This window comes from Clostridium sp. MCC328, from assembly GCF_018785465.1.
Taxonomy (GTDB): Bacteria; Bacillota; Clostridia; order Lachnospirales; family Lachnospiraceae; genus Pilosibacter; species Pilosibacter fragilis.
This window is the reverse complement of record NZ_WQPW01000141.1, coordinates 5,284-62,389: the sequence shown is the minus strand read 5'-3', so window position 1 is coordinate 62,389 and position 57,106 is coordinate 5,284. Positions and strand designations below refer to the sequence as shown.

Below are 57,106 nucleotides of genomic sequence, written 5' to 3'. Positions count from 1 at the left end.
GTTCCTTTTTTTATGTTTTTGCATAGATTCTCCTTCCTTTCTTTTTTATAGGCTAATTATGGAAGGAAAACATACGAATTCGGTTTTATATTAGTGTTTTTGTTTGTATACAAAAAAAGAACCTTCCCAATTAGGAAGGCTCTTTAAAAAGGTTCTATTCGTAATGGATGTATTCGCCGAAATTGTAGTTGTACGATTGTCTGGTTCCCAGTTTCGATGTTTCACGCCAGTCATCGGTCAGATTAATACCACCATTTTCGGCCATGTGAGGTACACCGTCTACCTGTACAATCCAACATGCATGTACAGTGTCGCCGACAATGGCACATTTTAAACCAAGCAGTGTTGCAAGTAAGTGTCCGGTATTGGCATAATCAATGCAGACTCCTTTTTTATTGAGTAATACCTGATGGTATGCATTATATGTATGCAGGCTTGGATTATTCTTTACTTCATTATCATACTGAGAACCCCTTAAAAGTTCCTGGATCTTTGCAAGTCTTTCCGGTTCCGTAGCGTGCTCGAAATCAAAACTGTTCAGCCAGTTTTTCAACACTTCACAAACATCGTTAAGAGCTTTTCTTTCTTCTTCTGAATACCAGCTGTCGTCATGCATGGTATTGGTCTGCCCAGTTAATTTGCTGATAATGTATGCATTATTAGGGGACACGATAAAACTATTATGCCCACGTAAATCATGATGACTCTTCTCATCTGTATACCAGTTGTCTGCATTAAGATTTTCAATATTTAACGCATACAGATCCACCACCCTTTTCAATGGGTAATTCGCATCATACGTCACATCACGTACCGTGCCGCCAGCATAGGTGGCGCCGATTTCTTCCGCTGTTGCGGTCTTGATTTTTCCATTATCATCCAGAACACGTCCAAGATAATCAATGGTTACACCGGCCGGCGTGGTCCAGGAATCAAACGTCGGATAGACCTGTGCATTCATATACATTTTGTCTGTATATCCGGCAGATTTATAATCACCTCTTGGACCATAATAATATAAAATATATTCACTACCGCCGCTTGTATTTTCCCACCAAAGATTGTCCCCTGCCTGTACTTTCTGTGTTGGATATACCAGTCCTGTTCCAACTGGATTTACTTTTGTGGTATTTTCAAGTTTATCGACATCCCTCATATAGCTTACAAGACTGTGCTGCTTCGCGTTGGATTTTGCCGGGGTACCGCTATTTCCGGAATTTCCAGAATTTTTTACAGCCCCCTGTGTTTTTACCACACCGTTTTCTACCCACTGTCCGTCTGCATTTACGGTATAGCCGTCCGGGGTTGTGGTGTTGGTTAAGAGGTAACCGTCTGCACCGAAATAATAACTCTCGGAAATGCCGTCCCCATTACCATCCAGCCATTTCCATTCATTCTTCGGGTAGCTGCCGTTTTCATCCCACCAGTATCCGGTCGCATCCTGTTTCCATTGTCCTGCAAATGCAGTTGTCGCGGAACCGGCTGCCATAGCTGTTGCCATTGCAAGAGCCGTTGCTCTTTTTAAAAATCGTTTTCTCATTTTGCATCCTCCCATGTAAGAATTATTACTTTCTTATTTATGCATTCATTATAGCGTGTGGCAATCATTCTGGCAAGCTATTTGATTTCTGCGGATATCCAAATATGCGTTATTTTCATGTGCGTGTGATAACGATGGAGAAGGAATACGGATCAAAAGATATCTACATGTTCTCCACAATATCGACTACACCACTTTCTTCTTGCATATCATCCGTCTCAAGCTCTTCTGTTTTTTCAGATGTTTCCTTGACATTTTCTTCCTCAGCATCCGCATCTGTGTCTACGTCTACTGACTTATCTACAGCCTCATCATTGTTCGCTTCATCTATCAGAGCTGCCGCGGTCTGCTCCACCTCGTCATCCTGTTCCTGCATGGTTGTCTCGATCTCAAAGACCATATTGTTCTTTGTCAGCTTTGCAACGTAGCAGCCCGCAGTTCCGTTTCCGACCGGAATGTATACTTTACCGTCCATGGTCTCGAACTGGCGGATGTAGATGGTCGCATTCGGTTTGCCGGTGCCGTTCAGCTCCGCAATCAGCTGACCGTTATACATGTATCTGGTGGTGTAACAGTATTCCTCTGCCGCATCATCCAGGCGGTACAATTCTACGGTAAAGACAACACCGCTCTGGTACAGAATGAACTGTGTGCCATTACCGCTTCCCTTAGCGGAATCCACGGACATTTCCTTGTACTTATATCCTTCCGGGATCCCATATTCTACCCAGGTATTCGGTTTTGCATAGCCGGTCTTTTCCTCTCCGACCTGCGTTCCGTTGCATACGAACCGAATGGTGTAGTTCGGCTCGGTTACCGGAGTATCATCCTTTTTGGAATCATCGGTTCCGGATTTTTTCAGGGTTACGGTAAAGACCGTTCCGTCCTCGCTTGCGCTGAGAATGGTGCCGCCGCTTAAAACAGAACCACTTCCGCTTGTTACTTCCACTTTATCCATTTCATAACCGTCCGGGATATTCCAGTCCTCAATCACCTGGTTCTTTGTGGTTGTTCCGGTTACGGAACTGATCTCTGATCCATCATATACGAACCGGATGGTATATCCGACTGCATTTTTTCCGTAAGGAATGGTGCCATTCGTATATGCCAGTTTCTTTGTGGTGTAGTAATTTTCTTCCGGCAGCGTAAATTTCATGCCGGATGCCCAGCTGATGTCTTTGCTGCTGTATTTTGCATTGATCTGCTTATTGACCTTGGAAGCAATGTTGGATGCGTTCTTTGCGTCTGCTTCATTCGCAAAGACCACGCAGATACCGTAATTAGCCTGCTTATGGTCGATCCGGTCAGACAGGTATGCCACGATCTTCGCAACGGTTTCATCCACGGTTGTGTAATCCACAGCCAGCTTCCCATCTGCTTTATAGGAGGCAATCGTGGTTTCTACTGCCGCATCCGCCTCTGCGATTTTCTGGTCATTGTGTCCAGGGATAAGGCCGTATTTGTAATAGTCATATACCGCATTTCTGTCATATGTGGTTGCTGTTGCGCTGAGACTTACACTGTATTTATCCCGGCTGCCTTCTACGTTTTTCACCTGGTCATCCGTCATATTGACAGCGCCGCACTCAATGAAGGTCGCTCCTACCGGGATGGAACCGGTTGCGGAGCCTCCAGGAACTGAGTTTCCTGCATGTTCTTTATCTGCAAATGTCACATCCACCCAGTACCAATGACCATCCAGCTTGATTGCGTTGAAGGAATGTCCCGGTCTCTCCACAAACTTTACGGTCAACCCGCAAAGCTTTGCAGTCTGCAGGAAAGCGTCCGCATAGCCATCACACATGGCTTTGCCGCTGATGATACAGCTGTAAGCGGTTGCCATGGTCCAGTCTTCCGACTGTTCGTATACGCAGTTCTCAGAAAGCCACTGGATGATCTTCATTTCTTTCTCGAAGTCAGTCATGTCATCCGCGATGTTCTCATCCTTGAATGTAAGAATGGCCGCTTTGGTTTCCGCCCATTCGGAAGCAGTCATCTTGCCAAGATTTCCATAATTTTCATCATGGACATAGCTGGTGTTCGTGTTTGATCCAGATGAAGAACCACCGGAACCGCTGCCGCCTGAATTACCGCCGGAGGAGCTGCTTCCGGAAGATGAACTTCCTCCAGAGGATGAACCACCGCCACTGCCATGTGAGGAACCGCCGCCTCCGCCGCCACTGGAACCCTTGCTTGCGGTGCTTGTACCAGTGCCACCACCCGGGCCTCCTGCAGAGCCGTGTTTGGCTGGTCTTTTGACTGCAGTGCCGCCCACCATCCATGCGCCATCCGCGTTTACGGTGAAGCCGTCAGGTGTGGTTCCGTTTAAAACACACCAACCGTCTGCATCAAAGTAATAGCATTCGGCAATACCATCATTGTTTCCGTCCAGCCATTTCCATTCGCTTTTTGGATAGGAACCATCAGAGTTCTTCCACCACCACCGGCCGGCATTTGCGCCTTCACCGCAAATCCACGTTCCATTCGGTACCGCGATCCGGTCATCGCGGGTTTTCACAACACCGTTCTCCGTCCACGCACCGTCTGCATTTACGGTATATCCGTCGGGGGTCGTGGTTGCCGCAGCCATATAACCGTCCGAGCCGAAGTAATAGCATTCAGAAATGCCGTCCCCGTTTCCGTCCAGCCACTGCCAGCCGTTTGTATGGTATGCATTTACACCGGTCTGAAATCTCCATCCTTTTGTATCCTGCTGCCACTGCCCTGCGAATGCGGTGGTGGCGGAACCGGCTGTCATTGCCGCTGCCAGCGACATGATCATCGCCCGCTTGTACAGTTGTCTTTTTCTCATAAAAACCTCCCATTTGTTTTGCTTCTATTTTTCTGTTCATGTGTATATTATAACCTTTCCCATCATTTCAGGATTGTTTGGTGAATCTGCGGATATGAAAATTTGCATTATTTCCCAAAACAGCAAATCAGCGCGGCTCTTCCTGTGACTGGTATCATGGGAATCCTCGCGCTGATTAAATAAAAAGAAAGGATAAAGAGTAGTAAAGAACGCGCCATATTTTTTATATAGGGGTGGTGGTATGAAGTAGATGGAATGTTCATTGCTACGTTATAATTATGGAAGAAAAAATGTGAAAAACCGCAAACATAGAGCGTATTAATGTTTTTGAGTGAAAAAGAATATTTACAGAGAAATTTTATGGTTACTGCAAATTATTCCTGTTCCTGTGCCTGTATTTTTTCCTGTTCTGTCCGTTCAGGTTCCACTTCCCGTCCATATGCAATTTCAGCCTTGGTTGCGACTGCACAGAGTTCCTCGTGCTCATCCGCTGCTTCAAACGCATTAAGCGGTTCCTCGTCCACGAACAGGGTCGTTTCGCCGGTTGAAAGATCGAGATGCACTTCTTCCCGTGGGTTTTGTGCAGAGTATAAAATCATTTCTGTTTTTCTGTCGGAATCCTCCAAAAGATACCCGGAAAACCATTGATCCAGGTGCTGATTTTTCCATAGAGTTTCCGCCAGGATTTCCTTATCTGCCGGCTGCCGCTCCGGCTCTGTTTTCGTTGACAGTTTCTCCTGTTCCTCGCTCAGACTATGTTCCGGTACAAAAACATCTTTGGTGTATAACACTTCTCGGCTCAAAAGCGCTTCAATCTGTTTGTGGATCATCTGCTCCATCAGTTTTACACGTTCCGGCTCAAATTTTTCATCTCCACGGAAAGAAAACCGAAACGATTTCATGCCAATGAGGATCGCCCTGATTTCAGATGTCATTGCCTGCTGTCCAATTCTGGTAAAATCTTCGCCGATTCTTGGTCCGTAATCTCTCATTTTAGTTCCGATATGTTCCCAATCGCTTCTTTCGATGTATGGAAGCATGGATAAATTGAGATCAAATACCGGAGCCATGCGAATCGGCTTTTGCGTATCGTTTTCTACCAGGACGCCATGATTGCCTGCATGTCGGTCTACATTGAATGTCAGGGAATCCAGTACGATCATTTTCCGGAATAACGTTTCTGAACCGAGCTCCGCATAGAAACGCATCAGGGATTCCGGGGAGCTGTGGTTAATCGGAAATCTGGAAATTGGAACATAACCATACGTTTCATTCGTAAACAACGGACATTTAGAGGCCAGTTCCCCGTGCAGACGCACAAGCTGGTATGGAATGGCATCTTGTCCTAAAATTCGTTGTGCAACCTCCGATGCCATAACCTCACAATACGGTTCCAACCCGGCGTTCCTTGCTCCATCACTGCCACGTTTATACAGAAAGATCTGTCCGTCATCTTCCCGCATCCAGCATTTTCGAAAGCTCCCGTCTGTGGAAAGTTCTGGGCTGGTTTCACTCATCTTGATTCCATACAGCCCCATTCCTTCAAACGCCATTTTTGAAATTGTTTCGTCAAATGGGTTTCGATAAAACGAAATCTGCTCCCATGAAACATTTTCGTGTTCCGATTTGATCCAAAATGTATCGTTGATGGAAGCAGCGTGAGTTATTTTGATAAATCCTTCGGTTTTATCGCAGCCGCAGTCCGCCATAATCTGCTTTAAATGGGTGTTATGTTTCGATGCTTTTCTGTTCTCAATCCATTTTTCGATATAATCAAACCCGATTGGCAAAGGAGATTGTCCGGTGTACTCGAACCGGAATTCATCCCCGAATGTTCCGTGGCGCAGTTCAAAGGTTCCTACTTCCGTATTCTTATTCATTAAGTAATATTTCACGATCGCACCTCCTTTCGATATGATACAGTATATCATACAGAATTGCAAAATTATAGTCTGATTATGTAAATCACTCTTGTGAAGTCGTCTCTCATGACTGAAGTCACGAGCTTCCGGTATCCGGCTGGATCCCGTTCCTGAAAGCCCTGTCATGAAAGTGTTCCGATAGCCGGATTTCCTGTCCGGTTGGAGCCTTTAGGACTCCCGGGCTGCCCTTCCTCCATACAGGCTGAACTCAGCTGTCTTCCGGCACTATGCCGCAAGTGCCGCATTCAGCTTAATTAACGAGGATAAGGTACATTTGCTTCTATGGGCCAGTTCCGGTACGTTTGCCGTCACCGCCTGCCCCGCCGTTACCGGAAGGGTCTTTAAGAGTTCCCGGATATAATACCGGGAACCGATGTTATAGCTCGCGTTCAGGTCGCAGTTGTACTGCTTCCCGGTCGGAAACCGGCAGAGACTGTAGCTTGGAAGCTTTGCCTCTTTCCCTCTCATGACTCTGCCGCTTCCATCAAACGCAAGTCTGGATGTATTCCAGGCACAGACTCTGGCTACCCGGATCATGTTCCGGTGTGCTTTGTCCGTTACCATGGAATGTACGTACTTTGCCCGCCAGAGGTGAAGACGTTGCTTCTTGCTGCCGCGTTTCCTTCCGCCAAGGTCCAGGTATTCCATGACAATGCAGTCCACGTCATACTTTATGGCTGTATCCACGATGAACCGGGCGGTTTTGACCGCAATGTCATCGTTAATGCCTTTTGCCTGTTTCCAGAGTCCCGGTGTTTTACGGGCACAGAGTTTCTGTGCGTGTCTGATGTGGCTTACCGCATGCTCTAGAGAGTCGTATTCTCCCGGAAGGGAAAGAAATTCCCTTCCGAGGACCGCGCCCTCCGGAGTCATGATGCTGCACGTACACGCACTGTTCAGTCCCAGATCTACGGCCAGGATGCGGGTATTTTTGATAGAAACTTCCGGGAGTTTGACTGCTGTCTGGAACACGAAATCCAGAAACCATTTCTTCCCGCGTTTCTGTAAGGTCGGCACGCATTCCTTGTAATTTGTACAGTGATGCTTGATATAATCCACATCACTTTTTCGAAGATCCATCAGAACCCAGTCCCAGGTATTACGGATAAAAACTTTCAGCGCCGCCTGATACATCCCGGTACGGACAAACATGCCGGACCGGTACATGGCCGGATACACAAAGCCTGTCTGCGGCAGCGATGGTTTATCTCCGCGTTTCTCCGGATCTGTCGCCTCCCAGTTTGCCAGATTACTGCGATAGGACGAAACCTTACCAAGCGCTTCCGCAATGGCCGCCCGGCGCAGATAACTTGGGAACTTGTAGAATCTCACCGAGAAGTCGTATGGAACAACAAGGTTCTGTTTCGTTTTAACCGTAAGTGATTCCACAAAACCGGAACGGTTCTTCTGTCCCTGAATGACAGAAATATACTTCCATTCTTTCAGGCATACAGCCACGAAGAAGGAGACTGCCTGACGGTACAGACGGACAGTTTCGTCGAAAACGCGGTTAAATCCCTTGGTTCGGACACAGTATGTCATACTGAGCTTCATACGGCAGCCTCCTTTCTGTGGTAATTATGGAGCAAATGCCGCGGAAATTGACAATCGCCTAACTCACGACTGAAGTCACGAGTATGCGACGACTGATCTCCGCTTCCTCAACGGAACATAATCTTTCCATACCGTTTTCAACGATCTTATACATTTCGGTCTCCGTTTTTTTTATTTTTGGCTTCATCGGCCGCTTCTTTCAGCTGTGTCAGAGCATCTTCACATTTCTTTTCCAGTTCGTTGATTTCTTTCTGGATTGAAGCAATTCGTTCATCATTTTCACCCTTTTCTCTTCGAATCCAAACAATCCAACTCCGTTGACTTTCAATTTCCTGGATGTCATACATGAGATCATAGACTCCAATATCCCGAAGATGCTGAAGTTTGGCCCTGTAATCTTTCCGATCCTGACAGTTGCATCCAGCATCCTCCTCAAACAGGCAGTCCCTGCATGGATCTTTTGGAAATCCCTTCCGGATCAATGCCAGTTTTTCTTCTGCTGATTCTATTTTTTTCTCCATAATGCTTCTCCCTTTCCTTACTGCATTTCTTTCAGAACCTGGACGGCGAAATCCGCGTCTTCTACGGCGTCTTCATACAGATAACAAAGAACATCGTGTACGCGGGAATACAGCTCACCCAAAGTAGCATCTTCCGCATTTGCAACATACTCGAAAATACCTCCGTCTCCTTCCGCGAAGCAGTTTTCGTCGTAGTCCCATTCCGACGTCTTATAATCAATGTATCCGTCGTATGGCGTCCCGCTCTCATCCTCATCTCTATCCAGCTGGCTTCCGTCTCCAACCTGCATATATATCACTGCATTTTCGGTTGGAACAAACACTCGCAGTTCCATGGTGTTTGTCTGAATTCCTGCCTTTTCCAAGATTTTCTGTAACTTGTGTTTTGTCATAATTTTTTTTCCCTTGTTCTAAATTTGATTATCGGGCGGAAAAACCATGGTGTGATACCCCATGGCATTGCTGATTCTGGAAAAACCAATCGCCCGATAAAATGTCTGCAGCTTTTCATTCAACACTTGCAAAAATACCGGCCGTTTCCCTTCGGACACATAGCGGCCTCCGATCGCTTCCTTGACCATTTTGGAGCCATAGCCCCGATGCCGGTATGCTGGTAGGATAAACACATCGCTTAACTGGTATGAATCCGGAGTCCACAGTTCGTGATCGGTGATTACCGGGCATTCGTTATCCGCGTAGCCAATCGTGCAATATCCGATCAGTTTGCCGCCCAGATACAAGCCCCAGCTTTCGTCATTCCATCCGCTGAAGTCTTCTACCCATTCCAATACATGGAATCCTGATAATTTGTCCAGCTCTGAAATTGTTGCCACATCACTTTTTCCTAATGGTTTTGTTGTCACTGTTTCCATCGTGTCTCCTGGTTCTAAGGATGCCGCCCACACGCAGGCAGGCGGCTTTGTACTCGTGCATCTTACAGTTCCATTTGGAACTTTTCCGGTGCGGTAATTTCTGCTGAGAATCCACCGTGCAGGAATCCGTATTCATCAGACAGCCAGTCTGCAATGACATCTGCCAGTGTTTCTGTGTCAATACCATCTTTAGTTTTGTAATCTGCAATGCGGAAATAATCCGATACGATAATTTCTTCCGGCAGCCTAAGATCCTCGGTATCGTCTTCGCCATCAGCATCATCATCCGATGTATCCCACTTGATATTGGTGATATGAACGGTCAGATACTCCGGAGCCTGTGCTTTCTGGCATGAGTCACACGCATCATGAAAGAGTTTTACAATGAACTGGCCGACTTCAGAAATGGCGAGATGATCTGTATTGATTTCCGCATCCACCTGAAAATCACGGAAGAGTTCTTCGTCCTTCCAGAGACGGTCATCAATCTCTTTTTCTGATGTTCCACGAGCCTCCATCCGTTCTTTTAATACGTCACGGGACGCAGTTAATTTGATTGCGTAAAGCGGACGGTCCTGGTACTGCTGTTTCAGCGTTTCATATCCGCCTGGATCAACAACATACATATTTGCTTCATCCAGCTGCTCCTTTGTTGCTCCATAACGGTATCCGCGGTATTCCATGTATCCCTTGATCTCATCTTTCGGGATTTCATCAAATTCCGCTTCCGTCACAAAACGATGCCCAATTTCATCCGCGGATCTTTTTGGTCTGGTTGTATAGGATTCCACCTGGAGCCAGCCATATTTTTTATGCAGATATTCCGCCACGCTGGTCTTTCCGGCTCCGGATCGCCCAATCAGAATGATCAGCGGATCAGGACTGAATCGCATATCGCACAAAGTACGTTTTAATCCCTCCGTTTCTTCGAAATCATAACCGTAGTATGTCAGAAGGTTTTCCTGCAATGTAAAATATGGATAAGCGCCACGTTTCGCCAGATAATCTCCGCTTAAAAATTCCTCCTTGACGGCGGCTAACAGATCCGGATCCGGGTGTTCTTCCATCAGTTCGTTCACGACCCATTCTAGTTCCTCCATCATAGATTCCGGGTATTTTTCTTTTCCGAATGCCATTCTTAAAAAGAAATATGCCATGGACGACATTGCTTTTTGTCTTGCTGTTTCATTTTTCTTCATTTTTTTTCTCTCCTTTGCTTCTCAAGCGTCTTTTAAAGGTTCGGATAAATTATGGAAATGGAAAGAACGGATAAAGAGGCATGTTTTCTATCGTAAGCTGCAAAAAATAGGACAGTGCATAAGCACTGTCCCATTCTGAAGGATATTACTTTGGTTATTCCGGCATTTCCTGGTCGCCTTCCACTTTCCAGCTGATTTCCCAATACGGTTCTCTGTCTGGAGTTGATGTCGTGACGGTATATCCATGTTTTTCCAGATATTTTCGGGCTGCTGATGACATTTGTTCACCATCACAGGATACATAGAATTCTCCGCGTGACGCAGCATCCTCAATTTGCCTTGCATAACCTTTGATCTGCTTTTCCAATTTTTCTGCTCTGATCTTTTTCGTGATATTACGCGCCTCTACCGCGCTCATTAAGTTTCCTAACATAGTTTTTCTCCTTATTGCTTATTTGACGCATTGCCTATAACGTCTCTGACACCAAAACATTTGGCGTTGACATAGGTGTTTCCATGCCATCCGCTGCCTTTATTGGAATAGACACCGCCAAATGAATCAAGGTACTGTTCGCCTGCTTTGGATTTTGTAATGAATACCGGTTTTTTTTCTTTGATCAGTGTCTTTCCCCAGGTTGAGCCCACGATGGTTGTCTCATATTCTCCTGACACCAGATAGCCACAGCCAAGTTCCTCTGCTTTTTCCATTGCAAACCGGATAATGGCAGATTCAATTTCCATTCGTTTCTTTCCCTGAATGCCTGAATAACACCGTTCCAGGAAAATAATCGGGGTCTCGACAAACGGGGTTGACTGCACAGATGTCTGCATCTGCTTTACTGTGACATCCGTAAAGGTCAGGCGGTCTTCATCACGTTCTTTCATGCGATTGGCCGTTTTTGTCAGTCGAATCACGGCACGTGCAATGATGGCGCCATTTTTCTTTACATAAATAATTTTTTTATTACCATCGAAATATGCCAGCAGACACTGACGGTACAAACCATCCACATAGTTCATACATGTTCTGGTCGGCACTGCTCCAAGGTTCATAATGCCTTGGAAAGAAGTATCTTCGTATACTTTATATCCGCTGATTGTTACGGCGTTGTTATGAACCCAGTGGTCGTACATACGATCCCGGATTGTCATACAGCATTCTTTGTCCAGATCCGTATACCGCAGCTCATCCAAACAATCACACATGGCGGCTTTGACCACCACTTTGAAAGCCTCCCGTACCGAAGAATGCATATAGGCACGTACATATTTGCCGTTTCCGGAAAGGAAGAATTTCCAGACAGTATCTTTGTTGATTCTGTAAAATTCATCCGGAAGATCCAGCTGTTTTTTCACTTCCAGTACTGTCTCATCCTGATTTAAAAACTGTTTCATGCCCTCTTTTAACCCTGCAATACAAAGTGCCGGATTTTCAAGTGCAAACAGGATTTCGGTTTCCGTTTTAGCAGTCTGCAGGACCGATTCCAGGCTAATTGGCACTGTCATGATTTTGGCGGCTGTTTCCGACATCACAGGAACGGATACGATCCGTTTTACCATCGTTGGGATGTCACCCTGCTTCAGATGACGGACAACATTACTTACGTCTGCATCATCCAGTGCTTGTTTGGAGTATTTTGCAAACTGACTGATCCTTCTGCACGCTTCTTCTGAACGCAGACGGCTTAACAGGATAAAGAAGATTGTCAGTTTCTGGAAGAGACCTCTTGGCGTCGCGCAGATACGTTGCAGCGTCTGGATCTCCTGAAATGTATATGGCGTGTTCTTTCCAAATTTTTTTGCCAGATCCTGAATGGTATTGCCATATTCATCAAACACAGAAAACAGATCTTTTTCTGCAAGCGCATTGATCTCTTTTGCACTCCATGCATTCAAGTAAACCAACCGGCTCACCTTATTGTGTTCCATGCATAAATAGGATACTGTGTTTTCTGTCAAATCCCTGCCGGCTAAGTAGCGAAGCACCGCTTTCTGGCGTTTTAACACTGCATCAGCCAGAAAATCCCGCACACAGAATACATCACCATCCAATGTTACGGACGTGGACGTTTCCTTTGGAAAATCAGCGCCGATTTTCTCCGCTTCATTGCACTTACAAATCCGACCAAGAATCTGCAATGGGGAACCTGAAAGAATATCATCCAGTTCCGTATCTGTAGCTGTCATGACGACGTGGTCCAACTTCTTTAGGAAACGCGGTTCGCCTCCGCTGTATGCGGTTAAGTTGATCAACCGCTTCATCCGCTGTCTGTGATTTGCATATCGGTCTTTCTCACAAGATTCTTTCTGTATGAAATACTGATTCCATTTCTGAAGGTAACTTGCAACCGATTCTGGATTTTCCAGTCCTTCTGACATCTGCATAATCTGATGCACGGTAAATAACCCATTCATATTCGGATCACAGCAGAGCAGATTCAGATACACGTCATTGTTTTTATTCTGCATGATTAAAGTGATCATTCTGGCTCGCTGGGAATCTGAATGCGTTTTGCGAATTACTGGAGTATGCAACATAATTTCACAGTACCATCTTTTTTCTTCCTCTGTTTTTAAATCACAGAATACATGGTTATCCAGACAATGTTCCAGTTCTGTGCGCCAGTAAGAAGAATAGAATAATGGCATAATCTCGTCCGGGGCTACAAATCTGAGAAGCCGGAATATGGTTTTTACCGCTTCCTGATTTTTCGCCAGCTCACTTTTTGCCAATTCCTGCCAGAACAGATCCATTTTACGCTCAAAGAATGGCTTGACCGCTGGTGCGGTATAAGCATTTTTTGATGCTAAACACGGAAGCGCACCGATAAAAGCAGATGCATCCGGGAACATGGAGAAAACCTTCAGACTGCGTGGTATCGTACAGAAAATTTCCAGTGTTGTCAAGACATTTTTGTCTTCTGATACCACTGGATTAAAGTCGCATGTGCCCAGAAGACAAAGTACATTCCGGACTCGCGTCAGTCCGATCACTTTTTCCTGTCTGATTGTCCAGTTCATAAGCCAGGATGGAATGTTGCGTTTATAGTATATTGTTCTATTTTTACTTTTTGTGCGGTTTTCTTCCATTTTGTCCCACGTCATTGCAAATTTCATTTGTTCTACTAATCTCATGGTTGTTTCTCCTTTTGTTTGATATACAGGATCCTTTCGGTATCCTGTATTTTTCGTTAGGAAGCCAGCTTCTCTTAAAGTTTGCTGTCTTCTGTTTCTGATTCGCCGTTACCTTGGTTTTCGGTTTCCTGAAGCACATGTTTCGCCATCACTTTGAGAAAATACGGGTCTTTCATATTTCTGGCAATCCGACTCATTCGCTCGGAGTATTTATAAAGGCTATGGCCTGCCGCCTGCATGGAAGTACGGAACGTGTCGTCCAGAAGGCTTTCGTTGCTTTCTCCGAAGTGCACCTTCGTCATCTTTAAAAAGCTGATCGTTGTTTCCCAGATCCTTTTTTTATTGTCCGGAATGAACCGGCAATCTTCCAGGAATTGATCGGGATTATGTACCAGATCGCGTACATGTTTTTTCATCAGTTCCTGTACGGATAACAATTCTTTTACCTGTTCCTGCGCCAATGTTTCATTTGCCGCCATCACCTGGTAAGTTTCAAATTCTTCTTTGGTCATTACCATGCTGCGCAGTGTCTCTTCATATTTGGAAAATTCAGGGTTGTTTAATAACAGTTTGGCTAATACTTTCTCTGTTTCGGAATCCATAAATTTTTCAAATGGAATCTGGTTCCGTAACATGTATGTATACATGGACGACAGCGTGTTTAAATTGTAACGAAACCTCATTTCCGCGAACATTGTGAATAAGCGGACGCGCTCTTCCTGTGTAAAACGATCAGGATTTGCATCTGGATATACAGCGGTAAAAAAATCGGCCGTATCATCCCAGGGATTCAGCTCAATCTGTGACTGATCGATACAGTCCGCCAGTATCAAGCTTTTTCCCAGGCGCTTCAACAGCATCCGTATAGTCCATGTATCCAGATCCCGTAGGCCCTGTGGAATTTCCCAGTATTTATCCAGATCTGCCTGGTTACCTAATGTAACAAGCCCGGCCTGAATAAATTTTGTGGCATATGCGCGGGTGTATTTGATGCAGCCTTCCAGTTTTGATTTCTCATCCACGGTGGTTCCCTGCTTTTTCAACAGCCAGACAATAACATCCATAATTTTTGAAAGCAGTTCTTTCATCTGTTCCGGATGTTCTTTTGCCAGGTACATGGCTGTTGAAGCGGTTCGGTAAACGATTGTGATGACATCCTCATCCGGCAGCACCGCCAGGCGATCCCAGGTTGCCGGATCGCTGCAGTCAAATGTCAGAAGCTTATTGAATCCACAGAAACTAGACTGATATGCCTTAAGCACAATCTTCTGATACAGTACCATCCAGTTTGCGTTTGTCAGCCCATAGGTCCTGCAGAGATTATAGTTGCTCTGGAAGAATGCCCGCATGCTACTGTATCCATCGATTCTTTTGACAAATTCCCGATTGCAGGCATGTACCAGTGCGTTCTGTTCAGCAAGTGTATACGGCATGTTTTCATCATTGCCGAATTTGAGAAGATTTTCTACAAATTCAGTACTGATTTTATCCATGACCGCATCCGATACCTTTCCCTTTGCCAGAATCACGTTAAGATAACGGATTTCGCGCTCTGAAAAATAAATCGCCAATTTTTCTGCATTTTTTGAATCCGGCGTTACATTGTGATTCCGAAGTGCTTTCATTGCAGCCAGTTTTTTGTTTTTTGATATGCATTGGAAATCAGTGACCAAAGCGACAATACCCTTCGCTGTTTTTGTATCTTTTTCAGAATCCAGCGGGTGCAGGTTTTCCAGAAAGGATTCCATTTCCAATCGGAACATGTCCCAGAAAGAGTGATATGTTTCCGTCAGCTCCACAAGATCGGTTATTGATAAACGATGATCTCGTGCGGACTGAAAAAGACGGTTATGAATCGTTACCTTCTTTTTTTCATCTGGCTTCTTGTAAAAACCCGCATCATTTCCGTATACTGCAAAAGCATACTCCAATGCTTCCATGTACAGATCATTTTCCACGTGTTCATGCATACAGCTCATCCAGCGCTGGAATTGGTCTTCGTTCATGTTGGCATTCAACCGACGCACAATGTTTGGCGATTCCATAGCCAGCGTATGACAAATCCACCGCATATCCTGTTTGTCCAGTCCTTGTATACGGAGTTGGTCCAGAATTTCACCCAGGTACTTTGTACCACAAGTGCCATATTGTGCTGCTATGGCAATGTTCTGCATGTCTTTTTCATTCATCATGATTTTTCCTCCATTACTCTATGTCTTTGATAGTTTCGGATAAATTATGGGCATGAATGTCTGACGACAAAAAAAATAAGGCCACAAAAGTGTGACCTTATTAAAGATATGAATTGCAGTTACATAGTGATTCGGATGTTTAATTCACGCATATGATCATTGAATACATCTTTGCGGATATCAAAAACTGGATGTTTCAGAAGATCGTAACGCAAGATTTCCGGACATCTTGTCCGAATCGTTGCGAGTTCCCGAAACAGCATTGCCCTGTCATACTGCGCCTTCAGGGCATTTAATGGGCTGCGCGTGATGCCAAGTTCATCCTTCCAAAAGGATACCAGTTCTTTTTCCCATTTGGTATCTCCCTGACATGCTTCGATTGCTTTATACAGCCCAGTCACCCCGCCGTACTCCATTACAAGCGGGGCGGCGGCAGAGCTCACTCCTTTGACTCCTGGGATGTTATCCGACGAATCTCCCTCAATCGCTTTCAGATCTGGGACAAGTTTTGGCGTAACGTGCATTCTTCTGCATACGTCATCCTCTGTGTAAATCTGGTAATGCCGGGTATATGCCGGGAACATTTCATTTTCTTCCGGTCTTCCGTTACGGAAGGCGTCTGCTTTCCCGGGGTTCTCCGTGTTTTTCGGATCCTCAGGCATCCACACCTGGATATTCCGGCTGTCATCGACAAGCTGAAGGTAATCCTTGTCTTTACTGACAAGTACAACCTGCATGTCTTTAGCGTATTTTTCTGCCATCGTTCCGGCCAGATCATCCGCCTCGTAGTTATCACTGAAAAAAACCGGGATGCCGGAATCGGCAAGAATCTTTTCCATAGTCAGGAACTGTTCCTTTAATGGCAAATCTGTTTCCTTTCTCTGCGCCTTATAATCTGCGTAAAGTCTCCGGCGGAAGGTGCTCCTGGTCTTATCAAACATGACCGCCAGATAATCCGGTTTCCAGCCATCCATCAACATTAAAAGCTGTCGGGTCATACCATAAACAGCATTTGTATACGTGCCATTTTTGGCATGAAGGATTTTATCAAAATACCGCGCCCGCTCTTCTGGAACTTTGCAGAAACGAATCTCATTCGGTAACAGCGCATAATATGCGGTTGTCAACATGGAAGAGCCGTCAATAATCAATAATTTCTTTCTCATCTGTGCACCTCCCTAACTGTCTGGTAATATTTCTTCTTGGCATTCCACTCAACCGTAACCGGATTGCCACAGGCGATACACGTTACGTCCAACATAGGTTCTTCTATATTGGTACGGTATCTGGATTTCTGGCCGCATTCGCAGTCTGCCTGAAGAGGTACCAGATTTTCCAAATCCATGACCCTGTTGCAGTCCCGGCACTGATACCGGCTTGTGACAGCCCGGCTGTTGAATGCGTGGATGCGTCCACAGGTCGTGCACTTAATTAGAAGAAACCCTTTATATCCCTGCCGGACCTCTGCTTCCGTTTTGCCTTCGGCCGTCGTGGCCTGCATTGTTGGAATATTTCGCTTTAATGTTTCACAATGATCTTCCTTTTGCAGATGTTCCGCTTTTACTAGCATCGGCGTATCATCTGCCTTCACCGATTCTTTTGTTATGGGTGATGTTGTAAAATCCTCAAACATACTATCCGCAGTTTCCGGTGCAGGCAGTCCTGCCGGCTTTGTAGCATATGCAAACAATGTATCTGCCGCTTCCCGGAATGCATCCATAAATTTTTCCTCCGGCACTTCCACGTTCAGGGAAAGTCCTGGAGTGCTAAGTCTGATTTTAATTTTTGTATCTCTCACAAAAATATCCTCCTATTCTGTTCGGTCTAACACCACAGACCGGAAGAATTTGTCCAGCGTTCTCAGATCCTGCTCCTCCTGTTCCGGGTGCCCGCTTAACCATAGTCGGACCCGTTCGTCAATACTGGAAGCCAGCTCACAAGTCAGCGTATACGGTGCATCCCCGTGGCCGCTTTTGCACAGCTCCAGCAGTTTCCTGCACTCTTCTGCGTCCTGCGTGCCTGGCAGCACGGTCTGATCAATTAACGTTACAATATCGACCGGCGGTGCCGCGTGATACTGCATCGCATAAATGGCCTGCATGGCAGTCCGCATGATACTTAGGCAGTTCTTGGCCGGTTTCCGTCCGGACATTACTTCCTGCCGGAAAGACTGGAGCATCCCCGTGTTTGCGTAAAGGATTGATTTTTCCGCAAAGTACGGACGCGCAGCGTTTTTTAACTGCTCCATAAACCTAAGACGGTCCAGAATCACCGGGCACTGCATCCATTCCCAGAATGTGGCATTGGACTTTGCCGCATGCGACAGTGTGCGCTTTAATTCCCATCCGCAGATGTCGAGATCACCCTCTATCACCTGAATGGAATCCTGTGGTGACGAGAGGCTTAAGTACCGTTCCATCGGATATACGTAGATCAGCCGGATATCGTGATCACTACCTTCGGATGCATAGCCATATGCGTGGCTTCCGTATTCCACGGCCGCCAGGATCCGCATCTGGTATTCGGTTTCCAGTTCGCTCAACCTAGCCAAGATTTCTGCTTTCTTTCTGTCTTCCATCAGCATCCTCCTGTCTTTGCGCCGTCTCTTGTGATGTTATCCAGCTCCAGCGGGGTGCCGATCGCAAAATCCTCTTTTGACCAAAATACAGATTCCTTCAGTCTTTCGTTTTTGAACATGGAAGCCATCACCCGATCCAGCTGTTTCTTCGGGATTTTTGCTTTGACATCTTCCACTGTGCGGGCGCCGTTCTCATATAACAGCTTCGAGAGTTTCCAGTGCGAAACGTGGAATCCGTCTGTAATCTCAAACAGTCCGGCATATCCGGCTTTGACCGCCCGTTTCCAGGCTTTTTCTGTTTCCATCAGGGAGAGCAGATCTGTCATCAGTGATTCCAGTTCGTAATCAAGTACATACGGGCGCCCGTTCTGCGCGACCTTTTCTTCATGCTTTTCCGGGTGCGCCGCGATGATCGCCTGACGGAGTTTCTGCTCACTGTATCCCGGTTCCATATCAAGGTTATCGTCAATGCAGCCATCTGCGTCCTGGCTCCAGAACGCGATCTTTTTGTTTCCGAGGTACAGGTCGCCCTGTGCCGCGGTTCCTTCCCTTCCATCAAAATATTTTATCTTTTTTACTGTCAATCCATTGATACTTGCCATCTTTCTTCTCCTTTTCTTTCTTCCGTTTTTGTTCCTTACAGCATGGCACAAGAATGTTCGTGACTTTAGTCATGAGAGGGCGGCACCAGTCCTGTTCCGCACTGCACGCATGATCCGGGATCATTTCCACGTTTTTGCCGCAGTCGTCGCAGACCCAGTTTCCGTTTTCATCTTCCACCAGATATGTGCAATCCAGACAGCGTTCTTTCCGCTGTTTGGTGACGTTCTTGGTCAGGATGATGTCCGGGTTTAAGATGACGATGGAATCGCAATCCCATGACCGGAGCGCATTTCCGACAGGGCCGCTGCCGGCCTGCCTGAATTCGTCTCCGTACCATGCCAATTCAACGGCATCGATCCCGAGCCGGACACATTTTTCGAAGTCTGGCAGGCACATTCCATATACTGCCGGATTCGGGTTTTCGCGCATCGGAAGAACAGTCAGGTCTTTCATCGAGCGGATTGTGTACACGTTCGCATCCGGCAGGAGCGTAAAATCAAAATGCTTCCGGAGGGATGCGGTCTGGTAGTGTGTGCGTCTGCAGAACCCTTCCCATCCGCGGCTCGCGTCCACGCGTGATGCCCACAGCCCGCCATACGGCTTGCTGCGGCTCGGATCATTTATGATCTTTCCGAAATATTCCGGATGAAACGCTTCGGATCCAAAATGTCTGTATGTGATATGCTCGGTTCCCATTTAGTTTTCCCCCTTGTCTGCAAATTCCTGCGCAGCTGCCAAGAAACTCTGTACAAACGGACCAACCAGGAATTTTTCTGTGGCGTCATCGTATTTCCCGTTGCCATAGTCATGCCAGTAGTCTTTGTGTCTCTTCAGTAACTCCGTTCCGGTTTTCCGCGACAGCAGGTCACCGGCAGAAACGTACAGGCTGACGTCGCAGTTATACTCTGCCTTTTCTGGGTTTTTGATGAAAATGAGATCCTGCTTTTTGTCATAAATCCCGTAGACGCTGACCACGAAATCCTTCAAATACGGTAACTTCTGCAGCAGCAGCTCCTCGATGACTTTTCCGGCAAATCTGGACTGATACGGACTTGTCATCAGGACGATGGTTCCATTATCCATCACGGTACGTGACCAGCCGCCCCTGCTCTCCGTAAATTCCGTGCGCGTATGCTTCACGAAACGGATACCTAAGGATGCTTCATCCCGGTGTCCACGAACTGCAATTTCTTTTGCCATATCGGATTTATCCGCATGGTGTTTGCACGCAGTCAGGATCTCTTTGTCCGAGAAGTAGTTATGCAGATAGTTGTAGCTCGCAAAGAACTCCCGCATGAATGCGGTATTGTAGGTTTTATCCTGCATACGTTCCTTAACGATTGCCTGATGCTCCCGTTCCCTCGCTTCTTCCTGCAGTCCGACTGCATCTTTAACCAGGCGCTCCATCAATTCCTGCTCGGGAATGTCTGTCCATTTTTTGATATACTCTAAATCGATTCTCATATTTTTCTCCTTGTTCGTATTTTTTTTCTGCAATAGTGTTTGCTGATATTTTGGAAATCTTAGGCATCACGTTGCGTGAGCATTACTGCAAGTTCGCCGCTCCACATGATACCACCATGTTTCCATGTTCCGTGAGTTCCGTTAATGCCGTTGTAGCACTTAAGCCCCATACCACCAGCAGCCTTCCAGGCATGCAGGTTTTTGGAATAGTCATCGAACAAGATCCATGTCTCTGGCAGTTTCTCCAAATGAAAAACATCTATGACATAATCTGCTTTGCAGACTCCACAAGGCAGGAGCAAACGGTGCTCTTTCGGAATTTCCGGAAGATACTGATCCAGCCATGCCTGCTTGTCACCATAAGCGTAGCCTTCCACCAGACAGTGGCTTAAGATATAAACATTTTCAGGATGCTCCTTCGCGTATTCGCGGAAAGGATTCACGAATTCTGTCGGTTTTAAGTTCCGGAAATATCCTTCGCTCAATAATTCCGCCTCACATCCTACTTTCCATTCTGCCAGGGTGCCATCCATGTCCAAAAACCATCTTTCGTTCATATTTTTTTCTCCTTGTATATTTATTTGTCGTATTCTTTTAACAGTGCTTCCACAGCCTTTAAATGCTCTGGATCCATATGTTTTCCTGCGCGGTTTAACATCAGGAAACATCTCAGGAGTGTTTCTTTATCAGGGCGCACCAGGTCTGCAATCGGTACAACCCGTTCCAGAAAAACATGCCTGTCTTTGGCGCTGAGATCATTAAAATACAATCCCTGATATGGATATCGGTTTTCGTAATATCCGCGGATTGCATCCAGGCGCTGTTTGCCATCCAAAATTTCATAGAGACATCCAGATGCCTGCACTTCAGTATGATCCCGTTTCACAAATACGATCTCTCCAATCTTGATATTGGAAAAGATGCTGTCAATCAGCAATTCTTTATCTGCCTGTTCCCAGACATATCCGCGCTGATAGAACGGATCCATGTCAACGCCAAAATGATAATAACGATGCAGAACACCTTCAAGGGTATACGGATTGAACGATAACTGGAGATCCTGGTTCCGTTCCAGAGTGGTACAGTTGACGGGGATTGGGCGAATGTCTGTCCATTGGGCTGCATGATATACCGTTTCCATTTCCTCTGTGTTGTGTTTTCGCACGCTGCATCGGATTACATACAGTTTTCCGCCATGTAATACCTCTTCCACAACACTTTCTTCCATGCTGCCGTACCGCACATGTTCTCCAACACCAAATTGGTAGGTTGGTGTATCCAGATGTGGAAGTGTGTTGCTCAGCCAGTCCATGTCATTTTGGATCTGTTTTGCACGCTGTTCTTTCTGGATTAATACTTTTGCTCTTGCCATACTATTCTTCTCCTTATGCATATTTTGTCTCAGAAGCAATGCGCTTCCGAAATTCCACGAGTTTCCGATCCTGTTTTGCCAGTTCATCTGCCCAGTGCTTTAAATCTTTGTCGATTTCCGCAACTGCGCATGGATTCTTATAAATCAGCTGGTGTTCCAGAGCTGACCAACTATCCATTGCCATGGTACGGATCTGAACTTCGCACTTTTCACGCCGTACTTTACCGTGATGAAATACATCAACGCCGAAAATCAGGTGAAGGCCACGGTAGCCGGAGCGCTTTGGGTTGCGGATGTAATCCTTTTCATACAACAGCGTCATGCCGGCGCTCTGTTTTAACAATCCGGCTGTCTGGTAAATGTCGTCCAGGTACATGACCACGATTCTGACACCAAACAGATCTGCCAGTTCCTGACGGGCAGCTGCGATTGTCGGGTTTAAGCCTTTTTTTACTAGCTTTTTATAAATGCTGTCCGGGCTTTTCATCCTTGCGGATATGGAATGGATCACAGTACGCTTATGGCACAGTTCCAAGTCCCTCCCCGCTGCCTCTGCGCGCTCCTGGACAACGCCGGCTACATTTTTAAACAGGGTCTCGTAGTTTTCGTTCTCCATCTCCTTGCGGATCCGGTTTACTTCTTTGTTTACTTTCATGTCTTTTCTCCTCTGTTTTCTATATTGTTTCGGAGAAATTATGGAAGTGGATGGTGGAGAACTGGTTCGCGGTATAGCATAGCTAATGAGCAAAAGAAAACTGCCTGCTATTACTGCAGACGGTTTTCTTGAAAGAATGATTTGTGGTTTAAGAGCGGTATAGTAAAGAAAAAGGCCACTGCGTATAACCGCAATGGCCTTTAGAAGAAGACTTCTATTATTTTTTTGTAATACATTTGCTGAAGAGTTTTTCCATATCTGAGTAGTCGCACAGAAAGGATTTTTGACTCGCAAGTACCATTTCACTTTCTGATATCCTATCGAAATGGATCACGTACCCATTTTTCAGAGCCAGGGATCTGATAAATTCCCTCTGGCTGCGTCCGTTACCTTCCCTAAATGGATGCAATGCATTTATTTCTGAAAAATAGTATGCCAATTTTCGAATCAACACATCCTCTTCCAATCCTGCTAAATACTTTTCCTTTTTAAGCTTTGAAAAGATTTCTTCAGCCTGTTCTGGTATAAACCTTACATTACAAAACATATTACCTTTTGCAATGTCTACGGTTCTTACTTTTCCGGCCCAGTCATAGATATCCTGAAAAATATACGCATGGATTTCTTTCAGGTGTCGGAAATCAAACTGTCCACATATCGGATTATCCATTAATTCTAATAATCTGAGCATCGTCAGTCTTCGTTCAAACGCGTATAGTTTGTCCTGTTCCCTTATATTCAGTTTGTTGATTAACACGTCTGAATTCGGATAACAGTATCTTGTATCCGACATACTACACCTCGCTTAATATTTTTGTTCTTGCTTCATCATAGCTCATGTCGCCGCGCTCAATGCTTCTCAACATACCAAGATCATCATCATTCAGCTGAAGTCCCTCCATTCTCATTGTCGCCACCACTTCTTTAATTTTCTCTTCATCTGTATAAGATGGTTTGGTCAGTTTAACAGAGAACGGGATACCTTCCTGAATGATCAACTGATTCAGCGCCATATTGATATACGTAGACATATTAAGGCCAAGCTTATCCAGGATATTGATTGCTTCATTTTTTACACCCTCAGGTGTTCTTGCCTGAACGATCCCCATTGTTTCCATAATCACAGCTCCTTTCTTATATGTCTATTATATGACACTGTATATACAGTGTCAATAACATCTTGGCATGATTATTTTGTTCTCAAATACTGCGCGTATTCCTCTAAGGTCTTCGCCGTTCTTTCCAGACTGTCGATTTCAGAGATTACATCGCCTTCCACATCCGTACATACGGTAAAGACTTTCCCGATTGTCTGATCCGGTACATAAGCCGGAATCCTCTTTTTCGGTTTCCAGAAGGCGACCATACAGCCGCCTTTTTCCGGATAAGGATATACATATCCATCGCCGACAAACGTATCACGATACTTCTGCGCATCCGCAATACGAATAGGAAAGCATGTACCAATACCGGCATTTAACCCTTCTGTTAATTCTCGGTTCTTTCGATACAACTCTATCGCAACCGGATTTCCAAAGCCGGCGATCCAATTGTACGTCAGATCACGTTCCGTGTCATTCAGAAAATTATGTCTGAGAAGCAATTCCGGATTCATGTATGTTCCATAACTGAACTCCCACGCAAACGGATCATTAAGCACTGGATTTACGATTTTAATTGGAAAATCTTGATCGCCATTTTCCCTAAGTTCCAACCAGCATGTCCTGCAACTTCCCTTGCAGGCCTGTAAAGCCAATAAAGCTTCCTGGTAATTTGTTGTTGCTGTTGTCCAATTTGTTCTGATCATAAGTGTTTCCTCCTTATTAGTCTTTTGCGCTTCGACTGCAGCCGCAGCTGTAGCTTCTTTGTTTATAAAATTTTTCCACATACGGAAAATCATAATATTCTTCCGTTTCTGGACAGGCATCATAGGTTACTACGATTTTTGCACATCCCGGATAGGATAATGTCAAATCCTGGATCAGTCCCGCCAAACGTTTGTGATCATCCATTTCGTACCATTCCCGGTACAGCTGTTTCCCCTGTAAAACGTAAGGTGGATCGATAAACAGGAGATGATCCGCATTCCAATAAAATTCTTCGATCACCTGGAGCGCATCCATATGCATCACCGTGATACGATCCTTGTATGCTGCGATCCTGCGGATTCGGTCCGCCACCTTTTTGTAATTCCATCGGCGCTTGTAGTCTCCCGCGATCCCGGCTTTTGTGATTCCGGAAAACGCCAACTGGTTTGCTATCAGAAATGCCGCCGCTAATTCAACCGTGGGGCGACCGTCTGGCCGGTCGAGTATCCTTTTTGCTTGCAAAAACTCTTCCCGCGTTCCCTGTATGTTGCGAACCGCATTCAGGAGTTTTTCTGTATATTCCAAAACAGATATCCAAAATGCGTATACACCCGGATCCAGATCGTTTAAAACGATCCGATCGGCGCGTCCTGCAAATAGCATAGCCAGGGATGCGGCGGCACCGCCGGCAAATGGCTCGACCATGGTGCCGATACGCTCCGGAAAATGCGGTTCCAACTGTCTGAGCATTTTCCCCTTTCCGCCGGGATAACGCAAGGGGGACAGTCTCCCCTGTAAATCACTTTTTACCTGCTCATCCATCTGGCGTTCCCGACAGTCACCGGCCTTTGTTTCTAAGCAAACGGATAGGTCAATGATTCTGGTTATGCCTGCATATGGCGTGAAGCTCTCGCATTCCGGGCACCAGAAGCCAGTGCCATGAACATCTTCTTCGATATCATCTTGCGAAGCGAATATCGCCCCGCACACCCTGCACTGAAGTGTCTTCAACTCCTCCACTCCTTATTCCCATTCACATAATTTGCAAAATTCTGCTGACCTCGCCAAATGGATACCTGTGATCAAGCATTGCATTCTGGCACTGCAGGAATCACCATCTGCGACCATCGCATACAGACGATTGACATTCGTTCGAATTGGATGAATCTCTTCCTTGCCCTGCATTTCGTAAAAATATCCACTCACGAGCAACCCAACAATGGCGACCTTTTCATCTGTCATGCCGGCGCTACTGTATCCGCCAGGGATCGTAAAGAGTACCTTTTCGGTATTAAGCCCGGTTTCCTCTTTTAACTCCCGTTTAGCAGCTTCTACCGGAGTTTCGCCAGGATCAATGAGCCCGGCTGGAAATTCGAGGCAATAGCCGTTGATCGCATAGCGGAATTCACGCGTAACCAGGAGATCACCGTTATCAAAGATAGGCACGATGCATACGGCATCTGTTTTGGTACCCAGCCCATGCTCCTGCACCTCTGGCCATCCATGACGGCTTACGATCTCATACGGGATCTCAGCCCCACAATCGTCATATTTTGCCTTATAGGAATGCAGATATTGCCCATTTCCATTTGTCGGTTCCAGTGTTTTTAATTTTTTCATATTTTTTCTCCTTTTCAGTTTTCACAAAAGACCTGTCTGGCTTAACAGTATGCTGAATAATTAAACCTTCCAAGATGGGCGTCCCAGTCGAAATCTTTCGGCAGATACCGTTCCATTTTGTGCCGAAACTCGTTTACGAAATCCTCGTACGAATCGTACGGTCTCTTCACGAAACTCATTGGTCCGTCCAGAGGAATCTCACAGAAGATCATGTAGCTGGTTTCTGCACGCAGATCAATCCAGTCAACAAACTCCGGATTCTCTGTCTCCGCCCCATTCTTCATGTTATGGGGTACATTAAACTTATCATTGACGCGATACGGCATAAAGCGCATACCATCATAAATATCGTCATCCGAAATTCTGACAATGCCGAAGCGTTCCTCTGATTTGGGATCCATGGTTACCTCTGTTCCGGATAAATCGGAAGGGATATATCCACAGTCCGAATAAGCCTCGGTAGTCAGATCAAATGCTTCATCCGGTTCATAAGCGGCACCCGGATCAAATTCCTCGCCGGAATACTCCAGCGCCTTTCCCATTTCTTTCGGATTGCATGCCAGATACTGTTTGAAGAAGTTGATAAATTCCTCTTCGTTTAATTTCAGCCCACTTCCGTAATATGCTGCGTTCCATTCACTCATAGTTTTCTCCTTTGCTTTCTTTCCCGTGTAAATTGGGAGTCATTATTTTTTAGTGCTGTTCAGTTTTTTTGTTCCGTACCGTTACCCTTTGTGCCTGCGACCTGGACGTGGTTCCATTCTGCTTTCCCGCAGATTTTCTTGTCTTCGCATTCCTGGCATTCCAGGTACAATACCGGATACCCTCGGATTGGACACATTTTTGCCATCTTTTCTTCCTCCTTTGCTCAAATGGCTTATACATGGTTTCAGTGAAATTATGGAATGGGATATCTCTCGGCACATCCGTTATCCAAAATCCATGTGAGATTTTCCATAATTCCACTGCAAGAAAAATGTTAAGGAGGCATAATGATGAGAATCGTGAATGTTGAAACATCATGCAGAAAGCTTGTCAAAACAGTTGGCAACTTCCATATCCTGGAATACACCCATGACGCCAGCGTATCCCCGACCAGTGCCGTAAACGAATATTTTATGGGCAAAATGAACGTACGGCGCAGGCAGGTGCTGATCGAAATTGACAAGGATCACTCAGCAGTCATCCAGGCCGGAGCCATGCAGTGGATGGGTGGCCACGTTGAGGCTACAACCGGTGTAAAGGGGATCGGTGATCTGTTTGGCAAAGCTCTCAAGGGCGCTGTCACAAAGGAATCCGCCGTAAAGCCGGAATACATCGGCGACGGATACCTGGTACTGGAGCCGACATACAAACATATTATTCTTCAGGATATTTCATCCTGGGGACCGGTCGGTATGACGATTGAGGACGGGATGTTTCTTGCCTGTGATTCCAGAGTAAAACGCGACATTGTTACCAGAAAAAATCTTTCCTCTGCTGTATTGGGCGGTGAAGGACTGTTTAACATGAGCCTTCGGGGGAACGGCGTAGTTGCTCTGGAAAGCAATGTTCCAGAAGAAGAATTAATTGAGATCGAACTGGAAAATGATGAGCTTAAGATTGATGGAAACATGGCCATGTGCTGGTCTTCCAATCTTGACTTTACCGTGGAACGGACAACAAAAACCCTGGTCGGTTCTGCAGTCAGCGGCGAAGGCCTTGTTAACGTATATCGCGGTACCGGACGTGTTTTAATGAGTCCGGTAGCATCGACCTTATCCATGCAGACAGCAGCAAACTCTATCTCCGGCACAACAAAATAAGAAATCATAGCAATGCCGGGGCGTATAAGCCCCGGTGTTCTTTTGCATTCTTTTGTCTTCTTAGCATTATACCGGCGAGAGTGTGTGCCGGGCAGTGTATTGTTTTTCGGACTGCGTTAATGCCCTCCCGTCGTCCTGGGACAGTGTATTTTGTAATTCCACAATTTTCATATCGCATATTCTGTCATGATAACGTTCCAGCAATAGCAGTTCCAACACGGATGTTTTAGATTCCTCCATTACCGTGATGTTCATTTTTGCATATTTATATGCAACTGCAAGGTCCTGCATGGTTATCGGCTCTTTGCGCAGCCTGTTTTTGTAAACTAAATAATTAATTCTCTCTTTCACATCCTGATCAATGTCCGTCAATATGCTTTCCTGCATGTGATCACCTCCTATTCATTTGTTCTGTATGAGAATTATGGTCCATGATGCATTTGATCTCTGGTTTGTGAAGTTATCTCTTATGACTGAAGTCACGAGTATATGGCGATTGATGTTATCAACGGCTTGTTTATATGGACGTATGTGTAAAAAAAAGGAACCTTCCGAAGAAGATTCCTGGAGAAACTATTTTTCGCCTATTTTGTTTGCTGCATCTGTCAATGCAGATTTTGTTAGATTGCGAACAGCTGAATTGATGTTAGTTTTCTGCTCCTGATAGATGCCCGAAACTTTCTCGTATGTTCCCGGGTGGCTTCCGCAATAGTAAGCTCCAATTACGAGGATGGTCAAAGCGGTCATCATCAACCGACGCATGCGTTTTCTGCCAATAATCATCTTGGCAATTCGATAAATTTTCCAGTAAGACATTTTAATTTCCTCCTGTATTGGTATTATGGTTTGCAGCTACCGCATGGTGTATAACCTTCTGCGATCAGTTCTGCGCGATCCGTCTCACGTTCTTTCTTATTCTGTTTTGATATTTTCCCCACGCTGTCGCAATCAGGAAAATGGAATTTTCTGGTTTTGGCGTTGATCACATACAGCGTTGTTGCGTATTGCGCATGCTCTTCGGTGTCATCGACGATATCTGCCATGCTGTTTGCAACCCAGCTGTCTCCGGTTGCATAATCAATTTCGATTCCAGGCTGAATATTATACACAAACACATGGAAGGATGTGCCTTCCCCATTGTCCTCTACAGAATACGCTTCCATTTCCACACCTCTGCAGACCAGGTCATCCCCGACAAAGATCGGTGTGACTCGATACAGTACATGGTTATCCGTTTCCTTCACGTAGTCGGCTATCATATTTTCGAATGGCAGCATACCATCCACGTTCATGTACCGTGTGCCCGTCACAAGATTTTTCTCATTTGCGTTCTCTCCGGCGAGCTGAAATCCAATCAGATGGCAACGATTATAGAGATATTTGTCGCTAATGATGTCATCATACCGGACGGTATGCCAGCCTGTCGGTTTGATCATGCCGATTTCGCCGCGCTTTTCCGTTGGCATCAACTCTTTGCAGATGTTGGCATATGCAGCACCACAGCGCCCCAGTGTGTCTAAATCAGAATAATGTTCAAACACATCTTCTGTTTTTTTCCTATCCGTAAAATACGGGATATTTCCATTGAGCTCTGTGTATGGTTCGCCTGAATAAACCGGTACCGTTTCCTGCCCGTTCCACGTCGTGAAGGTGGATATCCGTTCCTGTGACTGCGAAGATTCTGCTGTCGCAAGCGATTCCGCTACGCGCTCGATTGCTTCGTGAAACTGGCTGGTTTTATCCGTTGGCATTCCAGGACCGGTTATGGAATGGTTACTGCATCCACTTAACAAATATGTTGCGGTTAATAAGCATATAAGAAATTTTCTCATCTTTATCTCCTTTGCGCTTCGATTGCGATCTTAGTAATGCCATTTTTGAGTATCTGCTTGTCCATACAAACTACCACCGAGGATTCCACAGAACGCTGCAGTACTGTTTGGATTTTCTACGGCACCTGACAAATCATAAATCAGCCATCTTCCGTTTTCGTCCTGAATAGCGTTCCACATGTGGGCATCATTTTCTATAATGGCCACCTTAATATAATCTGCATTTTGAACATTCCATCCCACAACTCCATCGTGAAATGGAATTGTTTCTATCATGGCACGAAACATACATGAGAAGGCGGTGCATACACCGCTTCCCTCCGTGAGCATATACCAGGCATCCGCTGCATTTTTCTTTGCATTCATCTGTTCCTTTGTGGTAGGATATGCGATTTCGTGATTATAAGTATAATGTTCGCAGATATATTGAATGACAGCAGATATTGCCTCTTCTTTTGAAAGTCCATCCCGTACAATTTCAGGCATATGGAACGCCATCCAGTCCTGAACGTATTTTGTGCGTTCCTGTAACATCTGTGCATCGCTTTTTGATAAGGATACGGAATTGCGATGCAGATACAACTCTTGAATTTCATATCCTGTACATGAACGAGTTGCATTCATGATCGCATCAACAAGTTCCGGTTCCCAATACTCCATATCATTTACATGAACGTAAATTGTATCTTTCATGGATATCATGCGTGGATCATTTGCGAAAACATTTATATTTTCGGCTTGAGAGACCAATTGCATACTTAATATACATACCGTTATGGTAATCATAAATATTAGATTTTTGATTTTTTTGCATCATTTGGTGCGAAGGTATTCGTAATTTCAGTTGCAAAAAATTTCAATACCCACGCTTCCTCCTTCCCTGACTATAATCTTCAGCGTTTTCTGAATCTTACAGAACTTATCCGTTGCCTGTTATGTCATGGACGCCATAATTCACCTCCTTTAGCGAATCAGTTTTGTTCCGCAGTATTCGCAGTGAGCCGGAAATCCAAAGTAATCCGCGTCATCATTCGTGGCAATTTCTTTTCTGCAGTGCGGACAACGAATCACATCATCTGCATCATCGCCGTCTCTGATTACGGACATTCCGTCTGTAAAACGGGACTTTACGGATACTGGTTTCAGGTAAAAATGTTTTCCGCTATCCGTAAAAATTAACGAACAATCCTGCATGGCTCCATCAATCAGTACCTGCACCGTGGTATTTCTGGTTTTGTGAAGCGGCTGTTTTCCAATTTTCTGGAATAAGCGATACCAGCTGATTGATTTTGATTTTTTCTGAATTTGTTTTTCCATTGTTTCTCTTTCCTCCTGTATCTTAATAATTGTTTCGGAAGAATTATGGAAGAAGATCTGTTGGATTGGTTATGTTGTCGTACAAAAAAAGACCTGTCATGTACGAGCAGGTCTTTCGGATGAATGATTATTCGGGCAATTTGCCGGTGGATACAATTTTTTCGAGTCTTTCAAGTGCTTCTTCTTTTGTTCCACGTATATGATCAATGATCATATAACGATCAAAGTTTTCTGCAAGTTCACAACAAAGATTCCAGGAAAATGTGCCATCCTTGTATGCGCGCCGTTTCAACAGATAGAAATGAAAAAGTCCAGCTCCGATATATGTCGGTTCATATATCGCGCCATAGTCATTTTCTTGGATGGAAACTAAAACGTGACTATCCGTCTCGGTCAGACAATGATGCGATTTCATTAAGCCTTTGAATTGCTCTGCCAGATTATCATAATCACTGCCGTAAATAATGGCTGTTGCTTCATCAGGTTCATCTTCCTTTTCAGGATTGTCAATTATTACTCCCTTTTTCTCCAAAAAATCTTCGACGATATCAACCATTTGACCGATGAATTCCGGTGTATCGTTTGGCTGTACCGGTACAGTCCGGAATTTAATTCCACGCGTCTCCAATTCATCCAGCAGTGCTTTGGTGCTCATGTTTTGAATTGCATTTTTATCTTTCATCTTTTTTCTCCTTCTTTCCTTCTTTCTTTGAAGTCTATCGTTTCCAGCATTTGTATCTGGCTGCAAGCAGTTTCAGTCCTGCCAGAACTGCTGCTGCCGGAATATAATATTCGAATCCAAACATTGTCTCCTCCTTAATTTGTTTCCGAGCAGATTTCCTTGATTAGCCGGTCGAACAATTTATTTAGTGTTTCTCGTTCCTGACCTCTCGGATACGCGTAGATTATTGTCCCATCATCCATAGTATATATAAAAGAATCAGCGTTGGAGGTCAGGTAATCATTGTGACAACTACATTTTGTCATCTTATCTTTGATGTAACAATCGAAGGCTCTTGCGAACATCTCACACTGATCTGACCAATATCCATGGCCGCTTTTTCGATACAGCTTGTCAAATTTACAAGAACCCAAATAAAAATCCGTCAGAGTCCCATCTTCATGCCGGATCATATTTTTCAGCAGTTCTTTTAAAGCAGGCGGATATGCATTGGAATTGTACACATCATACGATTCTGTAGCCTGCACAGCGGAATCGCCGGCGGATACTGCCATAAAATGATCCATTGCGTGTCCCCATTCGTGGGCAAGACAGCCGGCGCCATGGATTTTAGTCAAGTTGATCACCTCAAGCAACGGTTCAAAATGCGCAGATGCCGCTGACTGACCGCCGCGACCCCTGGAGCCGAAGGCAATACTTAACTTCCCACCAAATGTTATATCAGAAGGTTTGATACCAAGTGCTGTTGCCAAATCATAAAATGCCTCATAAGCTAGGTTCAGATGCCGCTGCCGTTCTTCATTTGACAGCCAGTTCCCGAATTCACCGCCGCGAACCTGGAATGTATCCATAAACCGCTCCGGTGAAACATTTTCTTCAGACTGTAGAATCGGTTTGCCGCTTCTGGTAAACTTGTCCAATTTTGTTAATTGGAAGCTCTTTTTCTGTTTCTTTGCGGGTGCTCTCCGTTTTTCATCAGCTGCTTCATCTATATTTTGTGGTTTCGATGCAAGTTCCTCGATTTTTTGCATGGCCGACTCTTTACTTGAAAGATTGTATGCCTCGATCTGTCTGGTAGCGGTATTTACCACGAACCAGGAATCCTGCTTCCATGTCCAGGAATATTCTTCTACTTCTTTTGGATAAAAGTAAACGCTGGAATGTCCGTATTTTATGGTCAGACGCATGGTACCTTTGCGATCAAATTTTTCAAAGAATACCTGCTTTTTATCATAACAGCATGCAGATAATTGGTTTTTACGGATGGCGTATTCCTTATCCTGCTTCGGTACCCCAAAAGTGATATATTCACTTTTGCGTTTATAGTACAGTTCTCCAGCAAAGGTGATTGCCTTTAAAAACTTATTGGTGATGATTCCTTTTGCCCGATCCTGTACATGGACATAACGGCCGGTTTCCGGCGTCACAAATTTACCCAAAATATGATTTTTATAGAATTCTTCTGCCTCCTTTGGCGTCTTGACTCCCATGACCGCATCCCGAATCTGTCCTACAATTTCGACGTAACGATCTTCCTTTTGCTCTCCCGTCATGGAACTGGTATTCGGCGGCAGCGATTTACGTATTTCATTCTGCCAATAGCAGACTGCCTTATCTGACTTTTCTTTTGAAATCTTTGTGACCCAATCCGGTTTCGGCCAGACATTCTCTTTGGTCACGTACTTTTTTGCCTCTGAGTCAGTCAGTTCAAAAAGATCGTCTAAAGATAATCCTCTGGATTTCCATACATCTTTTCTTGCTCCGCCGATTTTCTGACCAAAATCTACTAATTTTGTTTCTTTTGCCATTTTGTTTCCTCCATTCAGAATATTCTATCGCGCTAATCCGCAATACAGATTGATCTCGGTTTTATATGCGGCTCTGCTGATACGCTCCAATTTGCAGGCATACCCACTGTACTTAAATACAAAATAGTCTGCCTGATACCCGGATCTATCTGCTTCTTTCCATGAATAGGATTTCACCGGGGCTAAATCCACAATAGACGCACCTTCCGGAATCACGATTCCCCCACCGTCTGCCCATGCTGCCATACGGTGTACAATCAGGAAATTTCGCGCACTCTTTGCAAGGCTGTCCAAGTCATCTGTCAGCCAGTTTTCCGCATAATCCGTTGGTTTTACGGTACAGATATTGTAGTGTTTTGATTTCGTCAGGTTGATCACTGTTTCTGCCTTTGTTTGCTCAACAAACGTGTTTTCTAAAAATGGAGATACGACGATATTCGTCTTCAATTCCTGCACACTGCCGAATGTTACAGCCACACTGCATACAGCGACCATTGAGACAAGCATAAAACTAGCCACTGTTTTCACAAGCCCTTTCCATATTTTTTCGATCAATACTTCTTTTGCTGTTTTTTCTTCCATGTTTTTCATCCTTTCTCTTATGTCTTTCATCAGTTTCAAGGAAATTATGGCTTTGGAAGGGATGAAATAGACGGCGCCTTGCGTCCAGTTAATTCCGGCGTCTGCATAGTGTTGACTGTGTTAATATTCTTTTTTTTCCGGCCCAGTTGACTTCGCGTATTCGGCCTTATACAATGAATAGCATTATGAAAGGATGCGATTGGAATATCATCGCGAGATTATATTATGAACAAGATAGAAACCTGGGCGGCGGCCAATCGGACCGCCATTGAACAATATGTGAAGGACAGAAATTATCTGGAGTTAATCCAATTTTTTGCATGCGGGACCAAGCTATCCAACGTGAAGCTGGCAGCACTTTTTCGATGTGACCGCCGTTCTCTGCGGCGTTATTTATCCGGTGAACGGCAAGTGCCAATGGAAATTGTTGGGATCATGTTGCGGAATATGGGGATTCCCTATGTTGAATTGACCCTGAAGGATAAGATGGAAGCGCCGGATTGTAATCCGGAAGGTTCTCTGATTTGGTACGGCGGAAGTGAATTATTAGCCAATACCTTATATTTTTACAGGACTTTAGAATGGAAAATAAGTCGTTTCGAAATGGCTTGCGAACTGAATATTCGTGAAGATGTTCTGTGGGAATATGAGCATGGGAAACGGAGGATCCCGTCTGCGATCGTGGAACAGATTGTACAAAAATTCCCTATTACTGTCATGGAACTTTTTCCTACGATTGTTTCTTACGATGGAGGCAAAACGTATTTACAATTAGATACTCGCTATGATTTAACACTTGATGGAAAACACTATAATATTTTTGAGGATGTCATGTATGTTGACCCTAATGGGGAAGAAGCCAGCTTCTATATGCCTGAATGGCCGGCATGGCGTTATGACGCTTATACAAAGCCATTGCTGAAATATATGCCCAATGAATTGACGATGGATGAATATTATAATACCGATGATTTGTATTTTGTGAAAGGCGATGACTGGGGCGAAATTTATGAACCTGGAGAATTTCGTGGTCAAAAACTACCGCCATCCTACGAACATATTCGAAAATATCTTACGCCTGGTGCAAGGCGCCGCAAGAACGCAACATTTAATTACCGGATTTTGTCATGCATATTATCAGAGCATTATACCGTTTCTATCACACTGTATAGAAAGCCTGCCAGGTTTGATCTATCAGATTATGTGTTTTCTGATAGCGTTTGGTATCAAATGCTGCAGGATCCCGAATATTTCAAAAAGGGAAAATTATGCAGTCACAATCATACTAATTTGGTGGCTGATTGTTACCTTTCATGGCCAGACGGGCAATATGTCAATATTTTGGAATTATATATGGACCAACGCAGGAATCAGGCTTATCCGCAAGTACGCGGTATAGGGGCTGGAAATCGATTATATTATTAAGGAATGTTCTGTTTTTAGTGAATGACCCATTACGGCCACTAATTGAAGTGATTTTTCTTATATGTCGTGATAAAATATCGTGAACCTGTTTTCTTCTGACAAAAGTGAAAATCCTGCGGTGGTTAACCGCAGGATCGTGAAAAAATTATTTCCTTGGTGTGAAAGTACCATCCTTCCATGTTCCGGCACGTTTGGTAAATTCTGGATGAAACGGGCAATCATAGAACATTTCCTGGAAATTTGTGACATTCTGAATATTCCAGTCATTAATCGCAGATGCATCGCTTAATGAACGGCACATAAAAAACATCCTGTACATATCAGTAACGTTTTCAACGTTCCAGTTCGCAAGCGGGGATATATCTTTTAAAGAAGTGCAGCGGTGCAAAGTCTGCACGCTTCACGCAATGTGCGCTTTTCGATTTCGCAATGGCGTGTCAGGTAAAAAAATACCGCGCTGAGAGTTCCCGGATATAATACCGGGAACCGATGTTGTAAGATGCGTTCAAGTCGCAGTTGTACTGCTTCCCGGTCGGAAACCGGCAGAGGCTGTAGCTTGGAAGATCTGCTTCTTTCCCTCTCATGACTCTGCCGCTTCCGTCAAATGCAAGCCTTGATGTATTCCAGGCACAGACTCTGGCAACCCGGATCGTGTTCCGGTGTGCCTTGTCCGTTACCATGGCCTGTATGTACTTCGCCCGCCAGAGGTGAAGACGCTGCTTCTTGCTGCCGCGCTTCTTTCCGGCGAGATCCAGGCGTTCCATGACGATGCAGTCCACATCATATTTGACCGCTGTATCTACGATGAACTGTGCGGTCTTTACCGCAATGTCATCATTGATACCTTTAGCCTGTTTCCAGAGGCCGGGAGTCCGCCGGGCGCAAAGTTTCTGTGCATGTTTGATGTGGCTGATCGCATGCTCCAGAGAGTCGTATTCTCCCGGAAGGGAAAGAAATCCCCTGCCAAGGACCGCGCCCTCCGGAGTCATGATGCTGCATGTACACGTACTGTTAAGCCCAAGGTCTACTGCCAGGATACGGGTGTTTCGGATATCGGTATCTGGAAGTTTTACGGCTGTCTGAAATGCGAAGTCCAGAAACCATTTCTTTCCGCGTTTCTGTAAGGTCGGAACACATTCCTTGTAGTTCTTGCAGTGATGTTCGATGTAATCCACATCACTTTTTCGAAGATCCACCAGAACCCAGCCCCAGGTGTTTCGGATAAAGACTTTTACCGCCGCCTGATACATACCGGTACGGATAAACATACCGGAACGGTACATGGCCGGATACACAAAGCCTGTCTGCGACAGCGACGGTTTCGCGCCGCGTTTCTCCGGCTCCGCTGCTTCCCAGTTTGTCAGGTTGCTGCGGTAAGAGGATGCCTTACCCAGTGCTTCTGCAATGGCGGCACGTCGTAAGTAACTGGGGAACTTGTAGAACGCGGCCGAGAAATCATAAGATACCGCGGGATTCTGCTTCGTCTGAATGGTCAGGGCTTCCACCAGGTTGACCCGTTCCTTTTGGAACTGCCCGGCAGAGACACAATCCCATTCCGTAAGACAAACATCCACGAAGAAGGAGACGGCCTGACGATACAGACGGACCGTTTCATTGAAGATGTGATTAAATCCCTTTGTTCTGACGCGGTATGTCATACTGAGTTTCATCTGGCAGCCTCCTTTCTGTGAGAATTATGGAAGAATCGCTGCACAAATTGGCAGTGCCTAACTCACGACTGAAGTCGCGAGTATGCGGCAACTGATGTTATCAATTTTTTCAGCTTCATGATCTTCTCCTCACCCCTCAGTGATTTCTCTTAGTGCTTCCATACTGTTTTCCTGGAGGTTATCCTCAGAAATCTCATGGCTGGCATCATTCAGATAATCGGACATCTTATCTACCAAAGTAGCGCATGCTGCGGTCGTATTCCACTGTCCAGATTCGGTATCCACGGATGAATACAAAACGACTTTCGGCCCATCCATGGCTGCCATATCGTAATAGAATTTATCTGGCCTGTCCTCCAGGCCTTCTACAAACAGCACGTCTTTTCTGGCTTCATCAGACCACATACTCAGCACCGGTACAAATAACAGGTAAGATGTCAGGTTATCCTCATCTTCTTCATTATCCGTGATCCAACCGACCAGATAACCTTCAACATTGTCTAAAGTGAATGTGTCTGCGGAAATGATAACGAAATCATTGTCCGTTGATTTTAACAAATCAATGGACTGCTGAAACACCTTTCGATGTCCATTCAATAGATCCGTGATACGCGCAGCGTTCATGTTAATACCGCAAAGCTTCAGCCATTTTGTTGCCTCTGCACATTCCCCGGCGCACCGGATGCTATCTGCGGAATCCGCTGGTAAGACCTGTAACTCGCGCATACGTTCGATATAATGGGTAAACCTCTTTCTCAACGTACTTCCATTCAGACTTTTTCCCTGAAATGGATTGGCAAGCCTTCTGCCTGTCCCTTCCAGATTCGTCTCTGCCAGGCATTCGATCAGCTCCTGTACATTGGCACCAACTGCGGCAGCAGTCAGCCCTTTATAATGTGCACCACTGCTCCCTTCTGTGGAAATATACGCGTCCAGGGTGTTGTTTGGGAGAATTTGTGCGTCTACCGTGATGCTACTGAGTGTAATTTTTTCTTTTGTCATTTTTATTCCCTCTTTTCATTTTTTTCGGCTTTACCATCAGCGCAAGAATGCTCGTGACTTGAGTCATGCAGATGAATTGCGCAAGCGGCAAGGCAGCTTCATGCCGCCTACTGTTTATGCTACATATACCAGGCCCTTGTTCTTTTGAACGACCTGTACAGCTTTTGCCGGGAAGTTTTTCTTGTCCTGTCTATAGGCGCGGTAATATGCGCCGCCGGTCAGCTGGCCGGTCATTACAAACCGTTTCCCTCGGTAGATAAATACAGCTCCCGGCATCATCCGGCCTTTCGTATTGTAATGTCTGGTACTTTTCTGTACGGTGACCCTTGACAACATCCGGCTGGCTGTTCCCTGTCCGTACTGTTTTGTCATGTCTGCAACCCAGTCTTCCAGGGAATCCGTCTTCTGGTCCATCCGCTTCTTGCGGTTCTTTGCGATGATCTTCCCGTCATACCGGTAAGTACGTTCCGTCTGATGGTTGATCAAAGCTCTACTGTGTCGTCTAAATTGTTTGATTTCGTACGGCTCTGTCTGCATGACTGGCTGTGCGTCCTCCAGGATACTGGCCGCAATACAGTAAGCGTCAACATCATGGTCCTTCTCCAGTTCATGCTTCTCGCGGAATTCCTTGGTGCTCCATCCGTTCGTCACATGGGCATGTCCCGGATACCGGATCCCAAGTTCCTCCGTGAGGGACGGGATGGTCTGGTTCAATACGGACGTTCCACCGTATTTCTTGCTCAGTCCGTCTTTCTTTGACTGAAGCTTCTCAGCGGCAGCCTGGTCTTTATGTATCCGTTCATGACATTTTCCGCAAAGTCCGGCGATATTGCTTATCGTATTACTGCCACGCCTGCTTCTTGGGACGATATGATGGTAATGTTCAATCTCCCGTTCCCGGCATAACAAGCAGAGTCCGTCCTGCTGTAGGCTGACCGCGGCTTTTACGCCGCCGGTCCCGTACAACGGCCCGCGGCAGAAGTCGATGTCCCGCTTTTTCATGTCCGGGTCATCCAGCTGCATGAACGCGAACCGGTTGACCTCCAGGACCACTTCCGTCACTGGGAGGATCCCGGACAGTTTCCGGAAGGTCTCCAGATGGGTCCGTAACAACTGTGTGGCCGTAGGTGTCAGCCACCCTTCCGGACGCAGTCGGTTGTTAAACCTGGCTTCCGTATTGATGATGTCTTTTACTGCCAGCGGCTCCTTGCATCCCGGCAGGATCCTACCGTTTAAATGTTTGGCCGTCGTATGCAGCTTTTTCGCCAGACGTTTCCTTGCGAGGCGTTCTCCCCTTCTGGATGCCTGCCGGAATGACCGGCGGTCATTCATCAGGGATACGATCTCCTTATTGCGTGTCTCGATATGGGCACGGTACAGTTCCGTTCCATCGGAACGGACAGCGGCCATGCCGATGTTGGTTCTTCCTGGATCCTGTCCGGCAATGACAGGTTGGAGGATCCTGGTTTTAGTTGGTTTTAATAACTGGATCGTGAACGGCAGAGTATCCACCGCTTTTGCCTGTCCGGATTTCAACATCCGGCGGACCTTTCCGTGACGGCAGGTCGGCATGAGCGGCTTCCCATTCATATCCAGTACGTAAACATATCTCATAGTTCTCTTTTTTTGCTGTAAGCCAGGCACCGCCAGTTCCGGCCCGGCAGATATCCGGTCCTGACGGCTTCTGTTAAGTTTCCATAGCATGGGCATACCTAACCGGAGCGTGGGGCTTGGAGTCACCCGCACGGCGAACGGTATGTCACTGCTCTGCTCGATCACTCAAGCCTCTGTCGCAAGCTTACCGGGGCAAGCCTGTGACTTTAGTCATGGGTGATTGACGGTTGCATTACAATACTGATACGCTCTTCGTGATCACTTCCAAAAGATATGGAAGCCTCATCACTTCCGACATGAAACGCGTCGATCTCCGTATCCGGCGTGCAGCCAGCTGCAGCGTCATACATAGTTGCCGCCATTTCAACAGTTTCTACGATATCCAGTTCCACAAGCCTTGCAAGTGTATGCTCTTTCATAGCGATCTGTGCCTGTTCCTTAGTCAGGTTTGTTGCAATCAGAGCCTGCTGCATATACTCATCATTCCAGGAAATCAGGGCGTAGCAGGCATCATTCGAATACATAACCATACGTTTCATAGCCTCATAATATCCTTTTATTCCCATGGCCTGCAAAGCCGCAGGAGCATTAGCAAAAACATTATCATTTCGGTTAATCCATTTTTCGATATTGGATACCGTATAATAAGGATCGCCAAGCTTAGTAATCAGTTCTTTTTCCTTATCCGTAATCTTTACCATATTTTCTCCTTTTGCACATTGACCTAATCTTGTGTCATTTTTTCGAATCTCATCTTCTGCCTGATATCAGGGTATTTCTGATGATCCACCTCTGACATAAACATGGGAAGCGGTCTGGCCCACACAAGACTTGGGTCATCGAAATTCTTGTAGATGACAAGTGGTTCTTCAGTTTCGCTGTGCACGGCAATCGCTGTTACTATATAAACATCGCCTTTGAAGTGACGGTAACGACATCCAATCATCTCCTCACGTGTTTTTTGCAATTCTTTCTGTGCTTCGATTCTGCTCATTATTTTTCTTCCTTTCTTATTATTTCGGCAATTTTCCCACATATGATGTCACAACCGTCCCGCAATAAGGTGGTTATTCCCATGTGATGTCGTAATATTCACCAAGGTCAGTTTCTTTGAAAGCATCCTTTTTGAAAACGATCTTTCGGGTTGGGTCTGCAACGTCATAGAGTACCAGCTCGATGTTCTTCACAGCCTGCCCTTCAATGTAAGACTCCTCGTCGCCTTGCAGAAACAAATCCGTGACAGCAGCACCCTCAAGTTCTTCCATTGTTGCTCCGTCTGGGAAGTCTTCGTCTTCTGATTCACCCTCCGCGCATTCGATGACGACCGTATGATCGATGATATCAATCGTACAGGTATCAAAATCAAAGGTATATTCCTTTCCATCTTTTGCAAGGATGATCTTCCCGACATAAATAGACTCTTTTGCCGGCGTTTGTGTAAGGGTGATTGAAATCACTGCCCTCAATACAACGTCAGTTAGTAACATAATGTTTTCTCCCTTCTCGCTGTTCATAATTTGAGAACATTCCCCGCGGCTTTTAAAACCGCATCGTCTACCGGATATTCCGTTCCATCATCATCCAAAAAGCAGAGTTTCGTGACCGTTAAGGTATCATCTGAGTCTGCGTTTGCCGGTGCCGGCCAATAATCGATGTAAAATTCGCGGATCTCCGTCGCTTTCGCCATCACTTCCGGCGTCAGATCATCCCGGCAGATTCCAAGTGCTATCCAATCTTCCTCGTAACAATCATCGAGTTCGTTTTCTGCGCTGACAGAAAAGATTGTTTTCTCTCCATGGATGACAGTCATAGTTCCATCCTCATTGACGGATGCTGAATAACTGCACCAGTCGAACGGAACGCAAACGGTCTTTCCATGAATTGGCACATCCATTGCAAATCCACCTGGCGTAAAACTACTGTCTTTCATATCGGAAAATTCCTCCAGGCTCTTATTGCAAAGCCGACCAGATAATGTATACTGCATTCTGATTCCCATAATATGTATTCCTCCTTAACATATCCTTTCGATATTTTCGTAGATGACGGTATCCTTATCCGTCAACTGCATATTTCTGTGGTGGTGGCCAAAAAACCATTTTTTATATGCGGTTTCCTGTTTCACCTTTTCCAGGTATTGATTTAACGGATCAATCGTCAGCGTACCTCCGCCGAAAATCGCAACGTCTGATGCGGGGCCATCATGGGAAAAGATAAAATCCACCTGTTTCCCATGTTTTCTCAGGTTCTGCAGGCCGCGTTGTATTTCGTCCTCCGTAGGCATTTCCGCACGCCACCAGTTGACTCCTTCAATGCGAGTAGACGCTCCATAACGATCTAACAGCTGTAATTTTGTCTGGAGTAACGGATCGTCCGGCTGCAAAATCGCAAAAGTGTAATCTTTTTCCAGTGCGCTTTTGTCCGCAATGCCGTTGATGTCATGTGACCTCGCTCCACCGAAGATATACGCAGCCTTTCCGTTTAAATCAAAGATTTCCCCGCGCATCAGGTGAATAACGTTTTCCCGCACCTTGTGAACGCGGCCTCCGTTCCATTCTTCTTCCGGAAGGGTGTTAAGGCGCGTGAAATCTTCATGGTTTCCATCCACGACCAGTGTGGTATACGATTTTTCTGCTAACCAGTCAAGCCACCATTTTTCCCGTTTGCTTTCTTCCTTATCCCAAAGCAGTCCGAAATCCCCGCAGATGACCATATAGTCATTGCGGGTCATTTCTTTCTGTTCTGGGAAATTTTCCATGCTGAACCGTCCAGGATCGGCATGCATGTCTCCTGTTACAAAGATCATGTACACTCCTTTCCAATAAAACCATCCCGTATTACCGAAGCAATTCCGGATAGAAATCATAGAGATAATCTCCAAAATCTCCATCTTCCTCTAAGCCTGTTCGTGCTATCCATTCCCGTTTCCATTCCTGGCCTTTTGCCGTTTTCAGAAATGCCTCATACTTCGGTTTCAAGTTTTCACGTTCCATGTTCACATTCATATTTTTCTCCTTTCTGAATACCATCAGTTTCTACGGATCTTCCTGCCGCATTTTGGGCAGAAACAGATTGTTGGATCGAATCCATCTAATCCAAAATCATACCCGCAACAAGTTGTGATACCATCCTCCATAGAGGTCTCTGCGTCTTCGTCCACCGGATGAACACCGCAATCCCAGGTTTCGCCGATTGCAGTCTGTTCATGGGATTTAATCCGCATGACGTACCAGGTAGTTTCCTTCGGATTATGTGGTTCAGCCGCATCACGTAAGTAAGAATCCAGGATGGTAGCGCAATGCCCGGCATCACTTGACTCTCCATCACGAATGTGTTTACGAACCAGGTGAGCACCTTTTAGTCCCATAATATAAGGGACTCCGATTTTTTCCTGTACCACAAATGTTGGTTTATCATTCCATCCTCGTTCTTTTACGTCCCGAGTCCATATAGCAACCAGATCTCCGACCTTCAGATTATTCCCATTGCTATCATAAAGAGCGGTTGGATCTCCGCAGGTTCCCATGTACACATTTCCGCTTCGTAAGATTTTTTTCATGATTTTTCTCCTTTTTTTTGCGAAGCCGCAGGCAAAATGCCCGCGGTCATTATACTTAATAATCCATCTGTGTCTGAAAATCTGTTCCTAACATATCCCCGGCGGTTTTTACCGCAAGTTTGGATAAATCCAGGAATCGAATCTCTTTGTTTGTGATGATCGTTGCAATTCCGGCCACATAATTCAGTTTTTCATGTCCGGCTTTCTGCAGGATCATTGCTTCCCCGTTAGGGAGAATCTGCTGGAGTTCCTTGTAAAACGTATCCATGCCGTTGGAATCTTCCGCAAGGTCTTCTTTATCGCGGCAGATGCGGATTTCATAGCCAGAATCTTTTTCTGTGGCTTCCACGATGTATAATTCTTCTCTCTCTGCTTCATCCGGGTCCGCAATCTGCGTCCATACGCCGTTGCCCCATTCCGTTTCCTCGTAAAATTTCACGGGTCGATCATGTGTCGGTTCGTTCATCCATTCCGCAACTGTCTGGGCGCTGCAGTATGACATGGAACCGGTTCCTCCGAATCCATGCATGCCGTTTGAATTTTCGTCATCGAAAATTTCAAGGTCTTCCCCTGCTAATTTGTTGATTAACTTCTGATATTTTTCTTCATCCGTAACCCGGAAATAATTGGTTCGATAAGTACAGATGTAATCTGCCATAGTGTGCTCTCCTTTCTCATCGCTGATTTTTGCTTCTTACGCGGTTTTTGAAATGCCTCCGTTGCAAGGTCTGTATGCGCCGGAACCAAACTCTGAAAACATAGGCTCCGTGAGGTTGAATGCATAGATACTTGCAATTTCATCCTTACTGTCTTCAAGCGTATCTTCAAAACAGTCAGGATCGGATGAAATATACAGGCAATCCAAAATATCTCCATAAGATGCATGATAAAAATATGCATGATACACGAGGATTCCGTACTCTTCTTCCAGCTTTTTGATCCGCTCCTCCCATTCCGGATGATTGGACATCCAGTACAGAATGCCGTCAAACACTTTCGTGGTTCGCTCTGAATAATAAAGCTTTCCTGTATCCGCGAATTCTTTCTGCACATTTTCCAGAAGTCCGAAATTTTTCAGGCACTGGCAGGCAATTTCTTTCTGTCGCTGTTTGATGCTTTCGACATCGTTCCCATTTGTTTTGAATTCTTCCATCGTTTTCTCCTTTTTTGTGTATTGGACTATTCCTGATGATTGCCATTCCGATCCTCAAAATAATACGAATTAAGCCAATCATGATCGAACGGTTCTTTGACGCTGATTTCCGGGTCGTTGTCCACCTTCCATCCATTAGATGCCATATCGATTGCTTTCCGATACGCATCTTTCTGGGCGGCTGCTTCGGATTCCGGGATCCAAACTTTGGCATAAGTGGTCTGTCTGATGCATACAAGATAGCCAGGTTCTTTGTGCGCAACTTCCTCCGCTTTTTTAATCGTTCTTGAAAGAACGGTTGCGTTGGAATTGATTGAAATGCCAAAATCTGAGATGACGTAACGCCCCGCATATCCCATCTCATCCAGGATCTTAGGAAGAGCCGCCTTACCTTCTGCTGACATATCGGTTAATTGATAATTTAACATTCTCATAAGAGGGCACCTTCTTTCTCTATGCTGGTATCCAAAACCTCAACGAAGTCTTTTCCAAGACTGAGTCCAAGTATGGTATCCGCGTTATAATGATCCGTGACGCCCCATCCGTTGTAATAGTCTCCGTCTTCATCAACACCAACACCAAAGTTTAAGTCCGAAAGAATCACTTCTTCACTAGGAAGATTTGTCTCTTCCGCAGTATCCTTTCCGGCATCCAGAATCTCTTTGCGTTTTGCTACACATTCAGCAATAAAGGCAGCGACAATCTCTTTGCCTGTTTCCGTAAGTACATACGTTCCATTCTGTGTTTCCATAATTTTTCCTTTCTCTTATGCCTTATCAACTGTTTCAGGGAAATTATGGTATTGGATAGTTGTAAAAAAAGACCCACTGCACTTGACAATGGGTCTGATTGAAAATAAAAATGTTAAAAATTATAACGAAAAAAGTCCGTCCAGTTTTCAGGATGAGCCTTTGTAGTTTTGGTCAGATAAAGTCATAGCGGAAGCGCTGCATCCGGCAGCCTTCCCGTACGCTGATATACGACGCACGCCAGCCAAGATCTTCCATCTGTTTGAATTTGTCCTTATTCCCTTTTACCGGCAGGGTGATTTCCGTATAAATAACGTGACGCTTTCCGGTTACCGGATCAGCATCTGGATCTTGCCCAAATACGCCAAGTTTAGTTCCCGGGAAAACCTGGTGCAGTTCCCGCTCCGCCCGAATCAGCTCCGCTGCATTGGTATACTGTTCGTACTGGTCACTTGGCTGATACGGTTTTGCCGGGAGCATAGTCTTTTCCTGTTCGGCCATTTTTTTCTTCTTGAGTGCTTCTTTCTTTTCCGTTTCCAGACGCTCAATTTCCGCTCCATATCCATGTGCAGTCAGCCAGTCGTAATACGTTTTCTTCCATCCGGCTTTCGAGAAGCCGATGCATAAACTGTACCCGTTAAAATGCCCAGTAAGAGGGCACACCAGCTCGCCAACCTCATCAACCGCTTCCAGAAGCGAGTTTCCGTTATAGTTTCTCGCGCCAAATCCTTGGAAGATCTTAGGTAACGACTCCTGAAGAAATGCCTCCATAGTACGCCAATCATGCGGATCCAACTGATAGAAGATGGAACACTTGGCACCATTGTAATCATCCAGGATATCATTTGTGCTCCGGTTGTAAGAGTATTTGAGATTCTGGTTATAAACGCGTTCCGGTCTGCGGTACCCCCAGTCTTCCTGCTTAATTGCGTCAAAACAGATCGTATCCTCGCCCCAGTCTGTCTCCGGATGCGCGCTCTGATATGTTTTTTTACAGATCAGATCGATAAACCGGTCTTTCCTGCTTTTCGCTTTTTCATTCCAATACTCCCAGGCACGGCTGGCACCAAATTCCTGTAGCTCTTTTTGCATCTGCTGCTTGATATATTCTGCCAACTGTTTGCGGATTTCATAGTATACCTGCTTATCCATCCGGTATTGAGTTCCAATAAATTCCTCCGCGTAAGCATCTTCCTGCATGCGGCTGCATGAGGCCAGTGCGGTTGAAAGATCCGGTTTAAATCCGGCACCATACAGTGCTACCCATGGCACTTTATGCGTGTTGCATTCAAATTCCCGGTTGTAGCCTTCGTCCGTCATAATCTTATCTGTCTCCAGAGTGCAGGCATACTGACGGTTTCGGATGACAATTTCATTTTTCTCAATCACGGCCAGTTCCGTTTCCGCCATGCCTTTATGTTCCAGATAAAAGTTCTGTTCCATAAGCGTATTCAAAAATAGCGGTTCTGCTTCAAAACGCAATCCTTCGTACTTATTTTTCAGGATGATCATCGCTACCAGGAGTGGCTGGTATACTTCCACGCCGAGTTTAATGAAATCCAGTTTTTCCTGATCGATGATATAGGTACCTGCATATCCTTTGTAATCGTAATTTTCATAATGAAAAATATAATCGTAAGGAAACAGTTTATCCATGTGCCGGTCTGTCCAGCGTCCGTTCCGCAAATTGCCGTGCTGTCCGATATACACCTCATCCACGCGGTCATGAAACGCTATCAGATTTCCGTTATTTTTTAGCAGGAATGCGAAATATCCCCCGGCGCTCTGATGGTTAGATATATAGCACAGATAGATCGCGTCCGGTTCATTGGAAATATGGAGGATGCAGTCTGACATGCGCTCAAAGACCAGAATCCTGGTATGGAACTTCTTCACTTCGCCAACCGGCATCCCGCTGTTCTGATAGCAGTCAATTCTCATCTTCTTGATATCCTGGATGACCTGCATCGTGGATTTCAAGAAGTGTTTACGCTCCTCTTCCATGTCCCTGTCGCCGATCATGGCGATTCCCATGGAATTTTTCAGCGTTTCATTCATGCTGTTTAAATAATGATCCTCCTGTTCCAGAACTTCCGGATCGTTTAACTGCTGCCACATGGTAGCATATCCCCGCATCTCCTGTGTAACCTCCGGGTTCGTCAGCCATCCATACAGGGGAATGTTCGTATTCTGCGCAACTTCCATGACTGCATCTCTCGCCCGCATCGCGGATAAAGCTCCGGACGGGTCATAGCCGGAAAGCAACGTCTCGATATCCTTGCCGGCTCCATGGAACACATAATTGGCGGATAACATATTGAAACGCGTCTGGTTCGGATCGTATTGTATAAACTTTGCGAATTCATCCAGTACTTCTTTAATCGTCATATTTTTTCTCCTTCCATCTCTTCCTGACAGTATCCCGGAATGCTGCATCCGCCTGCACCGTTACCCCACGGGCAATCCATGCATCTGTCATTTTCGCGTTCCTCCTGCATTTTCTGTTTGTATTTCAGTTCGCGCTGATACGCCCATTCTTTCTGACGCTCAGCCTCATCAGCAAACCTGCTGATATCATTCTGAAGCATCTGTGAAAAAAACGGGTGTCTCTTTGCCAGGGTTTTCAGATGATCTGCAACACCCTCCGGCTCGCCGCAATGTTCACAGAGATTTTCCAGATATCTTTCTCTGTTAACTATATATCTCATCAGTTCTTTTATTTCTTTCATTTCTTTCATCTTTTTTCTCCTTTTCCCGCATCTGCAGGATTTTCTGAAACTCTTCCCACATGTTATAAAGAACACAAGAAAGACCGTATTTTTTCATCAGGTTCGCAAAATCACTTTTTTCTGAACGCCTAGCCGGTTTGCAAGTTCTTTTGTATTATCCGTAAATGGACAACGTTTAAAGTCTGCAGCCAGAAGCTTTAATGGACCGATTTTTGGTTTAAAAAATTGTGGATTTACAACATGATAATCTACACGGTAAACTTTTGTCGGCTCCGTAAGTAGCCAGGATTCATGAGACCATTCCGCATCTGGCACGTACCGGGTAATTTCTTTGGTTGGAAGGACCTGTTCCGCCTGCATGTAGTAGGCATGAATGATCAGAGGTACCCCTAGCCGTTCCATGATTTGCAATGCTTCCGGACCGGACGGCATCGCATTGATGCAGTCCAGGAGCCGGTCGGAAACGCAGATCCTCGGGATGGCTCCATCTTCACCAGGCATTCGGTGTCCGGGAATACGCGGAACGAACCGTTCCACGATATCCAGTGATACATGGATGTGTTTTCGTTCCAAAATGCTCCCTCCTCGTTATTTCCAGGTATTCTCCAGGTATTTCTCTACTTTGTTGGCAATCTGGTCGCACAATATTAAGATGCCACCCGTTCCATCCGGTTCTTCATCATCCCAGACCTCATCGGAACACTGGTTTGCCATATCCGCAAGTTTCTGAAGCTGTTTTCTCATCTCATCTGTGATATACCTGTTTCTTCCCATCGTTTTCTCATTTAGCAAAGTGCCCCGCTATATGGAGGGGCACTGAACAATTTTAGTTTTCATAAAAAATAAGGTCATCCGCATACGGAAGCGTATGCATCCAGTCCATGAATCCGACGCGCCACTCGTCCAGCTTGTGGCCGGCTCTGGAATGTGCGATGTTCCTCAGGGTTTCATAGCTTAACGTGCAGGTACGCATCTGGTTATAGCTTTCCGGCAGCAGCTGGATTAAGTCATACCAGTACGGTTTATCCTTTGTGGCCATGTAACGCTGTCTTACAGATTCCAGATATTCCACGATCGCGCTTAAATAACGCTCGCTCTCTTCCGTCAGATGATCATGGCTGAAATCCGACAGTTCGATTGGTTTTGCATGGATCTTATGCATGGTGCTGGTGGAATTTGCCGTAGTGGCGACTTTATAGGTGTCATATTCTTTCCACCAGTACAGAGGCGCCGTGATATTCACGGATACGAAGATCTGGCGCATGAATTTACGGTGGTCGCTTCCGGATTTGATCAGACGTTTCGCCAGATCCATGTCCTTTGGTCCAAACTGGAATGTGCCATCCGGCAGTTCCTTGCTGTCAGAGCGGTCCCAGCTGTTCATCGGGTTTCTTGCGCCCATCATGGCGTTTTTCATGTTCATCACCGTTGTGTTTTCGAATGTAATCATTGTGTGTTCCTCCTCATTTTTCTCTTACTTTTTTAGCGGAACGGTTTCCGTAAAATTGCGCAGTATTTATCCGCAGAATCTATTCCATCGGTCAGGCTCTTCTGCGTATTCGGGTGGTTGCTCTACTGCATCCCCGTTGTTGTCGATCGTGACCGTATACAATGTTTCCGGCAATAATGCCGGAGCATATTTTTCCACACATGGCCTACACAACTGTTCCGATCCAAGCATGTAAAGTAAATCTGCATCATCATAACCGCACCGGTCGCACACCAGATGGGGCGTATGTCTTCTGCCGCATGATTCGCCAAGGCACGGATATGCTCCAGTTGCGCAATCGCAGCATTCGTTTCTTTCCACTAACATTTTTTATTTCTCCTTTCTCTGATATCTGTTACAGTTTCAGGAAAATTATGGAGTCAGATAAGTGTCTGTTACTTGACAGAAATAAAGACCTGCCAAAAGCAGGTCTTTTGTGATGAGAGTCACGAGAGTGCGACGCTAGTTTTTTTCAATTTTCTTTTTCTTTTTATCGCTCCACAAAGCAAGCAGAAGGAAACCTGACATTCCCATAATGCATAAAGCTGTTGTTTCAACGTTATCATCGCCCATCTTTGGAACATACTTCTTAATTGTGTCGATTGCTTTGTCAATCGGGTTATCCGGGGATACGGCACCACTCTGACTGGAATCCTTCGTCGGAAGTTCTGGATTTTTCTTTTCTGTTCCCGGTCCATTTCCGTTGCCTGAACCTGAGCCGCCCTTATGACCGCCGGAATGGCCACCTGATCCGCCAGAACTATTCAGCTGTGCCCGGAAAATCCAGGTTGTTTTTGCATTCTCCAGCGCATAAATATTATTCAGTTCTTTTGGAACGCTAACGGTATAAGATAACTGCGTTTCATCTCCGTTATTTAATTTCGCAAGTAAAAGCTCTTCCTTCATGGTATCCGCAAGTTTCCCATCAAAAATTACATCATCCCCATTTTTGATACAGATCTGTAGCTGCTTTAACAATGCATCTTCCGATGCGTTTTCTGTCCGGAAATACAGGCTGACCTGCTTGGCGTAATGATTTGCCAGCTTTACGGTATCCGATACTGTATCGCCTGGCATCAGATGCCCCCAGTTAGAAAAGAAGTTGTCCCCGGTTTTGACCAAACCTTCCGCGCCTCCTTCAAAAGAAATTGAAAATGCCTGGCTCTGATTTGTCTGCCAAACAGTATCTTTTTTTGTGAATGCCTCGATCACGGTTCCAAACCACGGATCGTCTGATTGAAAGTCCGGAGTGAAGTTTGCGGCCTGCACCGCATCCGCACGGATATTGATTTTAAAATCTTTCCCGGCATCTTTAGAACTCCATGTGGCCGGGATCTTAATCTCCCGAATAAATTCCTCGGCCTCCCCTTTTTCAAGCACGTGTGTGCAATACCAGTATTCTCCCCGCTGTATCCAGTCGGACGAATCTGGGGAAATCATGTCATCTGTAAATGTCAACTCACCGCCTTCCGTGTGGTAACCAATCTTGACCCTGGTCCACACATCATTAGCCCGATTTGTAATCCGCACAATATCTTCCACGGTCGCTCCCGGGGTCACCAGCCGTCCATGGGTTGCCCCGATCTCCTTTCTGGATTCATCTGTTTCTGTTTCGGTCAGCATGATATCAACCGCACCGAGCTGTATTTCGCTGGGCACCTGCGTTTCATAACTTCCTGCTGCCATAGCCGGTACTGCAGGAATAGCGCTGAACACAACAATCACCATGGCTGCAGCTGCCGCCAGTCTTTTCTGTTTCCATTTTCTTTTCAATTTTGGAAATCTCCTTTCCCTTACTCTTTACCAACGTTTCCAACATATCCGCTTCCTACCCCGGCCGGTGTATAGCGGGACAGGTAAATAAACGGATCTTCCAGTAATAATCTGCTTCCCATGTTCCTTTTTCTTTTGTCATTGCAACAGTCTGCGCTGCCATTGCGGGGCATCGCCGAACCCATTGTAAGTGTTGCCGCAAGCATTGCTGCGAAAATCTTTTGTCTTATTACCATGCTTTCCTCCAAAGTGTTGATGTTATTGCGGTACAATTATGGAAGAAAAACATAGTAAAACAGTGCAAACAAAAAAACAGACCCGGGGACCGGATCTGTTTGGGAGTACGTTATTTATGCTCAAACCTTTTGTCATATTTCTTATCATCCAAAAGATCTGAATCTGTATAATTATCGAGACATCGTTCATAATGTCCCTCCTGTTTTGTGATGCCTGAATAAGTCTCATACGGATTAGGCAAACGATGCTTCTTACAGCATTCGTAACAGATGACAAAGCTGCGTGCCTCGCCCTTGCTTCCGTATGGTTCATGATCAGTATGATACCTTGCAAAATTCTGAAAAGGTGTCATGGATAACAAAGTCGCCGTCCGATCACAATCTTTCCCACAAAAATCACAGATCGCATGGATCATATTATTACACCTCCTCCGATTTGCTGTCTGTTTCTCCGGCAACATGCCAGTCTTCTCCGTCATCCGGAATCTCAACCGGGATGGTACGGAAAACCTGCGTATACGTATTTTCTCCGATTTTCCGTCTGGAGCTGAGTACTACATGTAATACTTTGGCGGTAGGTCCCGGTTCATTTGTGAATCCGAGCAGGTAATCGCATGATACGTTCAGTGCCCTGGCCAGTGCCGGTAAATCAGCGGAATTTGGCATACGATCTCCGGAAATATATCTGGAAACACTTGCGTCCGTGATATGAGAGGCTTTTGCCAGCTGCCTTGCAGTTTTAAAATCACTTTTCCGCATCGCCTGTTTTAAACGTTCTGCAAATATTTCGTTTCTCATTCTGTTTTCTTCCTTTCCTTTGCAGTCCCGACTGATGTAAAACCTGGCCTGATAAGTGCAGTTACTGCGCCAGCTGATCAAAATTAGTTACGTTACTGACATCCAGGTCTTTGATTGCATCCGGATCCCGGGAACTGCGCCGCGTATCCGCAGTACTTTCAACTCCCTTTTTCTTTAGATCAATCATTTCGATGACATCTTTCTCCTCTTCTTTCTTTTCGCAGGTCACAGTAATCTCGTCGCCGGTACTGAAAAGCATATCGGTATCGTTGAAATATCCTTTGTAAACCCTCCCGGACTCCGCTTTGATGTATGTCCAGAGTTCTCCGTCAACCGGAAGGTAATACATTTCTCTTATGACATCATCAAACGAACTTGTGCTCTCCGTGTCGATCATTTCTTTCAAGTTATAACCATTTTTGCTCATATTGTTCTGGTATGAGCGCATGGCCTCATTTAATGTGTCGCCAGTTCCGATGACTGTATAGTGTTTCTCATTGACAAAAGCATATCCCTTTGTGAGCCCGCTCACGTCCTTCAAGATCATGGCATAGACCGGGTCTCCGCTGACATTGATTAGTGACGGGAAGGATGCCTGATAACCGTAGTTCTGTACTGCGCCTTCTGCCGCCGCCATAGCTGAATGCTCATCTGCTCCGGCTGAGCTGTAGAAAGTAAATTCACCGGTACGGCTGTTTACGATAATAAAACCAATGTTGGAATTATCGCTTGCTGCGGATGTAACGCCTGTATAGATACAAATGTCATTGTCAACAGCCAGATAGCCATAATCATCCGTTGTCCTGGTGCATCCTACCTGGGAGAACACGGAATTCCAGTATCCATTCTGCCACATGCCATACGAGTCATACAGCTGTGCGATGTTATCACCGGTATACACGGAATCAATCCACTCAGGCACACTGTCAAAGTCATACCATTGCGTTTCTCCCGTAACGGCGTTCACAACAATCACACCATCTGTTTTCCATACACTGAAACCTCTTTCGTTGTGATATGTCATTAAGGACCACACTGGATTTCCGTCATCGTCCAACTGGAACATACAGTTTCCGAACATTTTAGTCGGGTATTTTGCCCGTGCGTGACGATAAATGTTTTCGCCGAAAGCGCCGCTCATGGAATAACGGATCGGATTTGGCAGTTTCACGTATTTTGCCGAATTGGTTTCCGGATCCACAATCACGTATCCAGGAATACCATTTTTATGGTTTGAGAACCATTTGAAGATGCCGTCGTATTCCAGAGGAGTTACCTTGACCACTTTTCCGTTATAGAGAATGGTGGAATACTCATTCTGGTTAAGTACATATTGTGATACTACATCGGACAGGTCACCGATTGCACGATTGCCTAAAATAGCGGCTGCATCACTATCCATTAACGGTATTTTCTTTAAGTCCGCGGTTTTTGGAATGTCAGCGTCAAAGTCGCCTTCCTGAACAGTGATGCGGTTTGCGGCAGTCTGGCTTACAAAAAGGACAGAAGACAGAACGTGTCTGGCAGCAAATACTGTAATGATTAGTATGCCTACTACAACCATGCCTTTTTTAACTGCGCTGCTGTGATACATAACATGGCCTATGGCTGTCATGATAAGGTAATAAATAATAAAGATAAGCCATAAGCTGCTGCTTTGCAGGTTCCACGGAATAGAGGCAACATAGCAAAATCCATAGCAGAGCAGCGCCAGGAATGCCGCAATTACCGCAACCTGTACTGCGTGACCATACATTTTTCTTTGTTCTTTCAGTTTTTCTTTCTCTGCGTACATATTTTTTTCTCCTTTTTTCTAAATAGAAAGCGTTGGCCTGGCAGTGAAAAACAGTCTCGACAGGATACTTTTACAGAATCTTGCCGTTGCCGCTGTCACTCCATTGGCTACCATCTGCTGCATTGCGTTTAAACTTCCGTAAAACCGGAAGTGCTTATCCAGGCCCTGTAGTGCCGCTGCTTCCGAAACAGACAGTATCCTGTCCCATTGACCGGAATCATCCCACTTTGGCGGACTTAACAGATATTTTCGCCAGTTTGCAATCGCTACGGATGGTTTGTTACGGTCGAGCCGACGATACATATTGGAATGAACGCTTTTCGTCCAGTATTCTTCCGGCAGATCCCGCCAGTTCCCACCTTCCGGGATCATGGAAATTTTCCGCTTCACCGTTTCGCTGGATACCGTAATATCCTCCGCATTCGGCCATGAATGATCCACGTTCCGTAAAGCATCTCCGACAGTCCTCGCCGGTTTAAAAACCAGTTCAGGGATCATCGGTTCTCCAATGCAGCTTCCGATGATGATCGCCCGCTTTCTTTTCGTGTATCCGCCTACATCGCAGTCTGTGATGAGTTTTGATTCCGTGGTGAAGTCCGGCAACATATGTCGAATCAAATCAAGATAATACCCTCCCTTATCCGAAAGCAGTGCCGGAACATTCTCAATCAGAAACGCCTTCGCGCCGCTTTCACGGATCAGTCGCAGGTAATGCTTAAACATGTCACCCTCCGGATGATTGTCGCCTCTTGCTGAATCATGCCGGTTTGCGGCACTGAATGGCTGACATGGTGGCCCGCCGATCATCAGATCCGCCTTTGGGAAATCACTTCCATGAAGGCTGCGGATATCACATTCGTGGATATGATCCCCGATGTTGCCGCGGTAAGTGGTTACGGCATCGTGGGCATATTCCGCCGCATAAACGATTTCGAAACACGGATCTTTCGCAAATGCGTAATCCAGCATCCCAGCTCCTGAAAACAGGGAAATAGTCCGGATCACATCCGGAATCTCTTTGTGGACTCTTTCATCCGTCCATGGGTGGATGCGTGGAAGTTTTGACTGAACAAATTCTGCCGCTTCACATCCTGCCGCTTTTGCCAGTTGCGGTGCTACTGCAATTTTCCCGATGACTGTGCAGATCTGGTTCTCTGCTTTTGCGATCATGGAAACCTCGATGTAGCCGTCGCAGAATTCAATTTCCATTCGATCCGCTTTGGCCGTCAGTTCGCGGATTTCTTTGCTGCGCAGATCGATCAGCGACTTCATCTGCAGCCCGACCTTCTTTTTGGAAACCGTATTGCCTCCGTCTGTGGACGGAAGAATGACAACCCTGCCTTCATCCGGATAAACTGCATATCGGTAATGTGTGCCCGGTATGAAATCTGTTTCCTGGCTGACAAAAGAAAATGTCAGCCCTCTCCGGCTTCCTTTAATTTTTTGTACCTTATTTTCCATCTGTAATACATGTCTCTCCTTTCTCTCCAATACCTTATAAATAGATTCAGGAAAATTATGGTTTGGGATGAAGTCGAGAAATGACTCGTAGATCGGTTTTCTTTTGGTGCACTGTCTGCCACTTAGGCTTACGCCTTGAATGTGGGCTTCGGCTCCGAAGAGCCTCTGTTTTCCCGCCTACGAGGATTAAAATTTTGTTTGCGATATCCGTTTACCAGCCAAACAGGTTGCGGAAAATGCCAAATGCAAGCAGGACGGCAATACATCCGTAAGCACACAGATTTTCATGCGGTATGTGCCACTGCTTTCCGGTCAGAATGAACACTGCGGATATGATAAAAACATATAGAATCAGGAATGGCAGCATAAAAAACAGAACCGGATTATACCGCACTGCTTCCTGTAACTGACCGGATAACAGTGCGATGCACATGCGGGTCATGCCACAGCCAGGACATTGGAAACCTGTAAATACGCGAAAAAGGCATGGAATCCTGATTGGCGTGAGACGGACCAATAGATTATACAGGACTGCGGCAGTAAGCCATGGCGCTGCAGCTAATGTTGTTTTGTATAAACGTTGTCTGATCATAAATTGAAAAATCCCGGCATTTCTGCCGGGAAATCCTTTCTTTACATTGTATCATTGTTATCTTCCTGTTTCGGCATTTCCGTAGCCGTTTCCTCAACAGATGCGGCCAGCGTATTAAGGTCGTTCTGCAGAATTGCAATGGCAACCAGTCCAAGTCCAAAGATGCTTAACAGCAGATATACGAGACTGCGGTTGGATGCCGGAACTCCGTTTTTTGCTTTAATTGCATCCATGGTTTCTCCTGCTCGGAAAATCCAGAACAACCAGTAAATGCTGCATGTGATAAGGCTCAGCAGGAATACAGTTCCTCCGCTTTTTGCATTTTCATCCCCGGAAGCTTTTTTCAGGTCATTTACCAGACAGATCTCCCAATAAATAGCATAAAGCCCGCAGGTCAGAAACAAAAGCAGGGTTGCGACTGCAATATTTCGTTTTTTGATGTGAAGTCGCCTCTCATGACTGAAGTCACGAGCTTTCGGTACCCGGCTGGATCCCGTTCCTGAAAGCTCTGTCATAAAAGTGTCCCGATAGCCGGACTTTCCTGTCCGGTTGGAGCCTTTAGGGCTCCCAGGCTGCCCTTCCTCCATACAAGCTGCATTCAGTTACTTTGCTGCATTACGCCGCAAGTACCGCACGCAGCTTAATTAGCGAGGATAAGGTACACTGACTCCGATGGGCAAGTTCCGGTACTTTTGCCGCAACCGCCTGCCCCGCCGTTACCGGCAGGGCCTTTAAGAGTTCCCGAATGAAATATCGGGAACCGATGTTATAGCTTGCGTTCAAGTCGCAGTTGTACTGCTTCCCGGTCGGAAACCGGCAGAGGCTGTAGTTTGGAAGATCTGCTTCTTTCCCTCTCATGACCCTACCGCTTCCGTCAAACGCAAGCCTGGATGTATTCCAGGCACAGACTCGGGCTGTCCGGATCATGTTCCGGTGTGCCTTGTCCGTTACCATGGACTGTACATACTTTGCCCGCCAGAGGTGAAGACGCTGCTTTTTACTGCCGCGTTTCTTTCCGGCGAGATCCAGGTGTTCCATGACGATACAGTCCACATCATATTTGACTGCTGTATCCACGATGAACTGTGCGGTTTTTACCGCAATGTCATCATTGATGCCTTTCGCCTGTTTCCAGAGACCAGGCGTTCTCCTGGCACAAAGTTTCTGTGCATGCTTGATGTGGCTGAT

At 45.6% G+C, this 57,106-nt stretch carries 64 protein-coding genes and 1 pseudogene (1 of these 65 cut by a window edge); 2 read left to right on the top strand and 63 right to left on the bottom strand.

What is annotated here, in order from left to right:
• The 27 genes from GPK83_RS16235 to GPK83_RS16105 all read right to left on the bottom strand — a co-directional run.
• Positions 1-24: the beginning of a zinc ribbon domain-containing protein gene (locus GPK83_RS16235; protein WP_215705293.1), read on the bottom strand. Its footprint begins 8,655 nt before the window's first position; 24 of the gene's 8,679 nt are visible here — the first part of the coding sequence; its start codon is at positions 22-24; its stop codon lies off the left edge, out of view.
• Between the two features lie 130 nt (positions 25-154).
• Complete coding sequence (locus tag GPK83_RS16230) at positions 155-1,540, bottom strand: hypothetical protein (protein ID WP_215630893.1); 1,386 nt, start codon at positions 1,538-1,540, stop codon at positions 155-157.
• Positions 1,541-1,703: 163 nt separating this feature from the next.
• Positions 1,704-4,352, bottom strand: coding sequence for a transglutaminase domain-containing protein (locus GPK83_RS16225; RefSeq protein ID WP_215705292.1), 2,649 nt, complete (start codon positions 4,350-4,352; stop codon positions 1,704-1,706).
• 374 nt (positions 4,353-4,726) lie between these two features.
• Positions 4,727-6,247 (bottom strand): hypothetical protein, encoded by a 1,521-nt coding sequence (locus GPK83_RS16220; RefSeq protein ID WP_215705291.1) that lies wholly within the window; start codon positions 6,245-6,247, stop codon positions 4,727-4,729.
• Positions 6,248-6,499: 252 nt separating this feature from the next.
• The gene (locus GPK83_RS16215; protein WP_215705290.1) at positions 6,500-7,828 is read right to left on the bottom strand and encodes a transposase; all 1,329 of its coding nucleotides are present in this window, start codon (positions 7,826-7,828) and stop codon (positions 6,500-6,502) included.
• A gap of 146 nt (positions 7,829-7,974) precedes the next feature.
• Positions 7,975-8,349, bottom strand: a complete 375-nt coding sequence (locus GPK83_RS16210; protein ID WP_215705289.1) for a hypothetical protein — start codon at positions 8,347-8,349, stop codon at positions 7,975-7,977.
• Positions 8,350-8,366: 17 nt separating this feature from the next.
• Positions 8,367-8,741 carry a hypothetical protein gene (locus GPK83_RS16205; RefSeq protein WP_215705288.1) on the bottom strand — a complete coding sequence of 125 codons (375 nt, stop codon included), beginning with the start codon at positions 8,739-8,741 and terminating at the stop codon, positions 8,367-8,369.
• Between the two features lie 18 nt (positions 8,742-8,759).
• Entirely contained in the window at positions 8,760-9,221 is a 462-nt protein-coding gene (locus GPK83_RS16200) for a GNAT family N-acetyltransferase (RefSeq protein ID WP_215705287.1), read from the bottom strand.
• 62 nt (positions 9,222-9,283) lie between these two features.
• Positions 9,284-10,420, bottom strand: coding sequence for an AAA family ATPase (locus GPK83_RS16195; RefSeq protein ID WP_215705286.1), 1,137 nt, complete (start codon positions 10,418-10,420; stop codon positions 9,284-9,286).
• Between the two features lie 154 nt (positions 10,421-10,574).
• The gene (locus tag GPK83_RS16190; RefSeq protein WP_215705285.1) at positions 10,575-10,853 is read right to left on the bottom strand and encodes a hypothetical protein; all 279 of its coding nucleotides are present in this window, start codon (positions 10,851-10,853) and stop codon (positions 10,575-10,577) included.
• 11 nt (positions 10,854-10,864) lie between these two features.
• The gene (locus tag GPK83_RS16185) at positions 10,865-12,889 is read right to left on the bottom strand and encodes a hypothetical protein (protein WP_215705284.1); all 2,025 of its coding nucleotides are present in this window, start codon (positions 12,887-12,889) and stop codon (positions 10,865-10,867) included.
• A 740-nt stretch (positions 12,890-13,629) separates the two neighbouring features.
• The gene (locus GPK83_RS16180; RefSeq protein ID WP_215705283.1) at positions 13,630-15,126 is read right to left on the bottom strand and encodes a hypothetical protein; all 1,497 of its coding nucleotides are present in this window, start codon (positions 15,124-15,126) and stop codon (positions 13,630-13,632) included.
• Positions 15,127-15,866: 740 nt separating this feature from the next.
• Positions 15,867-16,913, bottom strand: a complete 1,047-nt coding sequence (locus GPK83_RS16175) for a 5'-3' exonuclease H3TH domain-containing protein (protein WP_215705282.1) — start codon at positions 16,911-16,913, stop codon at positions 15,867-15,869.
• The gene (locus GPK83_RS16170) at positions 16,910-17,545 is read right to left on the bottom strand and encodes a hypothetical protein (RefSeq protein WP_215705281.1); all 636 of its coding nucleotides are present in this window, start codon (positions 17,543-17,545) and stop codon (positions 16,910-16,912) included. The genes GPK83_RS16175 and GPK83_RS16170 overlap by 4 nt, the downstream gene beginning before the upstream one ends.
• Positions 17,546-17,557: 12 nt before the next feature.
• Positions 17,558-18,325: a nucleotidyltransferase domain-containing protein gene (locus GPK83_RS16165; RefSeq protein WP_215705280.1), complete on the bottom strand. Its 768-nt coding sequence runs from the start codon at positions 18,323-18,325 to the stop codon at positions 17,558-17,560.
• Positions 18,325-18,927, bottom strand: coding sequence for a hypothetical protein (locus GPK83_RS16160; protein ID WP_215705279.1), 603 nt, complete (start codon positions 18,925-18,927; stop codon positions 18,325-18,327). The genes GPK83_RS16165 and GPK83_RS16160 overlap by 1 nt, the downstream gene beginning before the upstream one ends.
• A complete protein-coding gene (locus GPK83_RS16155; RefSeq protein ID WP_215705278.1) occupies positions 18,881-19,624 on the bottom strand; it encodes a hypothetical protein in 744 nt (247 codons plus the stop codon). The genes GPK83_RS16160 and GPK83_RS16155 overlap by 47 nt, the downstream gene beginning before the upstream one ends.
• Positions 19,625-20,392 (bottom strand): hypothetical protein, encoded by a 768-nt coding sequence (locus tag GPK83_RS16150; protein WP_215705277.1) that lies wholly within the window; start codon positions 20,390-20,392, stop codon positions 19,625-19,627.
• 59 nt (positions 20,393-20,451) lie between these two features.
• Entirely contained in the window at positions 20,452-20,949 is a 498-nt protein-coding gene (locus tag GPK83_RS16145; protein ID WP_215705276.1) for a hypothetical protein, read from the bottom strand.
• A 20-nt stretch (positions 20,950-20,969) separates the two neighbouring features.
• Positions 20,970-21,764: a DUF262 domain-containing protein gene (locus tag GPK83_RS16140; RefSeq protein ID WP_215705275.1), complete on the bottom strand. Its 795-nt coding sequence runs from the start codon at positions 21,762-21,764 to the stop codon at positions 20,970-20,972.
• 13 nt (positions 21,765-21,777) lie between these two features.
• Positions 21,778-22,419, bottom strand: a complete 642-nt coding sequence (locus GPK83_RS16135) for a GTP pyrophosphokinase (protein ID WP_215630743.1) — start codon at positions 22,417-22,419, stop codon at positions 21,778-21,780.
• A 217-nt stretch (positions 22,420-22,636) separates the two neighbouring features.
• A complete protein-coding gene (locus GPK83_RS16130; RefSeq protein ID WP_345941838.1) occupies positions 22,637-23,110 on the bottom strand; it encodes a Fic family protein in 474 nt (157 codons plus the stop codon).
• Positions 23,111-23,213: 103 nt separating this feature from the next.
• The gene (locus GPK83_RS16125; RefSeq protein WP_215630745.1) at positions 23,214-23,537 is read right to left on the bottom strand and encodes a type II toxin-antitoxin system RelB/DinJ family antitoxin; all 324 of its coding nucleotides are present in this window, start codon (positions 23,535-23,537) and stop codon (positions 23,214-23,216) included.
• Between the two features lie 71 nt (positions 23,538-23,608).
• Positions 23,609-24,226, bottom strand: a complete 618-nt coding sequence (locus tag GPK83_RS16120; protein WP_215705273.1) for a hypothetical protein — start codon at positions 24,224-24,226, stop codon at positions 23,609-23,611.
• Between the two features lie 16 nt (positions 24,227-24,242).
• On the bottom strand, positions 24,243-25,049 hold the full coding sequence (locus GPK83_RS16115; RefSeq protein WP_275950636.1) for a DNA adenine methylase: 807 nt from the start codon (positions 25,047-25,049) through the stop codon (positions 24,243-24,245).
• A gap of 201 nt (positions 25,050-25,250) precedes the next feature.
• Positions 25,251-25,847, bottom strand: coding sequence for an NUDIX hydrolase (locus GPK83_RS16110; RefSeq protein WP_215705271.1), 597 nt, complete (start codon positions 25,845-25,847; stop codon positions 25,251-25,253).
• A 41-nt stretch (positions 25,848-25,888) separates the two neighbouring features.
• On the bottom strand, positions 25,889-26,491 hold the full coding sequence (locus GPK83_RS16105) for a hypothetical protein (RefSeq protein WP_215705270.1): 603 nt from the start codon (positions 26,489-26,491) through the stop codon (positions 25,889-25,891).
• A 348-nt stretch (positions 26,492-26,839) separates the two neighbouring features.
• On the opposite strand from GPK83_RS16105, the gene GPK83_RS16100 reads away from it, so the two are divergent.
• On the top strand, positions 26,840-27,652 hold the full coding sequence (locus GPK83_RS16100) for an AIM24 family protein (RefSeq protein WP_345941837.1): 813 nt from the start codon (positions 26,840-26,842) through the stop codon (positions 27,650-27,652).
• Between the two features lie 66 nt (positions 27,653-27,718).
• On the opposite strand, the gene GPK83_RS16095 is transcribed toward GPK83_RS16100, so the two are convergent.
• The 8 genes from GPK83_RS16095 to GPK83_RS16060 form a co-directional block, all read right to left on the bottom strand.
• The gene (locus GPK83_RS16095; protein WP_215705268.1) at positions 27,719-28,039 is read right to left on the bottom strand and encodes a hypothetical protein; all 321 of its coding nucleotides are present in this window, start codon (positions 28,037-28,039) and stop codon (positions 27,719-27,721) included.
• Positions 28,040-28,225: 186 nt separating this feature from the next.
• Positions 28,226-28,468, bottom strand: coding sequence for a hypothetical protein (locus GPK83_RS16090; RefSeq protein WP_215705267.1), 243 nt, complete (start codon positions 28,466-28,468; stop codon positions 28,226-28,228).
• Positions 28,469-28,491: 23 nt separating this feature from the next.
• The gene (locus GPK83_RS16085) at positions 28,492-29,403 is read right to left on the bottom strand and encodes a DNA/RNA non-specific endonuclease (protein WP_215705266.1); all 912 of its coding nucleotides are present in this window, start codon (positions 29,401-29,403) and stop codon (positions 28,492-28,494) included.
• 111 nt (positions 29,404-29,514) lie between these two features.
• On the bottom strand, positions 29,515-30,177 hold the full coding sequence (locus GPK83_RS16080) for a transglutaminase-like domain-containing protein (RefSeq protein ID WP_215705265.1): 663 nt from the start codon (positions 30,175-30,177) through the stop codon (positions 29,515-29,517).
• A gap of 270 nt (positions 30,178-30,447) precedes the next feature.
• Positions 30,448-30,801: a hypothetical protein gene (locus GPK83_RS16075; protein WP_215705264.1), complete on the bottom strand. Its 354-nt coding sequence runs from the start codon at positions 30,799-30,801 to the stop codon at positions 30,448-30,450.
• A gap of 127 nt (positions 30,802-30,928) precedes the next feature.
• Positions 30,929-31,483, bottom strand: a complete 555-nt coding sequence (locus GPK83_RS16070; protein WP_215705263.1) for a hypothetical protein — start codon at positions 31,481-31,483, stop codon at positions 30,929-30,931.
• 134 nt (positions 31,484-31,617) lie between these two features.
• Complete coding sequence (locus GPK83_RS16065) at positions 31,618-33,291, bottom strand: LPD1 domain-containing protein (protein WP_215705262.1); 1,674 nt, start codon at positions 33,289-33,291, stop codon at positions 31,618-31,620.
• 24 nt (positions 33,292-33,315) lie between these two features.
• A complete protein-coding gene (locus tag GPK83_RS16060; protein WP_215630757.1) occupies positions 33,316-33,873 on the bottom strand; it encodes a hypothetical protein in 558 nt (185 codons plus the stop codon).
• A 225-nt stretch (positions 33,874-34,098) separates the two neighbouring features.
• Between GPK83_RS16060 and GPK83_RS16055 the strand changes: the two genes are divergently transcribed.
• Positions 34,099-35,298, top strand: a complete 1,200-nt coding sequence (locus GPK83_RS16055; protein WP_215705261.1) for a hypothetical protein — start codon at positions 34,099-34,101, stop codon at positions 35,296-35,298.
• 437 nt (positions 35,299-35,735) lie between these two features.
• Here GPK83_RS16055 and GPK83_RS16045 read toward each other — a convergent pair whose 3' ends face one another.
• The 28 genes and pseudogenes from GPK83_RS16045 to GPK83_RS15905 all read right to left on the bottom strand — a co-directional run.
• Positions 35,736-36,968 (bottom strand): transposase, encoded by a 1,233-nt coding sequence (locus GPK83_RS16045; protein WP_215705260.1) that lies wholly within the window; start codon positions 36,966-36,968, stop codon positions 35,736-35,738.
• Positions 36,969-37,097: 129 nt separating this feature from the next.
• Positions 37,098-37,970: a hypothetical protein gene (locus GPK83_RS16040; RefSeq protein WP_215630621.1), complete on the bottom strand. Its 873-nt coding sequence runs from the start codon at positions 37,968-37,970 to the stop codon at positions 37,098-37,100.
• 114 nt (positions 37,971-38,084) lie between these two features.
• Positions 38,085-39,584 carry an RRXRR domain-containing protein gene (locus GPK83_RS16035; RefSeq protein WP_215705259.1) on the bottom strand — a complete coding sequence of 500 codons (1,500 nt, stop codon included), beginning with the start codon at positions 39,582-39,584 and terminating at the stop codon, positions 38,085-38,087.
• Between the two features lie 206 nt (positions 39,585-39,790).
• Positions 39,791-40,285 (bottom strand): hypothetical protein, encoded by a 495-nt coding sequence (locus tag GPK83_RS16030; RefSeq protein WP_215705258.1) that lies wholly within the window; start codon positions 40,283-40,285, stop codon positions 39,791-39,793.
• Between the two features lie 23 nt (positions 40,286-40,308).
• Positions 40,309-40,578 (bottom strand): DUF1653 domain-containing protein, encoded by a 270-nt coding sequence (locus tag GPK83_RS16025; protein WP_215705257.1) that lies wholly within the window; start codon positions 40,576-40,578, stop codon positions 40,309-40,311.
• Positions 40,579-40,651: 73 nt separating this feature from the next.
• A complete protein-coding gene (locus tag GPK83_RS16020) occupies positions 40,652-41,098 on the bottom strand; it encodes a hypothetical protein (protein ID WP_215705256.1) in 447 nt (148 codons plus the stop codon).
• Positions 41,095-41,583, bottom strand: coding sequence for a hypothetical protein (locus tag GPK83_RS16015; RefSeq protein WP_215630617.1), 489 nt, complete (start codon positions 41,581-41,583; stop codon positions 41,095-41,097). Before GPK83_RS16015 ends, GPK83_RS16020 begins: the two co-directional genes overlap by 4 nt.
• 15 nt (positions 41,584-41,598) lie before the next feature.
• The gene (locus GPK83_RS16010; RefSeq protein ID WP_215705255.1) at positions 41,599-42,390 is read right to left on the bottom strand and encodes a metallophosphoesterase family protein; all 792 of its coding nucleotides are present in this window, start codon (positions 42,388-42,390) and stop codon (positions 41,599-41,601) included.
• A gap of 31 nt (positions 42,391-42,421) precedes the next feature.
• Entirely contained in the window at positions 42,422-42,613 is a 192-nt protein-coding gene (locus GPK83_RS16005) for a hypothetical protein (RefSeq protein WP_215705254.1), read from the bottom strand.
• On the bottom strand, positions 42,613-43,143 hold the full coding sequence (locus GPK83_RS16000; protein WP_215705253.1) for a hypothetical protein: 531 nt from the start codon (positions 43,141-43,143) through the stop codon (positions 42,613-42,615). The genes GPK83_RS16005 and GPK83_RS16000 overlap by 1 nt, the downstream gene beginning before the upstream one ends.
• 55 nt (positions 43,144-43,198) lie before the next feature.
• Positions 43,199-43,801: a hypothetical protein gene (locus tag GPK83_RS15995; RefSeq protein ID WP_215705252.1), complete on the bottom strand. Its 603-nt coding sequence runs from the start codon at positions 43,799-43,801 to the stop codon at positions 43,199-43,201.
• A 36-nt stretch (positions 43,802-43,837) separates the two neighbouring features.
• Positions 43,838-44,296, bottom strand: a complete 459-nt coding sequence (locus GPK83_RS15990; RefSeq protein ID WP_215705251.1) for a hypothetical protein — start codon at positions 44,294-44,296, stop codon at positions 43,838-43,840.
• 26 nt (positions 44,297-44,322) lie between these two features.
• On the bottom strand, positions 44,323-44,730 hold the full coding sequence (locus tag GPK83_RS15985; RefSeq protein WP_215705250.1) for a hypothetical protein: 408 nt from the start codon (positions 44,728-44,730) through the stop codon (positions 44,323-44,325).
• Positions 44,727-45,047: a hypothetical protein gene (locus tag GPK83_RS15980; RefSeq protein WP_215705249.1), complete on the bottom strand. Its 321-nt coding sequence runs from the start codon at positions 45,045-45,047 to the stop codon at positions 44,727-44,729. Before GPK83_RS15980 ends, GPK83_RS15985 begins: the two co-directional genes overlap by 4 nt.
• Before the next feature lie 172 nt (positions 45,048-45,219).
• A complete protein-coding gene (locus GPK83_RS15975) occupies positions 45,220-47,433 on the bottom strand; it encodes a hypothetical protein (protein WP_215705248.1) in 2,214 nt (737 codons plus the stop codon).
• Entirely contained in the window at positions 47,430-47,783 is a 354-nt protein-coding gene (locus tag GPK83_RS15970; protein WP_215705247.1) for a hypothetical protein, read from the bottom strand. Before GPK83_RS15970 ends, GPK83_RS15975 begins: the two co-directional genes overlap by 4 nt.
• 87 nt (positions 47,784-47,870) lie before the next feature.
• Complete coding sequence (locus tag GPK83_RS15965; RefSeq protein ID WP_215705246.1) at positions 47,871-48,347, bottom strand: hypothetical protein; 477 nt, start codon at positions 48,345-48,347, stop codon at positions 47,871-47,873.
• A gap of 15 nt (positions 48,348-48,362) precedes the next feature.
• A complete protein-coding gene (locus tag GPK83_RS15960) occupies positions 48,363-48,548 on the bottom strand; it encodes a hypothetical protein (RefSeq protein ID WP_215705245.1) in 186 nt (61 codons plus the stop codon).
• A 52-nt stretch (positions 48,549-48,600) separates the two neighbouring features.
• The gene (locus tag GPK83_RS15955; protein WP_215630602.1) at positions 48,601-49,224 is read right to left on the bottom strand and encodes a hypothetical protein; all 624 of its coding nucleotides are present in this window, start codon (positions 49,222-49,224) and stop codon (positions 48,601-48,603) included.
• A gap of 66 nt (positions 49,225-49,290) precedes the next feature.
• The gene (locus GPK83_RS15950; protein WP_215705244.1) at positions 49,291-49,590 is read right to left on the bottom strand and encodes a hypothetical protein; all 300 of its coding nucleotides are present in this window, start codon (positions 49,588-49,590) and stop codon (positions 49,291-49,293) included.
• A 135-nt stretch (positions 49,591-49,725) separates the two neighbouring features.
• Positions 49,726-51,036 (bottom strand): hypothetical protein, encoded by a 1,311-nt coding sequence (locus GPK83_RS15945; RefSeq protein WP_215705243.1) that lies wholly within the window; start codon positions 51,034-51,036, stop codon positions 49,726-49,728.
• Positions 51,037-51,056: 20 nt separating this feature from the next.
• Positions 51,057-51,272 carry a hypothetical protein gene (locus GPK83_RS15940; protein ID WP_215705242.1) on the bottom strand — a complete coding sequence of 72 codons (216 nt, stop codon included), beginning with the start codon at positions 51,270-51,272 and terminating at the stop codon, positions 51,057-51,059.
• A 110-nt stretch (positions 51,273-51,382) separates the two neighbouring features.
• Positions 51,383-51,688: a hypothetical protein gene (locus tag GPK83_RS15935; protein ID WP_215705241.1), complete on the bottom strand. Its 306-nt coding sequence runs from the start codon at positions 51,686-51,688 to the stop codon at positions 51,383-51,385.
• Positions 51,689-51,692: 4 nt separating this feature from the next.
• Entirely contained in the window at positions 51,693-52,070 is a 378-nt protein-coding gene (locus GPK83_RS15930; protein ID WP_215630599.1) for a helix-turn-helix transcriptional regulator, read from the bottom strand.
• A gap of 61 nt (positions 52,071-52,131) precedes the next feature.
• Entirely contained in the window at positions 52,132-53,865 is a 1,734-nt protein-coding gene (locus GPK83_RS15925; RefSeq protein ID WP_215705240.1) for a hypothetical protein, read from the bottom strand.
• A gap of 18 nt (positions 53,866-53,883) precedes the next feature.
• Positions 53,884-55,326: a DNA cytosine methyltransferase gene (locus tag GPK83_RS15920; protein ID WP_215705239.1), complete on the bottom strand. Its 1,443-nt coding sequence runs from the start codon at positions 55,324-55,326 to the stop codon at positions 53,884-53,886.
• Positions 55,327-55,959: 633 nt separating this feature from the next.
• Positions 55,960-56,433 (bottom strand): DUF4234 domain-containing protein, encoded by a 474-nt coding sequence (locus GPK83_RS15910; protein WP_252196399.1) that lies wholly within the window; start codon positions 56,431-56,433, stop codon positions 55,960-55,962.
• A 100-nt stretch (positions 56,434-56,533) separates the two neighbouring features.
• Positions 56,534-57,106: pseudogene (locus tag GPK83_RS15905) on the bottom strand (IS200/IS605 family accessory protein TnpB-related protein); the annotation flags it as partial.

Bases quoted from the DNA above. Each gene is read 5' to 3' on its own strand.
- GPK83_RS16230 (WP_215630893.1), bottom strand. From the start codon at position 1,540: ATGAGAAAACGATTTTTAAAAAGAGCAACGGCTCTTGCAATGGCAACA.
- GPK83_RS16225 (WP_215705292.1), bottom strand. From the start codon at position 4,352: ATGAGAAAAAGACAACTGTACAAGCGGGCGATGATCATGTCGCTGGCA.
- GPK83_RS16215 (WP_215705290.1), bottom strand. From the start codon at position 7,828: ATGAAGCTCAGTATGACATACTGTGTCCGAACCAAGGGATTTAACCGC.
- GPK83_RS16210 (WP_215705289.1), bottom strand. From the start codon at position 8,349: ATGGAGAAAAAAATAGAATCAGCAGAAGAAAAACTGGCATTGATCCGG.
- GPK83_RS16205 (WP_215705288.1), bottom strand. From the start codon at position 8,741: ATGACAAAACACAAGTTACAGAAAATCTTGGAAAAGGCAGGAATTCAG.
- GPK83_RS16200 (WP_215705287.1), bottom strand. From the start codon at position 9,221: ATGGAAACAGTGACAACAAAACCATTAGGAAAAAGTGATGTGGCAACA.
- GPK83_RS16195 (WP_215705286.1), bottom strand. From the start codon at position 10,420: ATGAAGAAAAATGAAACAGCAAGACAAAAAGCAATGTCGTCCATGGCA.
- GPK83_RS16190 (WP_215705285.1), bottom strand. From the start codon at position 10,853: ATGTTAGGAAACTTAATGAGCGCGGTAGAGGCGCGTAATATCACGAAA.
- GPK83_RS16185 (WP_215705284.1), bottom strand. From the start codon at position 12,889: ATGCAGAATAAAAACAATGACGTGTATCTGAATCTGCTCTGCTGTGAT.
- GPK83_RS16175 (WP_215705282.1), bottom strand. From the start codon at position 16,913: ATGAGAAAGAAATTATTGATTATTGACGGCTCTTCCATGTTGACAACC.
- GPK83_RS16165 (WP_215705280.1), bottom strand. From the start codon at position 18,325: ATGGAAGACAGAAAGAAAGCAGAAATCTTGGCTAGGTTGAGCGAACTG.
- GPK83_RS16160 (WP_215705279.1), bottom strand. From the start codon at position 18,927: ATGGCAAGTATCAATGGATTGACAGTAAAAAAGATAAAATATTTTGAT.
- GPK83_RS16155 (WP_215705278.1), bottom strand. From the start codon at position 19,624: ATGGGAACCGAGCATATCACATACAGACATTTTGGATCCGAAGCGTTT.
- GPK83_RS16150 (WP_215705277.1), bottom strand. From the start codon at position 20,392: ATGAGAATCGATTTAGAGTATATCAAAAAATGGACAGACATTCCCGAG.
- GPK83_RS16145 (WP_215705276.1), bottom strand. From the start codon at position 20,949: ATGAACGAAAGATGGTTTTTGGACATGGATGGCACCCTGGCAGAATGG.
- GPK83_RS16140 (WP_215705275.1), bottom strand. From the start codon at position 21,764: ATGGCAAGAGCAAAAGTATTAATCCAGAAAGAACAGCGTGCAAAACAG.
- GPK83_RS16135 (WP_215630743.1), bottom strand. From the start codon at position 22,419: ATGAAAGTAAACAAAGAAGTAAACCGGATCCGCAAGGAGATGGAGAAC.
- GPK83_RS16130 (WP_345941838.1), bottom strand. From the start codon at position 23,110: ATGCTCAGATTATTAGAATTAATGGATAATCCGATATGTGGACAGTTT.
- GPK83_RS16125 (WP_215630745.1), bottom strand. From the start codon at position 23,537: ATGGAAACAATGGGGATCGTTCAGGCAAGAACACCTGAGGGTGTAAAA.
- GPK83_RS16120 (WP_215705273.1), bottom strand. From the start codon at position 24,226: ATGATCAGAACAAATTGGACAACAGCAACAACAAATTACCAGGAAGCT.
- GPK83_RS16115 (WP_275950636.1), bottom strand. From the start codon at position 25,049: ATGGATGAGCAGGTAAAAAGTGATTTACAGGGGAGACTGTCCCCCTTG.
- GPK83_RS16110 (WP_215705271.1), bottom strand. From the start codon at position 25,847: ATGAAAAAATTAAAAACACTGGAACCGACAAATGGAAATGGGCAATAT.
- GPK83_RS16105 (WP_215705270.1), bottom strand. From the start codon at position 26,491: ATGAGTGAATGGAACGCAGCATATTACGGAAGTGGGCTGAAATTAAAC.
- GPK83_RS16100 (WP_345941837.1), top strand. From the start codon at position 26,840: ATGATGAGAATCGTGAATGTTGAAACATCATGCAGAAAGCTTGTCAAA.
- GPK83_RS16095 (WP_215705268.1), bottom strand. From the start codon at position 28,039: ATGCAGGAAAGCATATTGACGGACATTGATCAGGATGTGAAAGAGAGA.
- GPK83_RS16090 (WP_215705267.1), bottom strand. From the start codon at position 28,468: ATGTCTTACTGGAAAATTTATCGAATTGCCAAGATGATTATTGGCAGA.
- GPK83_RS16085 (WP_215705266.1), bottom strand. From the start codon at position 29,403: ATGCCAACGGATAAAACCAGCCAGTTTCACGAAGCAATCGAGCGCGTA.
- GPK83_RS16080 (WP_215705265.1), bottom strand. From the start codon at position 30,177: ATGAAAGATACAATTTACGTTCATGTAAATGATATGGAGTATTGGGAA.
- GPK83_RS16075 (WP_215705264.1), bottom strand. From the start codon at position 30,801: ATGGAAAAACAAATTCAGAAAAAATCAAAATCAATCAGCTGGTATCGC.
- GPK83_RS16070 (WP_215705263.1), bottom strand. From the start codon at position 31,483: ATGAAAGATAAAAATGCAATTCAAAACATGAGCACCAAAGCACTGCTG.
- GPK83_RS16065 (WP_215705262.1), bottom strand. From the start codon at position 33,291: ATGGCAAAAGAAACAAAATTAGTAGATTTTGGTCAGAAAATCGGCGGA.
- GPK83_RS16060 (WP_215630757.1), bottom strand. From the start codon at position 33,873: ATGGAAGAAAAAACAGCAAAAGAAGTATTGATCGAAAAAATATGGAAA.
- GPK83_RS16055 (WP_215705261.1), top strand. From the start codon at position 34,099: ATGAACAAGATAGAAACCTGGGCGGCGGCCAATCGGACCGCCATTGAA.
- GPK83_RS16045 (WP_215705260.1), bottom strand. From the start codon at position 36,968: ATGAAACTCAGTATGACATACCGCGTCAGAACAAAGGGATTTAATCAC.
- GPK83_RS16040 (WP_215630621.1), bottom strand. From the start codon at position 37,970: ATGACAAAAGAAAAAATTACACTCAGTAGCATCACGGTAGACGCACAA.
- GPK83_RS16035 (WP_215705259.1), bottom strand. From the start codon at position 39,584: ATGAGATATGTTTACGTACTGGATATGAATGGGAAGCCGCTCATGCCG.
- GPK83_RS16030 (WP_215705258.1), bottom strand. From the start codon at position 40,285: ATGGTAAAGATTACGGATAAGGAAAAAGAACTGATTACTAAGCTTGGC.
- GPK83_RS16025 (WP_215705257.1), bottom strand. From the start codon at position 40,578: ATGAGCAGAATCGAAGCACAGAAAGAATTGCAAAAAACACGTGAGGAG.
- GPK83_RS16020 (WP_215705256.1), bottom strand. From the start codon at position 41,098: ATGAACAGCGAGAAGGGAGAAAACATTATGTTACTAACTGACGTTGTA.
- GPK83_RS16015 (WP_215630617.1), bottom strand. From the start codon at position 41,583: ATGGGAATCAGAATGCAGTATACATTATCTGGTCGGCTTTGCAATAAG.
- GPK83_RS16010 (WP_215705255.1), bottom strand. From the start codon at position 42,390: ATGATCTTTGTAACAGGAGACATGCATGCCGATCCTGGACGGTTCAGC.
- GPK83_RS16005 (WP_215705254.1), bottom strand. From the start codon at position 42,613: ATGGTATTCAGAAAGGAGAAAAATATGAATGTGAACATGGAACGTGAA.
- GPK83_RS16000 (WP_215705253.1), bottom strand. From the start codon at position 43,143: ATGAAAAAAATCTTACGAAGCGGAAATGTGTACATGGGAACCTGCGGA.
- GPK83_RS15995 (WP_215705252.1), bottom strand. From the start codon at position 43,801: ATGGCAGATTACATCTGTACTTATCGAACCAATTATTTCCGGGTTACG.
- GPK83_RS15990 (WP_215705251.1), bottom strand. From the start codon at position 44,296: ATGGAAGAATTCAAAACAAATGGGAACGATGTCGAAAGCATCAAACAG.
- GPK83_RS15985 (WP_215705250.1), bottom strand. From the start codon at position 44,730: ATGAGAATGTTAAATTATCAATTAACCGATATGTCAGCAGAAGGTAAG.
- GPK83_RS15980 (WP_215705249.1), bottom strand. From the start codon at position 45,047: ATGGAAACACAGAATGGAACGTATGTACTTACGGAAACAGGCAAAGAG.
- GPK83_RS15975 (WP_215705248.1), bottom strand. From the start codon at position 47,433: ATGACGATTAAAGAAGTACTGGATGAATTCGCAAAGTTTATACAATAC.
- GPK83_RS15970 (WP_215705247.1), bottom strand. From the start codon at position 47,783: ATGAAAGAAATGAAAGAAATAAAAGAACTGATGAGATATATAGTTAAC.
- GPK83_RS15960 (WP_215705245.1), bottom strand. From the start codon at position 48,548: ATGGGAAGAAACAGGTATATCACAGATGAGATGAGAAAACAGCTTCAG.
- GPK83_RS15955 (WP_215630602.1), bottom strand. From the start codon at position 49,224: ATGATTACATTCGAAAACACAACGGTGATGAACATGAAAAACGCCATG.
- GPK83_RS15950 (WP_215705244.1), bottom strand. From the start codon at position 49,590: ATGTTAGTGGAAAGAAACGAATGCTGCGATTGCGCAACTGGAGCATAT.
- GPK83_RS15940 (WP_215705242.1), bottom strand. From the start codon at position 51,272: ATGGTAATAAGACAAAAGATTTTCGCAGCAATGCTTGCGGCAACACTT.
- GPK83_RS15935 (WP_215705241.1), bottom strand. From the start codon at position 51,688: ATGATCCATGCGATCTGTGATTTTTGTGGGAAAGATTGTGATCGGACG.
- GPK83_RS15930 (WP_215630599.1), bottom strand. From the start codon at position 52,070: ATGAGAAACGAAATATTTGCAGAACGTTTAAAACAGGCGATGCGGAAA.
- GPK83_RS15925 (WP_215705240.1), bottom strand. From the start codon at position 53,865: ATGTACGCAGAGAAAGAAAAACTGAAAGAACAAAGAAAAATGTATGGT.
- GPK83_RS15920 (WP_215705239.1), bottom strand. From the start codon at position 55,326: ATGGAAAATAAGGTACAAAAAATTAAAGGAAGCCGGAGAGGGCTGACA.
- GPK83_RS15910 (WP_252196399.1), bottom strand. From the start codon at position 56,433: ATGACAGAGCTTTCAGGAACGGGATCCAGCCGGGTACCGAAAGCTCGT.